Here is a 57671-nt window from a genome sequence, read left to right as displayed (position 1 = left end):
ACCACGCCGCCACTTGGTATCCCCTTCTTGTTGCCACAGGCGCGCAGAGATATGACCCCTCATTCGGGCTAAGGTTTTCCTGAATGTCGAGCCTGGGAATTAATGCCAGGCTCGATCAGATTTCGCGCCTAGGGTTACTCAAACCAACGCGCCCAGCCATCCAGATAGTAGCCAACCAGAGCGTGGGATTGCAGCGTGTTAACCTCAACCTCTGTGGGGCCTGTTTGCCGGTCAAAGACCTGTGCCGCCTGCCAGACCTCTGGCGTGAGGTACTTCAGATTTGCTGCAAGGTTCACGGGCAGCTCAAGCCCTGCCGACACAAACTGTCGCGGGCTTGCCAACACAAAACCCCAATCGCCAAAACTGGGCAGATAGGCGTGATAGGGCCGCGTGGCCAACCCCACCCCAGGGGCTGTTGGATTGCGGCTGGATTGCAGGGTCGCATCAATCGACCAAAAGGCTTCGCGCGCAAAAAGGGGCGATCCTGCCTGGGTTACAATAACTCCCTGGGCGCTCAGCCTCTCTACCAAGGAACCGTAAAACTGGCGGCTATAGAGCTTAGACAGAGCCAGGTTCTTGGGGTCCGGAAGGTCGATGATAATGACATCATAGACCGCCGTGCTCTCTTCGACAAAACGCCAGGCGTCAGCATTTGTGATCTGGACACGCGGGTCCGTCAGGGATCCATCATTCAACCGCGACAGATCCGGATGATCACGAAACAGCTCAGTGACACGGGGGTCCAGATCCACCAGTGTGACATGCTTAACCTCTGCCCAGCGCAGGACCTCACGGACCGCCATGCCATCACCGCCCCCAAGCACCAGAACAGACTTGCGCCGCGGCGCCTGCGCCATGGCCGGATGCACCAGACTTTCGTGATAGCGATGCTCATCCAGGCTATCGAACTGGATCGAATAGTCCAGGAACAGCCGGGTGCGGTCGCGGTAGCGGGTAACCGTGATCTGCTGATAGGGCGTTGCTTCACTGAGGATGATATCATCCTCAAACAGATTGGCCTCTGTGACAGAGACCAGCCGCTCGGCCTGCCAGAGACCGATAAGGGTCACCAAAAAGGCAAGCCCCCAAACGCTCACCTGTGTCGCGCTTGTATCGCGGCGAAAAATCCACAGGGACAGTCCTGCGACACCAAGGTTAAGCGCGCCAAAGGCCAGGCTTCCGGCCATCAACCCGAGATGGGGAATGATCAACAAGGGAAAAGCCAAAGACGCTACAAGCGCGCCAATGTAGTCGACGCTCAGCACGTTCTCAAACCGAAACTCAGGTGCACCGATTTCATTAAGCACCCGCGCAATCAGGGGGATCTCCATCCCCGACAACAGCCCGACCGTGACCAGCAACCCGAATAACGGAAGGCTGACGCTCTCCATCCAGGCAAAAGAGAGAAACACAGCCGGTGCCATAAACCCGCCCGCGATGCCCAACAGGATCTGCGCCCAGACAAAGCCAGCCATCGCGCGATCCACATAGCGCGACAGCCAGGCCCCCAGCCCCATGGAGGAGAGAAAGACCCCGATCACATAGGAGAACTGGCGTACGGAATCGCCCAACAGGTAGCTCGACAATGTGGCCGCAATCAGCTCATAGATGAGGCCAGCCACAGCCACCAGAAAGGTCGCAACCAAGAGCCAGGTTTCGCGCAGGCGCAGGGCGGCGGTTGCCACAACCGGGTCAGCTGAGGCGCCTGCTTCCTGCGCCGCGCGCCCTGGAGGCTCAGGAGACAATGACAGCCGCAATGATGATTGAAATCGACACGAACAACAGGCCGATAAGGACCGCCAAAGCCATATTCTGATCCTGCTCGATCTCTTTCATGATAGGAAAGGGAGTGAGCCAGTCGATCACTTTCCAGACCACCCCCATGAGCGCAACGCCCACGAAAGTATAGATTACGGTGCTGATCATTTCAGCCAACTGAACTGCGGCAAGATACTCCATGAGAATCCTCTCTATTTGATACTTCCATTCAATCCACGCCCAGCGCTGACGGCGCGAATAGAGCGATCCAAATCACGGCTTTCGCCGCCATGGCCTAGATAGGCAACATAGGTGGTTCCGGCGATTGCCGTGGCCGAGAGCAGGACAAAGATCAGGCGAAACAAAATCATCTCAATCGTCGTCCTCATCAACCCAATCGCTGTCGCGCCAACGGGCTTTGTTGTGCAGATAGCGGCGCAGCAAGGGGAACCCGCCAATACAACCAAATCCAAGGCCCAGCAAGACCAGCCAGAAACCGCTGGAAACACCATTGCGAACTTGCAGCGACACCTGCGTCATCTGATGTTGCGGAGAAGACGAGCGATTCACATTAGGCGCCCAAAACCCGCTCTCTTCCAAATCCAGCGTCACCGAATATGTACCTGTCACTGGCGGAAAAAAAGCCAGACTCGCCCTGTTGCTGCCCTCGCTCCAGCTGCCATCCTTATCCCGGCCAGTGTAGTATTCCACGGTGCGGCCCGATTCAAACAGCACCTCCCCCTCAGGGTCTTCCAGTTCAACCGCCAGATAGTTCCAACTGTTGCGCCCATTGCCCTGCAGATCTATGCGCGTCAGACGGCCTGCTTCAGGCACGTCAAACGATATACTCACTGGTAATTGGGCGACATTAAACTGGTGATGACGGTCAACCAATGTCCCGTTTTGCAGGCCCATCACGGCCCCCAGCACAAAACACAGCACCATAGCACAGAGCCCAGCTGTCATCAGGAAGTTAGCGTGAGCCCCTGCCTTCATTGTCTTCAGTGCATGAACGCCGCGCGGTTTGAACGTCGAAGGCAGGTCAAACCCAGTTATCTCTGTCGGTTCCAAGTAGACCGTACGATAGATCTCACGTTCCCGGTTGGTGGTGGAAAAGCCCAACATCGCCCAGTCGGACATCGCAGTGATCGTGGTGGTCTTAGCCCCCTTGCGCGGCGCCCAGGTAAATTCACCCTCGGCATAGGTCACTGAACTGGTTGAGGTATCGTAGTATTTGAAAATCTCTCGACCTGCACGCACCTGAGGGCGGGTATCTGCCCGGTTGACCATGGTTTTTGTCAGCCAGCCCACCGGCTTACGGTAACGTCGTGAAAAGGTCAGATGCCCCTCTTCCAACGTCACCCAGGCGTAGCCATGCGTCGGTGAGAACACCTGATGGTCAACCCATTTCCAGCTGCGCCCCCTCCAGACCTCTTCATGTTCCAATAGGCCAATGACAGTGTACGCCACCCCAAAGATCTGCCCCGATGCACCAATCTGGATAGGTGTCTCCGGGCGATCCAGGATATTGAACTTCACCAGAGCCTTATAGCTATCCAGAGCGTCCAACGCAGTGCCGCAATAGCTACAGATATGGGTGGTCACCCGACCGCCGCCCAGGATATCCAACCCCGCACCACAGGCGGTGCAGTTGATCGCTTTCAATTCGGGGCTCAGGCTCATGCGGTTTTCACTTCGACCTCAAAAGGGTCAATCCAACGGCCAATGAACCATTCAGTGTCCTTGCCGACGATCTCCGCCGAGAGTACAGTCCCATTCTCTCCTTGCAGGTTGAGAAAACGATAGGTCTCGCCAACTGTCAGCGGGTGGCCAAAACTGCCTTTCAGGCCAACACAGGTTCCGGTGCCGTCCTCATCAACCCGAAAACTCTCTGCCTTGTAGCGTAGATTGCGCCCCAGACGCAGCGACCCGCGGTATTTCGGCCAGTCTTTTTGGGACAATTCACGCTGCAGAATCAAATCCCCCTCGTCCACAGAGATCCAGACCGGGCTGCCTGCCTTGTCACTCGCCCAGAACTCATCCCAGGTGCCCCGCCCGTAGGAAAATCGGGCATGGCCCAGGATTTGATAGCGTCCCTTGTCGATTTTCAGCTCATCACCCAACTGGCAAATCATCGGCACATCGTGCAGCACCCCCTGCTCCCCCGCGAGACGCAGCCCGGTATCCTCAAGAAGGATAGTCGTCGTGCAGGCATCACAGGTCGTCATCTTGGCGCTCTTGATCGCCGGGGGAATCTGATGACCACAATTGGGACAGTTAAATTCGTACATACTGCAACTGTTAACACCCAGGGAAAGATCGCAAGCGGGAAAATCCAGCAAATTCCGTCATGCTTGTAATTTACAACAACCGTTAGACCAAAGCGCGTACCCTTGCGCTGCCAGCTCTCCTCAAAAAGAGCGACATCTGGCTCGCGTGCAGCACGACAGGGCTGCCGTGCTTGACCCTCCTTTTGTGCCATGGCCTGATACTGACCAATGCTCCACCACCCGTGCACGGACCCGGTACGGCCCATTTCAAGGAAAGGATGCCCCATGCCCAGGCTATCACGCCTCGCCACTCTCGCAAGCCTGGGGGCATTATTGCTGCCAGGCCCAGCTTTGGCCGACTGCAACAATCCGCAAACCACGCGTGAGATGCGCCACTGCGCGGCCCTGGAGTATGAGCGCGCCGACACGGAACTGAACAAGACCTATCAGGCCGCACAGCGCAGCATGCGCAGTTTAGACCGCGATCTGCCAAACGACCTAAAGGGTGCCAGTGCCTCCCTCCTGCGCGCCCAGCGCGCTTGGATCCCCTTTCGCGACTCGGCCTGCGAAACCGAAGGGTTTCAATTTCGTGGTGGTACCCTTGAGCCCCTGATGGTTCTCACCTGCAAGACCCACCTGACACGCCAGCGCAGCGCTCAACTGGAAGAGCTGATTGAGCCCCAATAAGACCAATAATGCGGCAATAGTAACCAAATGCCACGTCACACGCCCAATAATTGACCGGATATGACTGCTCAGGCGCATGCATAGCGGCTATGCACGCGCAATAGCTGGTGGCGCATCATCTCCCTGCCTAAGTAACCCCCAAGGGAGAGGTTTTATCAGGAGTGACCTATCATGGCACATACCGCATATTTTGCTAACCAAAGCGCCCTCGGAATTGTAACCCTTCTTGCAAAGCCCTTCACTGCACTCGGTAAAGGTTTGGTCGCACTTGGCGAGGCCAACTCACGTTACCAAAAACTCAATGCTCTTATGGAGCTGAGCGACGCAGAACTGGCAAAGCGCAACCTGAAGCGTGATGAGTTGGTGCATCACGTGTTTTCCGACAGCTACTATATCTAGGCTAGGTTCTACAGCGTCCTGCGGATGCGCCCTGATCGTCTTGCAAGCCCTGAATCTGAGTTATCACTGCAGATCGTGGCGAACAACAGACGGGCGCATCCGGACTTTTCAACTCGTCTTCTAGCAGCCAGATCATCCTTAGGACCTGGCAAATAGCGGGGTCTTAGGCTAGGCAGAGCGGGAAAATGGCTCCTCCTCTTCCCAACTCATTGCATCGCCCTCAAAATCCTCTACCTCTGCTACAACACCTGCCTCTGGCCCATCAGCTTCCCCATTGCCCACTTCTTGGGTCTGGCCCGAGCCATCACCTAGAACAAACTGGCTAACGAGTGCATTCAGCCCGGTGGTTTCACCGTTCAAAGACTGAATTGCTGAGCTTGATTCATCCACCATGGTTGCGTTTTGCTGGGTCACCTGATCCAATTGAGACATCCCAATATTGACCTCGTTGATGCCCGTGGCCTGATTGGCGGAGACCGCTGAAATTCCTGACACCAGCTCTGAGATATTGGCCACCTGCCGGACAACGGCCTCAAGCGCTTTGCCGGCACCATCGACCTGCTGGACGCCATCCTGCACATGGCTAGAACTGGTTCCGATCAGGATCTTGATTTCCTTTGCCGCTTCAGAGGACCGTTGAGCCAAGCCGCGCACCTCTGAGGCTACAACGGCAAAGCCACGGCCCACTTCGCCTGCCCGTGCCGCTTCGACCCCAGCGTTCAAAGCCAGAAGATTGGTCTGAAATGCGATATCATCAATGACACCGATGATCTGCGAAATGCGGCTGGAGGAGGCCTCAATCTCATTCATCGCTGCAATCGCACCCTCAACAACACGCCCACTGTGTTCCACATCGCTACGCGCTGTTACCACGGCATCTTCGACTTCTTTGGTATTCTTCGCCGCTGTATTGACGCTTATTGCCATCTGTTCCAGCGCGGCTGCCGTTTGTTCAAGCGTTGCAGCCTGGCTGGCGGTGCGTGTCGACAGATCCTCGGAGGCCAGCTGGATTTCGCTGGACCGTCCCTGAATACCCTTGCTTGCCAGCACTACCTTGGAAATCAGGTTGTTCAAGTTGTCCACCGTTTCATTAAAGTCGACGCGCAAAGGATCGTATTCATCGTCAAAGACTTCAGAAATGCGATCACTAAAGTTCCCCTGCGACAGGCTTTGCAACCCGCAGCCTAGACGCGCAATAACGCGTTCCCCTTCGGCCCGTCTGGAATCCTGTTCGGCGAGGGTTTTCACGACACGTTCGGTAATTAAATCAATGTCATGGGCAATTTCACCAAAATCATCTGGGCGCATGCGATCTGAGATCCTTATTTCAAAATCCCCTTCCGCAACATCCCTTAGGGCAATACGCAGCCGTTCAATTGGCCTGGTAATGGTCAATGTAGTTTTGCGCGCATTATATAAGACCACACATATTGTGAGAGCGGAAATCGCCAGCAATCCGTATAGCAAATTCATGTCATGCGCACGCGCTGCCACCGCAGTGTCATGCGCGAGTTGTTCGATGCCAATACCAAGGGGGTAGAGCGCCTGCTCCAGTGGGAGGAACTCCTCCAAGAAGGAGGGGAGTTTTTCCAGAGCCGCCCCATTGTCACGAAAGCCCAGGGCCTGTAACGCCTGACTGGATGCGACAAAGGCCTCCGCCAAAGGCAGGGCTGTATCAACCAATGACGATATCTCAGAAGTGGTTTCTATCGCAGCAAGAGACTGAAAGGACGTCAGAAAGACATCTGAACTCGCTGCAAGTTGCGCTGCAAGTTCAGTTTGTTCTGCCCCCGACAACGCCTCTCCTTGAAGCAGGCCATAGACAACAAGCCCCTCAATCGCTTCGTGTTTGAGATCTGCGGTGAGTTCCTGCCTCAGGGCTTCTGCCATAGAGATTTGCCGCTCCAGTTCCAGTTCGCTTTGCCAAAGACTATAAACCGACAGAGCCGATAGAAACACGATGGAAGAGACTGCAGTTATGCCAGACAAAAGCAGTCTCAGATTTATTGAAATATTCCTAAACACCTAAATACTCCACTGGTTGCACAATCAAAACCTAGAAGTTGTTCCTTAAAATTTCAAAAACCAATTCGCATGAAAATATAAAAATGCCCATCACCCCAAAATTGCACAATATTTTCCCATTTAATTTATTGCTCCGAATTAAATATGGTAGCCAATCAGCCAGTTTTGCACTTCTTCGGTACATCTCAATTACAGGAGAATAGGGGGAGCATCGAAGAATAGCGCCATGCGCCGGAGTTCTGTAAAGCTCTATTGGCCTTGGTTTTGGAGCAGCGTGTCAGCGACACAGCGTAGATGGTCCTCCATTGCCTGCGAAGCCGCAGGGCTATCGCCTCTCAGAATGGCCTCTGCTAAAGCCTGGTGTTGCTGCCCCAAGACCGCAGTCACCTCAGGTGAGTAGGTCGCCGCCCGCGTACGAGCCCAACTGGCCTGAGCGCGCACCGATCGGATAGCCTCATAAACAGTCAGAAACAGCGGGTTCTGTGCCATCTCTGCAATTTTGTAATGAAAGACATCGTCAGCAGCATCATAGGACTGCTGGTCAACTGCTTCCAGCGTAGCCTGGGTTGCCTGGGCAAGGACCTTTCGCGCGGGGGCATCGGCCCGCAGGGCCGCAAGGCCGGCAAGGGCCGGTTCGATCTGCAAACGCACCTCCATGACCTGTTGGGCGCTGACCCGCCGCGCCAGGCTTTTGAGCCGGGTTGCATCTGTTGCCGGGGGAGGCTGTACAAAGGTGCCTTGACCACGGCGCCGAAACAACACCCCTTCACGCTCAAGCTGATCCAAGGCCTGACGCAACCGGGCGCGACTGACCCCCAAATGTTGCGCCATCTCTCGCTCCGGCAGCAATCGATCGCCGCGCAGCACCGCACCCTTCGCAATGAGGTCTCGCAGCCGCGCGGTGAGCTGATCCTGCGGCTGAATAGCGGAACGTTCTTCCCCGCTGGCAGAGAGGTTAGGATCGGCCATCTGCACTCACAGCCCCAAAAGATCTTTGAACATGTGCAGGGAGGTGAACATCAAGAAGAGACCAAAGGCCAGCCGCAGCGCTCGCCGTGGGATGCTATGCGCCAGTTTCACTCCAACCCGCGCAAAACTAGTACTCAAGGGAATGATCACCGCCGCCAGGAAAAGGTTCACATACCCAAAGGAAAACGGCGGCAAACCATCGGCACCAAAGCCGGTGCCCATGTAAATCAGTGCCCCAGGCAGGCCAATCACAAAGCCAATCGCGGCGGAGGTGCCGACAGCCTTGCGAATATCATACCCCAAGAAGTTCAAAAGCGGCACGCATACAGTCCCGCCCCCGATGCCCATCATTGCCGAAATCGCCCCTGCCACTACGCCCAGGGCTGCCCAGACAGGTTTGGCAAAGCTGCGCGGTGCGGAATCGCCTCCGCCCTTGCGCAGGATCATATCCAGGGCGACGATAGCCGCGACGGTTGCAAAAACCGCAATGAGCACCTTGCCAGAAACAAGCCCGCCCAGAACGCTGCCAATCACAACGCCAATCAGGATCGAAGGGGACCAGAGCTTGAGCAGCCCCATGTCAATGGCACCCTTTCGGTAATGCCCATAGCTTGAGGACAACGAAGTAAACACAATTGTGGCCAGTGACGTGCCAACGGCCACCTGCATCGTGAGCGCACTGTCCATCCCGGTGAGGGTCAGCGCCAGATAGAGCGCAGGCACGATGACAATGCCACCGCCAACACCCAACAAACCGGCCAATATCCCCCCAACAATGCCCGAGCCGGCGGCGACGGCCGCCAGTGTCAAAAGGGTCTCGGTTTCATACATGCTTCTGTTCCCCGTACTTTCTCATCTTCCGCTTGCACGCATTGCGTGACATACCCCTAGCGGCCAACCGCATAGGCCTGCATCAATCGTGGCGTCGCCGCGGCCTGCAGACTGCCATCTGCATGACGCAGTGCTGCAGTCAAACGCCCGACGCTCCAATCCTCGGCAACCGTTACGATATGTCCCCGCTGGCGCAAATCGGCGATCACGGCCTCACCGTAAACGGCCTCAATCATCATTTCGCCCGGTAGGGCTGCGCGCGGATAGAAACTGCCCTGGAAATGCATTGAATGGAACAAAGGCGCGTCCATACCTGCCTGCAGGTCGAACCCGTGATGCACAAATCGCAGGAACCAGATCAACTGCCATTGATCCTGTTGATCACCGCCGGGAGTGCCAAAAACCAGGCGTGTACCATCCTTCTCCGCCAGGCTTGGCGTCAGGGTTGTGCGCGGGCGCCGTCCCGGCGCCAAGGAGGTCGGCAGTCCTTCCTGCAACCAAAACATCTGGGCGCGGCTGTTCAATGGAAAGCCCAGTCCAGGCACCACGGGACTGGATTGCAGCCAGCCGCCTGATGGTGTCGCAGAGACCATGTTGCCCCAGCGATCGATAACATCCAACTGCACGGTATCGCCACGCTTTTCCGTCAGATGCGCCATTGTCGGCTCTTGTGGCGCGGCCTCTTTGACCCCAAAATCCTGCGCCGACCGGGCAATATAGGCATCGGCCAGATGCTCAAACCCTGGCACATGGCCAGGGCGCTGCTGCAGCGAGGCCTGATCGGTGATCAGCGCCGCGCGCGCGCCATTATAGCCCTCCGACAAGAGCACATCCATCGGTACTGCACTGTGATCGGGATCCCCGTAATAGGCCTCACGGTCGGCATAGGAGAGCTTCATCGCCTCTATCACCGTATGGGTAAACTCTGCGCCCAGTGGATCCATCGCAGCGAGGTCAAAATGCTTCAGGATTGCAAGGCTTTGCAACAGAACCGGCCCCTGCGACCAGGCCTGGGTCTTATGCACAGTCCAGCCGTGATACTCATATCTCAGCGTCTCTTCATAGCCCGCACGCCACTGAGCCAGATCCGCAGATGTCAGCACCGCGCTGTTCTTTTGCTTAGACACGTCGTGCACCCGCGCCGTTTTCAGGTACTCCGTGATCGTCTCAGCAACAAAACCTTCAGCCCAGGCCCTACGGGCTGCCTCAATCTGTCCCTCGCGGTCCTCTGCGCTTTCCTCCCCCAGATCCACCAGCCGCTGGTAAGTCTGAGCAAGATCGGGGTTCTTGAAAAGGCTATTCGGTACAGGCGCTTCCCCACCGGGGCACCAGGTCGCCGCCGATGAGGGCCATTCATTGGCAAAGTAATCGGCAAGCCCCGCGATTGTATGGGCAACCCGTGGCAACACAGGATGCCCGTCGCGCGCGTAAGAAATGGCCGGCTCCATCACCTGCGCCAGCGAGAGGCTCCCATGATCACGCAGCAGGAGCATCCAGCCATCAAAGGCGCCGGGAATAACCGTCGCCAACAATCCAGACCCTGGGATGAGTTCCAACCCCTGCGCCCGGTAGTGTTCGATGGTCGCCGCCGCCGGGGCTGGTCCCTGAGCCGCCAGAACCTCGGTCTTATTCGCGTTGGCGACATGAAAAATGGCCGGCAAGTCACCGGCAGGGCCATTCAGATGGGGCTCGACCACCTGCAGAACCAGCCCCGCAGCCACTGCCGCGTCAAAGGCATTGCCGCCGTGCTCCAGAATGCCAAAGCCCACGGAAGATGCGATCCAATGGGTCGAAGTTGCCACCCCAAACGTTCCGCGAATTTCTGGCCTTGTGGTAAATCCCTGCATCTTTGCCTCCTACGGCACATTGAACCAATTCAGCATTGGTTCAATGCGCCATATGTCCAGCCGAAGTCAAGCCTGACACAGAGGGCAAACCTCTTGCCCCTGCGTCAAAACTGCAAAGCGGGTTTGGGCAAAAGATACGCGGCAGAAAGGGCCCCACCGTCGCCTTGGGAGGCTAGTCCGTGGTTGGCAGATCAAACACGGTGGCACCGGCATCCGCTGAGGTCACCGTATGGCGGAACATACCAAACATCTCGCGCCCGGTGCCATGCTGATAGGCGCTGAGGTCAGCGCTGGCGCAGGGGCGCTCCAGCACCCCTTCTGTCAGGATCTCCAGCGCCCCGCTTGTGGCGTCCAACCGGATCACATCACCATCGCGCACCTTGGCAATGGGCCCGCCATCCAACGCCTCGGGGACTACGTGTATAGCTGCGGGAACCTTGCCCGACGCCCCGGACATGCGCCCATCGGTGACGAGCGCCACCTGGTGGCCCTGCCCCTGCAGAATTGCCAGCATTGGGGTCAAACTGTGAAGCTCCGGCATGCCGTTGGCCTTGGGGCCCTGGAACCGCACAACAACAATCGTATCGCCGGTGAATTCCCCGGCCTTAAAGGCCGCCTTGGCGTCCTCCTGATCATGGAACACCCGCGCAGGCGCATCAATCATGTGATGCTTCTCATCCACGGCAGAGACCTTAATCACAGCTGTCCCCAAGGAGCCTGTCAGGCGCTTGAGCCCCCCGGTTGCCTGAAAAGGTGTTGCAGCTGGGCGTACAATCGACTCGTTTAGGCTCTCCTTTGGGCCGGGGCGGAACGTCAACCCCTCCTCCGACAAAAACGGTTCTTTGACGTAGTTTTCCAGCCCGACACCGGCCACTGTTTTGGTGTCTCTATGCAGAAAGCCCGCCTCAAGCAGCTCCCCAATCATAAAGCCCAATCCTCCGGCCGCGTGGAAATGGTTCACATCTGCCAATCCATTTGGATAGACCCGCGCCAAGAGCGGCACCACTTCCGACAGATCTGCAAAATCCTGCCAATCCAGAACGATCCCCCCGGCCCGCGCCATGGCGATGAGATGGATCAAGAGATTGGTGGACCCCCCTGTAGCCATCAGCCCGACCATCCCATTGGCATAGGCTTTCTCATCAAGAACTTGGCAAACAGGCGTATACTCATTGCCTAGCGCAGAAAGCGCCAATGCCTGCTTTGCCCCCTCAACCGTCAACGCCTCGCGCAGCGCGGTGCCGGGGTTGACAAAACTGGAGCCTGGCAAGTGAAGTCCCATGAATTCCATCAACATCTGATTGGTATTGGCAGTGCCGTAAAAGGTGCAGGTGCCTGGACCATGATAGGCCGCCATCTCTGCTTTCAGTAGCTCATCGCGTCCAATCTCACCGGCTGCAAATTTCTGGCGGATCTGCGCTTTCTCGTCATTGGCCAGCCCGCTGATCATGGGGCCTGCGGGCAAAAAAACCGCCGGAATATGTCCAAAGGCCTGGGCTCCGATCACCAGCCCCGGTACGATCTTGTCACAGACCCCCAGATAGACCGCTGCATCAAAGACATTGTGGCTGAGGGCGATGCCCGTGGCCATGGCGATGGTATCGCGGGAAAACAGGCTCAGCTCCATGCCAGCCTCGCCCTGGGTGACGCCATCACACATGGCAGGCACGCCGCCCGCCACCTGGGCCGTACCGCCAACCGCACGCAGGGCGTCACGGATCAAGGCTGGATAGGTCTCAAAAGGCTGATGCGCCGACAGCATATCATTGTAGGCGGAAACAATACCCAGATGGCCAGCCTTGGCCTCGGCGAGCGTCGTTTGATCAGCGCCAGAAGCGGCATAGGCATGGGCCTGGCCAGAGCAGCTGAGATGGGCGCGGGCCGGTCCCTTTCCCGCAGCAGCGGCCATCCGATCCAGATACGCACCGCGGCTTTTGGCGCTGCGCGCAATGATCCGGTCGGTTACCTCGGCGAGAGTTTTATTTAGTCGCATGTTGGAGGCCTTTCGGGTGTCTGACAGGAGCAAGCAATGAACAGAAAAAGAGATGGCAGCGGATCACATCAGCCACCAATCGTGCGCCAACGGCGATTATCTCGGTGCATCAGCAAAAGAGAGTCCTCTGGCCCGGAACTCCCACGATCATAGGGTTGGGGAACCGCGCCGGATTGGCTCCACCCCTCAATGATCGGGTCGGCCCAGGCCCAGGCCGCTTCGACCTCGTCGCCACGCATAAAGAGGGTCTGATTGCCGCGAATGACATCCATGATCAGCCGCTCGTAAGCGTCCTGAGGCCGCCCCGCTTCTGGCAGTGAGTCAGCGAAGGTCATGTCCAGGTTCGCAGCGGTGAGACGCATCCCTCCTGGACCGGGGTCCTTGATCGTAGTGCGCAGAATAATACCTTCATCCGGTTGCAGGCGGATCACCAGTACATTGCCATGCACCCCATCTGCACCTTCAAATATATTGTGCGGCGGATCGCGGAAATACACCGCAATCTCGCTTTCTCGGGCACGCAAACACTTACCGGTACGCAGATAAAACGGCGTCCCGGCCCAGCGCCAGTTGGCCACCTGAACCTTCATGGCAATAAAGCTCTCGGTACGGCTATTGGGATCCCCCGCGTGATCCAAATAGCTGTCGGGCGTAGAGCTGGCAGGATTGGCGCGATACTGCCCACGTGCCAGATCACCCGACAACACTGGTTCCAGCGCTTCGATCACCTTGACCTTCTCATCACGCACCGCATTGGGGGTGAACCGCGACGGCGGCTCCATCGCTGTCAGGCAGAGCAACTGCATAAGATGGTTCTGTACCATATCCCGCATAGCGCCGGAGCGGTCATAGTATTCGCCACGGCCAGACACGCCGATGCTTTCGGCGACCGTGATTTGGACGTGGTCGATATGGGTGGAATTCCACAACGGCTCAAACAGGGAATTGGCGAAACGCAGCGCCATGAGGTTCTGCACGGTTTCTTTGCCAAGGTAGTGATCAATGCGGTAGATCTGGCTTTCATCAAAGTGATTGCTCAGCGCCGCATTCAGAGCCTGCGCAGAGGCCAGATCATGGCCAAAGGGTTTCTCCAAGACTATCCGGCTCTCGGGGGTGGCGATACCGCAGGAGCTGAGGCGACTGGCAATTTCGGGAAATAGGCTGGGACCAACCGAGAGATAAAACACCCGGATCACCTCCGCGCGAAGATGGCTCCCTAGCTCCTGCCAGCCGGTATCCCCCTTGGCATCCACTGGCACATAGTCGAGCAGTTGCAAAAATGCGGCGATATCCTCCTCTCCAGTCTCCCCTTCCTGGCCAAACTCACGGATTGCCTCGCCGACAAATTCCTGAAATCCAGCCTGATCTAGCTTGCTGCGCGAGGTCCCGATTATGCGGCTTTGGGGGGAGAACTGGGCGATCTGAAACCGGTGGAACAAACTCGGCAGAATCTTGCGTCGCGCCAGATCACCAGTGGCGCCAAAGAGCACTAAATCAAAGGGGTCGACGGGAATTACGCGAGAAACCATTGTGATACCAGATCCATTTTTGATTGCCCCCTGCGGGCACTGCTCAGATTGCGGGTTTGGAGCCTGTCAATTTGGCGACGAGCCCAAGCGTGGACCCATCCTTGCTTGCGTCCTTGGCGCCCTGAAGAAGCGGCAGCATATCAACGGCAAGCTCTTTTCCCAACTCGACGCCCCATTGATCAAAAGAGTTGATGCCCCAAATCACGCCCTCGGTGAACACACGGTGCTCATAAAGCGCGATGATCTGCCCCAAGGCAAAAGGAGTAAGGCGTGGATAGGCCAACGTGACCGATGGGCGATTGCCCGGGAATGTCAGATGCGCTGCCATGCGGCCCAGATCCGCTTCGGCAATGCCCCGGCTCTGCGCCAGCGCCCGAGCCTGCTCTGTTGAGCGCCCCCGCATCAGGGCCTCGGACTGGGCCAAGCAGTTAGCCTTTAGAAGATCGTGTTGATGCGAAAGCTTGGGTTCGTGCCCCTCTGCGGCGATGAGAAACTCTGCTGGCACCACCTGGGTACCCTGATGCAGCAATTGGTAAAAGGCATGCTGGCCATTTGTACCAGGCTCGCCCCAAACAATCGGACCAGAGGCCCGGCTAACCGGAGCACCCTCTAGCGTGACCCTCTTGCCGTTGCTCTCCATATCTAGCTGCTGCAGATAGGCCGGCAGACGGGCCAGCCGCTGCTCATAGGGCAAAATTGCACGGGTGGCATAGCCGCAGATATTACTGTGCCAAATGCCAATAAGCCCCAACAACACTGGTAGATTGTGACGCAGATCCGCGCTTTGGAAATGCTGATCCATGACTGCCGCACCACTCAGCATGGCACGAAAATTCTCGCGGCCAACTGCGATCAGGATCGGAAGCCCAACCGGGCCCCAAAGTGAATAACGTCCCCCAACCCAATCGGCAAATCCAAAGACCCGCTCCGGTGGGATCCCCATTTCGGCCGTCCTATCCATAGCGGTTGATACAGCCGCCAAATGCTCGCTCGCCCGATCGCCGAGTGCAGCACGCAACCAAGCGATCGCCGTTTCGGCATTGGTCATTGTCTCGATAGTGGTGAAGGATTTCGACGCTATGATAATCAGCGTCGTTTGCGGATCCAGCCCGTCAAGACAATCAGTAATATCGGCGCCGTCCACATTAGAAACATAATGGCAGCGCGGCCCGTCGTGATAAGGCGCAAGGGCCAGGGTAGCCATCACAGGACCAAGGTCTGAGCCACCAATGCCGATATTCACAACATCCGTAAACCGCGCCCCCGTAGCGGTTTTGAGTTCACCGCTGCGCAACGCCCCAGCGAAGCTCTCCATCTGTTGCAGGGTGTGACGGATGCCAGGTATGACATCTTCTCCATCAACCATTACAACAGCGCCCCCCTGTGCTCGCAGCGCTGTGTGCAGAACAGCCCGCCCCTCTGTCACATTGATTGCATCCCCACGAAACATCTCTTGGATTCGCTCGGGCAACTGCGCCTGCTGCGCTAGCTCTATCAGTGTGTTTAGTCCGGTTTCATCCAGGGAAGTCTTTGAGAAATCCAACAGCAGACCGTCAGTTTCGCAAGAAAATGCATTGAACCGGTTTTGATCCATCTCGAACAGATTGGCGATTGTGGTCGCCGAGGTCCGCCTGTGGTGTTTGACCAATTCTGACCAGATCTTATTCATCTCTAAAATACCCTCACAACACCACTTAGCCGAATCACGCCTCCCGCCCTTATGCAATACTGTTAGCGATAACGGTACGACAAGAGAAGCCTCAACTGCAAACGCTTTATAAGCTTGCTGCGACTACGGCAGAGCATAAGGCAAAAATACTGACAAATGGTGCGCAACTTCATCATTGCGCAGATATCTTCAATCAAACCGACGATGGCACCTGCACCCGTCAAACACCATGATGTTTGACGGGGTAAGCTCAGGGGAAAACAGCCCCCGCTATGGGATCGCAAAACCCTCTTGATCGAGGAAACACCCCCTCAGGCTTGCAGATGGGACAAGACGAATTTAGCCCACTGGGCGTCCCGCCGGCACAAGGCTACTGAAGGGCTTTCCTGTGGCCGCTTCATATTCCTGTTCATCCCAGAACCCGATCAGAATTCCACCCTCAGCAGCAACCTTCTGGCGAGCAAGAACCGCTGGCGTGGCCGTGATGCGCGTGTGGTGACGCCGCGCCCAATCGAGCAGTGCAGCCTCCATACGCGCGCGCACCGCTACGTGTTCTGCCTGATCCGAGTCCCCCAAATCTGCCAGTTCCTGCGGATCGCTCTCCAGATCAAACAGGACTGGGCGAAATCCCTCGCAGCGGATGAATTTCCACCGCCCATCAAAGATCATGACCGTATGGGCCTGTTCCTGCGCCACTCCCAATTCTCGGGCCATTTCAGACCAGTGATAGTCATGTTCGCTGATTGCATAGCGTCGGGAGAACCCATCGCTTGCGGTCAGGATCGGGGTCAGATCGCGACCCTCGATGATATGGGGTTTGGCCTCGCAACCCAATGCATTCATGAATGTTGGCGCCAAATCAATCATCTCTACCAGCTCATCGCATGTCGTGCCACGCGCGGCGTCCGCATCAGGACGCGGGTCCGCGATAATCAGCGGCACCTTGGCGGCGACATCGTGATAGAAATCTTTGTCGCCCATCCAGTGATCGCCCATATAGTCGCCATGATCCGAGGTGAAGGCGATGATGGTATTCTCGCTCAATCCGGCCTCTTCCATCCAGGCAAACAGCCGTCCAAGGTTGTCATCAAGCTGCTTGATCAGCCCCATATAGGCCGGGATCACATGTTCACGGACATGATCGCGGGCAAAGCTGCGACAGACACGGGCATTGAGATAGGCCCCGAGCAGGGGGTGATCAGTGTCCCGTTCCGCCTCTGATCGGATTGGGTCAACCACATGCTCAGGCCCAAACATGTCATGGTAGGGAGCAGGTACGATATAGGGCCAGTGGGGCTTGATATACGAGAGGTGACACATCCAGGGGCGCCCATCCGATGCAGCCTCCGTCATAAAATCTATGGCACGGTCGGTCATATAGGCTGTTTCAGAATGCTCCTCGGGCACATCGGCAGGCAGACGGGAGTTTTTCAGTAACCAGGCAGACAGTCTTTCACCATCTTCATCCAGCCCCGAATTGGCAAAGTCGCCCCAAGGATTTTCAGATTCAAAGCCATTCTCGACCAGATAGTCATCATAGGCGGACCACTTCTGCCGTGCGCTATCCGGATGCAGCCCATCATCACGCTCATAGGGCTCAAAACCACATTCAGACCGGCTGACACCAATCGTGCTGTTGGGGTCAATACCAAGCCAGGCCATGCCCTCCATATCTGCGGTCATATGAGTCTTGCCAACCAATACAGCGCGTGCACCTGCTTCGCGCAGGTGATCACCGAGGGTTGGTTCGCCAACCCGCAGCGGCATCCCATTCCAGGTAGAGCCATGGCTACGCACGTAGCGGCCGGTATAGGCGGACATACGCGACGGACCACAAACCGGAGACTGAATATAGGCTTTGTTAAAGAGCACCCCGCGCTTCGCCAGAGCATCAATATGGGGCGTGTGCAAATGGGGGTGGCCATAGCAGCTCAGGTAGTCAAACCGCAATTGGTCAGCCATAATCCAAAGGACATTGGGGCGCTTGGTCATGCTTGAGAATCCTCGTTTAGCAATTCACTCAAAGGCTGGCGGAAAAATGCGTCGAGCCTGTCAAAATACCCGACAAGCTGCTTAAGCTCCTCAGGCGTGAATGCACGACGCAGGGCGTCGCGGCGTTGTTTCATAATCGGAGCGGCCTTTTCGTAGGCCTGGCGGCCTGCTTCGGTCAAGGTGATCGACATCTGGCGACCATCCACCTCATCGCGTTCCATATTCACCAGCCCCTTGCGCCACATTGCAGGCAAGGCCCGACTGAGCTGCGAATGATCCACACGCTGAATGGACGCCAGATCGCGGATCGAAAGCGGGCCAGCCTCGCTCAGATCCCAAAGCACCCGCCACTCCACAACCGAAAGCCCGCCTGCCCGTTGCAGGAATTTGGTCGCCTGGCTGCGAGATGCCGCATAGGCCGAAGGCATCCGGGAAAAGATATTGGTCTCCTCCCGCGCCCGCCTAACCCTGATCCGGTCAGCCTTTGTCTGAGCTGATTTTGACATGCCGTCCTCCGAGACTCGATAAAGCTCCAAAACTTGGTACATGACAAGTCACATATTTTCCCCACAACAGGAGATATATGACGCCTTTGCGGACAGGAACTGCCTTCATAGAGCCGGCAGCTCTTTAGGGGGCGGGCCCAGATTCCGACATCTCCTTGCTGTAGGCTCGTGGGTTCATTACCAATCAGAGCCCCCCCCAGTAAAAACAACGGGGGTCTTCAGCTGGGCTATGTTTCTACTGCGACACGCTCACGTAGGGCGCCACGATAGGCCTTTGGGGTTTGTCCAGACCAGCGTTTAAAGGCTCGCGAAAAGGCGCTTTGCTCTGAAAACCCTGTCAGAAAGGCAATCTCTGAGAAGGAATAGGTTGAGGATCGAATAAGCTGCTGAGCCAGTTGGCGACGCGCCTCATCGGTCAGGGACTGGAAACTCTGCCCCCGCTCGCTCAGCCGCCGCTGAAGCGTGCGTCCCCCAAGCCCCATGCTTTTGGACACATCCGACAGCTGCGGCACGCCGCCGCTGAGCAGCTTTGTAATCTCCTCAACCACCTGCGTTTCGAAATTTTTCTCCGGGTCGCATTGTTTCTCCACTTCCTGATCCAGATGAGAAAGCAGGAAACTCCAGATCGCTGTATCACCTATGGTACAGGGTCGATCGACATGCTCGACATCAAAATGAAGCGCATCGGATTGAGCTCCAAATTCAGGCACACAGCCAAAATGCTCTACCAGAGAATCAATAGACCCCTCCCGTTCATGCACAAACTGGACATGGCGGGCTGTCAGATCTTGAGTGGTCGTTTCACGGCACAGGGTCAGCGTCGTGCCCATGGCTGCCTCTCGGGACAAATAGTTCCCAAGCCGACCCACATTCGGGGCCTGCATGGACCAGCAGTAGCGGTCGCCTTCTTGTCCTGCAGAAAAGTCTGCCGCCCGGTTATGCAATCGAACATAGCGCCAAATGCGCTGAAATCCCTGGCGCAGGGTTGGGGCCGCTTTAAAGGCCAGCCCAAAAACACCGAACTCATCGCAGCGCATACTGCGACAGGTCTTCATGTGGAACTTCAGATCGGGGAATTCGCTCTCAGCAATCACCTCCATCAGATCATGGTAGGCCTCTACCGGCACCATAACCGAGGGGTCAGCCGCACTCTCCGGCGTCAAGCCAATCAGCTCCCAGAGTGCGGCCTTATCCGGTAACCATTCTGCGTGTTCGATTTGTTTTCTGGCGTAGATGATAGAAACAGCGGTCAAATCTCTACTCCCAAAGTGCCGCGTCCAAAGCCCAAAGCAGCCCTCAACGACGATCAAAACGTAATAACAAATGCGTTACCAAAGGTTCAGCCTTTGGCATTTGCTGTCAAGTCTTTGGCACATGCAGTCAATATTCCGGCATCAAAAATCACTTATTCATTCAGACATCCAAAGGAGCAGGACTGGTCTTTCCCCTTCGGAGCCCACGGCGCAGCCAATTTGCGCCTTGTTTTGACATAAGGAACAGATTGATGAACAGCTCACTTATTCCCCTGCTGAAATTCTTCGTATTGGCCCTATTGGGAGGGAGCGCCGCCCTGACAGCCGCGACACTGGTGCTCGGCCTCGGTGTCCCACATGCACGCGCACATTTGCTCGCGCCACAGTTCCTTCCCGCCATCCTGGCCCCTTTCACCCAAGATCAGCGTGTTCCTTCCTAACGGGCCTCGCCCAGCCAGACTACGCCTGAAGCTGCTTTAGCAAACTGCGAAAGGCCTTTCGGGCAGAACCCGGATGGCGCAGCTTTTTGACCGCATCCAGGTTCGAAAGATCGCCACCAACGACCACAAGCCCCACCATGCCCATCTCATAATGGGGTAAACAGATGTAGCCGTAGATCCCCGGCACCCGAAATTCCACTGTGATTTCTTCATCAATTGCCCCATTCCAAGGCATTGCCCCCGCCGGGATCATGCCACGTTTTGAGGCCGCATTGTGCCCACTATCAGTAGGAATAAAGGTGATACTGTCGCCAATCTCCACATGAGATATAGCGGGTTCGAACACATTCGGGTTGTTGCTGTCACCGCAGGCGGCATTCAGCATCAGTACGCTGTGGGCATTTATCTCCGGTCGCATTGGGACAGGGCAGGCCCAGGCCGCACTGGAGACGCCGAGTGCGCTCATCGACAGAATAAAATTACGACGCGTAGGCATGAACCAGCAAATCCTCTCTGGGGCCAGTGGTGATCTGGACATCCACTCCGTAGATTTCGGAAATAGCCTTGGACCGCAGAACCGTCTCTGGTGGACCTTCGGCGACAATACGCCCCTGTCCCAGCAGAATAAGGTGGTCCGCAAAACGGGCCGCAAGATTGAGATCGTGCAGCGCAACAATGCCGATGGCCTGCCGGGCACGCATCGCTTGTTTGATCCGGGTGAGCACCTCTAACTGATGGCGTAGATCCAGGGCCGAGGTCGGCTCATCAAATAGGTAGACGTCAGACTCGCGGATCAAGGCCTGTGCAACCGAAACCATCTGCGATTGACCCCCTGAAAGATCGCTCACATAGGCCTGGGCAAGATGCCCAATCCCGGCCTGCGACAGGGCCTGCCCCACGGTCTGCATGTCCGCGTCAGACACCCGCCATCCCCGCAATTGTTTATGCGCCATCATTACGACGTCAAAAACCGAAAGAGCAGCATTCGCCGCAAAGAACTGCGGCATGAAGCAAATACGTTTCAAACGCGCGCGATTGGTGAGATTCGCGAGATCACATCCATTGAGGGTGATGCCACCCGATGTCGGCCTGGACAGGCCCGCGATCAATCGGAAAAGAGTCGACTTTCCTGCAGCGTTCGGACCGATGAGCGCGGTCAGATGGCCGGGACGCAGGGAGTGAAACCCAGCGTTCTGCAAGACAGTCTTTGGACCATAGGAAAACCCCAGCCCCTGTGCCTGTAACCCGCTCATTGCCAGTGCCTCTTACGTTGTCCAAGGATCAGAAGAACAAAAAACGGTATCCCGATCAGTGAGGTGATCATACCGACGGGATAGACAATGCCGGGGGTGATAGCCTTCGACGCAATTGAAGTGCCCGACATAATAAGCGCGCCACAAAGTGCGGAAAGCGGCAAAAATCCGCGCTGGTCTTCCCCAACAATCATGCGGGCAATATGTGGCCCGACCAGGCCCACAAAAGCTACAGCGCCAACAAAAGACACAGCAACTGCAGAGAGCAGCGAAACCCCTGCCAGTACCGACATCCGGAGCAATGAGACATTCACGCCCAGCGCTGCGGCCTTTTCCTCCCCCATCCGCAAAGCGGTTAGGGCCCAGGACCGGCTCATGAAATAGGGCAAGACCACAGCCAGAACCGCAAAACAGACACCAACTTTGACCCAGGAGGCCCGCGCCAAGGAGCCCAACTGCCAAAAAATCAACTGTGCGAGCTGCAGCTCTGACGCGCCATATTGCAAAAAGGCCAGCAGCGCGTTGAAGGTGAACAACATGGCGATCCCCACCAGGATCATCGCTTCGGGGGTAACGCCGCGCAGTCGGGTGAAAAGGAACAAAAGACAGGAAGTGATCATCGCCAGGGCAAAGGCATTGGCTGTGACAAACAGCCCCCCGACGCCGGGCACCACTGACCAACCCAACACAATGGCCAAGGCGGCGCCAAAGCTCGCGGCTGAAGAAAGCCCCAACGTAAAAGGATCAGCCAGGGGGTTGTTCAAGATGGTCTGCATTTCAGCACCGGCAACCCCCAGCATCGCCCCCACGGTCACCGCCATCAGCGCCACCGGCAAGCGCAGCTTCCAGATGATGACCTGCTCCTTGGGGCTGGCAATCGATGGATCAAGGATAACCTGGAACGTGCGGGCAAAACTCAGATTGGCGGGGCCGGTAATGACATCCAGAACCACCAGACAACTCAGCACCATTGCCGCCCCAATAACCAACCCAATGCGCCGCAGGTGACGCTGTTTGTAGGCCTTCACCAGCTCCGCGGCTTCAGCGCCGGGAAAGATCGTTTGTTCTACCATTTTATGCGGTCCAATAGCTGTCAGACCCGCATTCGGGCTTGCCGTGAAACGGGTCTGACTGTTGGGTTACTTCAGGGTTGCCCAGAATTGACCTGAGGCTTCGAAGGCCAGGAACCTGTCGTGAAGCTCTTTGAAGTTTGCATCGACATCCAGATCTTCAAAATCATCGGGGTAGAGCCATTTCGCGATCTGCTGAACAGCGATGAAATGGTAGGGTGAGTTGTAGAACTGGTGATAGATGGAATGCATATTGCCCTCCTTCACCGCCCGCAATTCAGCAAAGCCAGTGCGCGCTGCCAAAGCTTGCAACTTTTCCGCATTCACCGCCGGGTCTCCCTCATAGCCCAGCAGGATAGAGGAGACTTCGGGACGGGATTCGATCCAGTTGGCACCCGTTCCAATCAGATGGTCTGGATCCGCTTCCAGCAGCCCCTCAAGGCTGATATCAACAGAATAGGCGTTGGCCAGAGTAGAGGCATAGTTTACGCCCCCAGCCAATTCGACAAAGCGGCCAAAATTATATGGGCCAAAGGACCAGCAGCAAAAGTCATTTTGCCAACCTGCAGCGTTTTCAATCGCCACTAGCGGGCGGTCCTCTGCTGGGATACCATCAACTACATTGGTCACCTTGCGCATCTGCGCAATGTAGAAGTCAATGAATTCAGCGGCGCGCTTTTCCTCGCCCAGAATGCGCCCCATCAACAACAACGACGGAACAGTGTTTTCAGTCGCATTGCGGCGGAAATCGACAAAGGCCACATTCACACCGGCGGCGCCCAGCTTCTCCACCAAACCGGTTTCTTCAGCTTTGAACAGGTTGCCCACATCCAACAGAACCAAGTCGGTATCAGCCTCAAGAACGGCCTCGATGCTGAAATCACCGGCATAGGGGTTGCCAAAATTGATCAGCCGCGCCGTGTCTGCTGGAAAAGCGGCCTCAAACTTGCGAAATGCATCCGGATCATAAAGGACCAAATCATCCTTCCAGCCCACGATCTTTTCAAATGGGTTCCCAGTGGTCAGGGGCGCGATTGAATACATCATACGCCCTTCCCCCAGTACAATCTTTTCAGGGAGTTCAGCAAAGGTCACTTGCCGTCCAGCGATATCAGTTACAGTGAGGGCTTCTGCTTGAGCTTCACTGGCTTGCGCAATCACAATAGCGCTGGCTGTTATGGCACCAAGGAAGCCGCAGATTTTTGTTCCTAGGAACATAGCGGTCTCCAGTCTGTGTCGTTCGTAATGTGCGACCTTTAGAGCAGCCCGCCACTATATCCAAGTATTTTTATCGGATTTATTTCTCCTGAAAATACTGCAATATCGGGCTACCCCTTGGACAACTATCCCGGGCGTCGCAGCACTCCATATTGCGCATAGCCCCGATAGAGTTGACGAAACTGCGCTTGCGCTCCCAAATCACTGGCGATCTGGTTGAGCACCTCTTCCAGCTCGTGGCGCGGCGAGACATGGAACTTGCCCAACCACCGATGCAACAGACCCCGGCACCAGCTGGGCCATCTTTCCAGGTCTGAAAAATCCACCACATGCAGGCTGCCCCCGGGGGCAAGGTGATGAAAGCTCTGTCGCAGGGCTTGCTCCCAATCCGGGATCATTGAAACACCATATGAAATGAATATCCGGTCAAACTCCGCGCGGCCAAATAACGCGGCTCCATCAAAGCTACAGGCATCTGCCTGGGCCAGATGTGCCCTTTTGCCGAGTTTTTCCTGTGCCGACGACAACATCTCTGACGAGATATCAAGCCCATAGAATTCACAACCTGGGAATTTACCGCTGGCCAGTTGCAGATTGCGACCCGTCCCGCAAGCCACCTCAAGAACATGGGCGCCTATGGTCGGCGCCAGTTCGGCCAGTAGCTCATCACGTCCGAACAGATAGTATTTTCGCGTCAGGTCATAAATCAGGCGTTGATGGCGGTAGGTCTGGTCCATCAGCTCGGCATGGGTGTCGGGGGCGATGTCGCGCATCAGCTCACCCCTGAAACCGATAGAGATGGAAGGCGCCGTAAATCGCCGAACGGTCCTGCTTGGTTCCCTTTTCAGAGACCTCCAGGTCATAGCTCCACCGGTCCAGAATGGCAGGCGCGACCCGGCCTGGCAGGATATCCTCGGTGCCGCCGGTGCGAAAAATCACCTTCGCGCCGGGCGTCGCGGTACGGGTGATCTGCTGCCAAAGCGCGTTCAACTGGCTATCATTCATCCAGTCCTGCGCATCCAGCAGGATATAACCCTGTTTTGAGCCGTCCGGCTCTTGTTCCAATTGATCCGTGAAGGACCGGTTTACGATACGGCCGCGCTCGGCATTATCGCGCAATGCCTGAAAATTACGTTGCTGCAGATAGGGTGGCAGCGATCCATCCGGGGCAGGATCGTAGCCGCGCGCAAATGCCTGCCAGGCAAAATAATTCTCCCGGATTGGGAAGTCACACATCAACTTTCGCACCCGCTCCCGCAGGACCGGCAACACATCGCCATCCCCATCGGCAGCCAGCTTGTCATATTGTGCTGGGGGAATACCCAACCCAAACAGCGCAGCGCGAAACCCCGCCAACTTGCGCACCAGCCACATATCAAACAGCGGGGCGATTTTTTGGTCAAAAAATACCTGTTGTTCTTGCACGCTGCGCGCCGCCAATAGAGGCGCAAAACTCACCCGGCCAAGACCTGCCACCAGATGTACCGCGCCAAGAAACCGCCCCAGAACCCCGTAGTGATAGAACCCCTTCTGGAACACCGATATCCGCCGATTGAACAGCTGGCGCCCCTCCCAGTAGTCCCGTGCATCAAGACCTAGGTTCGGCATTATATAGCGCTCATATAGGGGGAGGTTGCTAGGCATATCTGCGCGACCAAAAAACTGATAGAAGGCGGCGTAGTCCGGCAAACTACGCGCAGCCGCCAATTTTAACTGCCCCAGGGCGACATGCGCTGGCGACAGGTCCACCGCAGTAACAGAAGCCGGCCCTGCGGTCAGATAGGACAACAGATTGCAGCTGCCAGAGGCAATACACACCAAGTGATCACTTGGTGCGATCTCCAGCGCCGCCATGTCGACCACTGGATCTTCCCAGATCTGCGGGTAGACCAGCCCTAGAAACAGGCGAGAAAACTGGCGTTCCAGCCACCCGGTTGCGGCATCCCCCTGCTGTAAAACAGCTGCGTCCAATTGGGCTTGGGCGGAAGAACTCATCGGGTAGATCCCCTATACATTTTCTAGAACTTTGTCTTTCTGGCGGGCACGACGCGCCCGGTGACGGGACCGCCTGGCGGAACGTTCCCAATCGATCAACGCGAGGCTGCCATTGTCTCGCTCGACAATCGCGGTGCAGCTCTCGACCCAATCCCCGGTGTTCACATAGGTCATCCCCTCCAGATCGCGAATAGCGGCGCTGTGGATGTGACCGCAGATCACCCCATCATAGCCGCCACGCCGCGCCTCGGCGGTGAGTACGTTTTCATATTCGCTGATAAAGTTGACAGCCTGTTTGACCTGGTGCTTGGCCCATTTGGAGAGCGACCAATATTGCCCGCCCCATAAATGGCGGAGCCGGTTAATGCGGGTGTTCAGCCAGAGCATGAACTCGTAGGCCTGATCCCCGAGATGGGCCAACCATTTGGCGTTGGTCACAACAGCATCAAATTGGTCTCCATGGGTCACGAGATAACGCTTACCGTCAGATGCCACAAAATCGGCAGTGGCAACCACCTCAATACCGCCAAAATGGGTTCCATAGTAGGAGCGCAGGAATTCATCGTGGTTGCCAGGGATCAGGAAAATCCGGGCCCCATCATGTGCCTTAGCCAAAAGCGTCTGCACAACATCATTGTGCGCCTGTGGCCACAAGAACCCCTTCCGGCGAATACGCCAGGCATCAACGATATCGCCAACCAGGTAATAGGTGTCCGCTTCGTGACTATTTAAGAACCCCAACAAGAGGTCAGCCTGGCACCCCGGTGTGCCCAAATGGATATCAGACAAAAAAATCGTTCGGTACTTCATGCACATCGTCCGCTGCCGCTCGTCTTGGGAGAGGAGTTAACGCATCGCCTTAACAGAACCGTGACAGAAAAGCGCTGGGGACAGCCTGCCCCTTCTGGTGAGCACACCTCATGCGCGGGAACGCTCTCAGGCGTCCAACAACTGCCGGATTCGGGAAATAAGAAGGGGGCCGGAAACCGGCTTGCTCAATAGAATACACCTGGATGTGTCCGCCAACTCATCTAGCGCATCCGTTCCATAGCCCGTCAGAATAACAATGGGTATTTCACCTAACGCTTCTCTGATCCGGCGCACCAGATCCATCCCCTGGACAGGCCCAGGCATTGTCAGATCCGTCACCACCAAATCAAATTCAGTTGGCTTGCTGACCAGTTTCAAGGCAGATGTCCCGTCACTGGCTTCGGTCACGCGAAACCCGGACGTCGAGAGCCGTTGACGCAGGGCGCTTCGAACATCGTCGTCATCCTCAACCAGCAGTATTTTTTCATCCCCTAAAAGGTTTGCGGGATTGTCAATTCCAGATTCCTGATCTGTTCGCTCTGCTGTCACGGGAAAGCACAGTTCAACAGTTGTGCCTTCCCCCAAAACGCTGCGGATGCTGATTTCACCACCTGACTGGGTGACAAAACCATGGACCATTGCCAGGCCCATGCCAGAACCCTTATCAATCTCCTTGGTGGTGAAAAATGGCTCAAACACCTTGCCCAAAGCTTCGTCTTCGATCCCCAATCCGGTATCCGTCACAGAAACGGAGACTTTGTCTAGGGTGCCCTCACGCTCTGCCGCCGCATCTGGAGCCAAGTTAGAGACAGATAGGGTCAAATTCCCGCCACTAGGCATCGCGTCACGCGCGTTTAACACCAAGTTCAAGACTGCGTTTTCAAGCTGGCCCTGATCCAGAAGAACCGGTTTCACATGGTCATCATATCGAAAATCCAAGGAAATATTTGCAGGCAAGGTACGGCGCAGCATGTCTTCGATGCCGTTGAGAACTGTATCGATTTTCAGCACCTGCGGAAGCAGCTGGGCCCGCCGACCAAAGGACAATAGGTCATAGGTGAGCTTGGCCCCGCGTTTGGTCGCTGAAAGCGCTTGGTCGATGTATTTTAGTATAGGAGAGTTCGGTTCTACCTGATCCTTAAGAAGCTCTAGGTTTCCCAAGATTATTGAAAGCAGATTGTTGAAATCATGGGCAACCCCTCCGACAAGCCGCCCAATTGCGTCGAACTTTTGCGTCTCCAGGGCAAATGTCTCAGCCTTCTTGCGCAGCTCCATTTCCGAACTCAGGGCCTCCACCGTATTGGCAAGATCCCTGGTACGCGCCCGCACGAGACGGCGGAGGGTGAAAATCAAAGCCCCTGACAGCATGAGCACTGAAGCCGCCACAAGCACTGCGGTACTGAGCCAAGTGGGCAAAGGCGCTTTGTGGAAAGAAATCCATTCATATTCAGCAGCATGAAACGCCGACCCAAATGTCATTTGTTGCCTGTATGAGGCCAGATTCAGTGCCTGCACAAAGCTCCGCGGCGCATCAGGTGGGACAACATAATGGTAGGAATTGACTTGGAACGGTAATTCCGGAATGCGCAGATCGTTCTGCTCGGCCATTCTAACCGCAAAGAACGTGTTGGTAATTGCCATATCTGCATCACCAACCAAAACAGCATCAATTGCGCCCTGTACGGATGATGTCCAGATCAGCTTGGCTTTCACACCTTCCTCTCGCAGGAAACGCCTCAGGTCCCGTTCCTGAATACTGTTCGCCAGAACCGCAATTCTCTTGCCTTCAAAATCCGCCAAAGTCTCAACCTCGAGCTCCTTGGAGGTGACAATCGTAGACCAGGCATAGATGAGTGCTTCGTTTATAAACTGAAATTGCTCGGCCCGCTCTTTTGAGTAAGCAACATCGAGCATTAGATCCAGTTGCCCCTGCCGCACCATCTCGAGGCAGGCTTCCCACTCACAATCGATATATTCGTAATCGTAACCCAGGTCGGACAGGATGGCGTCAGTCACCTCTGGCCAAAACCCTGTGGGGGTTCCGTCAGTGTCCCGAAAAATTTTAGGGGGGTTCTCATAAAACCCTACGCGCAGCGCTTCAGCGGCCAATGGGCCGGAAAGCATCAATAGGGCCGCCATCCCCAACAGGACGCGATACACTTGAGTGCCAAAATGAAATTTATGCAGAATTTCTTCCCCCACTCATTTCGCCCTTTGACTCACGTCCTTTAATCTACTTGCAACATTGATCCCTACGGTCCCCATATGGAGGAATGTCCAATTCTATCTCTCGGTTCTGGTCGTATTAGTACCCTGCATTGCGCTGAATATCTCGATTGATGTCCTGGGTTGCCTCATCAAGTACCTGCCTCACGTCCGCTCCCTCAGCCATCTCGACCAATGCTCTTTCAAACACTTTTGCGATGACAACATAGCTGGGAGAAACCGGTCGCAGCAAAGCCTGTTTCCGCGACAAATCGACAAACTCAGCAAGCCGCCCTTCAGGACCATAGTGCTTGGAAGCGAGTGCCGATGCTGCCGTAGGCGGTATTAGTCCCAGCTGATCTGCTATTTGGGTAAGATGTCGATCTTGAACCGCAAACTTTACAAAGGCAGTCGCGCCATCGACATGTTTAGAGGTGGCCGAAACGCCAAACTGCCAACTGCCGGCCCCAATGACGCTGCCACCCCCAAAATCAGGGGCTGGCAGGAATACAGCATCCTCGCCATGGGCTTCAATGAAATCCAACACAGTCCAATTTCCATTCCACGACATGGCATATGTCCCATCAATGAGAGCGGCAGTCCGATCCACCTGTACCCTGCCCAAACTTGGGACAAACCCACGTGTAAACAGGGATTGCCACCATCGGCCGAATTCCTGGGCCGCCGTACCGTTGAGCGCCCCCTGCGCGGTCAAATAGGTCGACCTGTCGACCAAATCACCGCCAAAGCTCTGTAAAAAGGGACTTATCGCATAGGGGAACCACTCCCCCTCTCTGGCCAATCCCAGATCAAGCGGATAGTGAAAATCTCCGGAGTCCTTGATTTTTGCCAAGGCTGCTTCGAATTCTGCACCACTCCAAGGGGCGTCGAGATTTGGTATTCTGATGCCGTATTTTTCCAAGGTGGATTTGCGTGTCAGGATAGCCAGTGCCGCTTCCCAAAGGCCGACGGAGTAGATTTCACCCTTCCATCGCCCAACTGAGGACGGCAGGAAAGCCTCCACAGTGGCTGCATCAAATGCCAAGGGCTGCAGGTATCCCAACCAAGCCCAATTTGCCACCACGGGCGCATCGACGTCGATAATATCGGGCAGGTTGCCGCGCTGCGCCGCCCGAACCACAGCGTCATTATAGCTGCCTTCCGGGAAGCTCTTCAGGAGGACCTTCCATTCGGCCTGACTGGTGTTGAAATCATCGACAATCTGGCCGATCACTTCCCGCTCTAGTATGTTCTGAGAGCCGTGGTACCACATGCTCAACTCAGTCTGCGCCGGGGCCGTAGTTGCAACAGCCACTGCCATAACGAAGGCTATCAAACCCCAAAATCGAGAACCCAGTCTAAATCTTTTTTTCAATTTTCCAGCCTCGGCCACCCTTGGCGCAATTCATTAACCGCTCTACGAAGGACCTAAACGCTAACTGTGTCAACGCCTAGTTGCGTCGCCTCAGGGTATGCTCTTGTACCGTGGCACGACATCGCTGTTTGACTGAGCAGGTTGACGGGCGTCTGGGCAGTTCAGTCAGATTTACGGTAGGCACCAGGCGTTGCACTGGTCCAGCGACGAAAGGCACGATGAAAGTTTGCCGCCGAAGCAAAGCCGACATCCTGCGAAATTTCTTCGATGCTTTTAAGTCCGCGTGACAGATCCCGTATCGCAATATCACGGCGCAGACCGTCTTTTATCGCCTGAAAGGAGGTCCCTTCTGCATCCAGGCGCCGCATCAAGGTGCGCGGAGTTAAGTTCAGCGATTGAGCTGCATCTCGCAAATGGAAGTCCAACCGATCCGCCTCCAGCAACAGTTCGCGCAACCGCAATGACAGCGCATGTTCGCGAAAGCTGGTAAAGATCCAGTCACGGGGCGCCCGCAACAGGAACTCCTGCATCTCCATCTCGCTACGTGAAATCGGCAAATCGCCCAAGCCCTCGCTAAAGACGATCCGCGACCGGGGGGCACCAAATCGGATCAGAGAGGGGAAGAGAACGGGGTAGTCCTCTGCAAAAACTGGGCGCTCAAAGGCAAAGCCCACTTCAGCGAGCGGCAGCTCGCGACCCGTCAGCCAGGAGGCAACCCCATGGCCCAATTTAAGCATCAGCATATGACCAAACCGCTGGGGCTTGTCATCTGCGCGCGGTTCCAAAAGGATGCACATCCGCTGCTCATCAGTTTCCAACCGCAGTTCATAATCATCCAGCAACAGGTTCCAAAAGGAGGTGAAGCGATACAGCGCAGCTGAAAGAGAGGATGCTCCCCGCATTGAGGCACAAAGGTGTTTCAGGGTGCCAGATCGGATAGGGCGGCTCCACAGGCCCATCATCTCGTCGCCGGTTTCGGCTGCAATTAGCTGATAGAACCGTACGATTTGATCATGGGTCACGCGCCCGCCCGGCTGTGCGGCCTCAACCAGACCAATTTGGTCAAGAAACCCGGCCAATTGCTGCGCCGGGCATTGCTGGCGCACCAGTTGCAGCCAATCTTCGAGAAAGGCCCGCGAGACGGTGGGTAGAATGCCGGTGTTTTGATCTGACAACATAGGGTCTTTTGCGCCGCTTTGTCACTTTATGCAATGTTTTCGTCCATAGGGGAGATTGTTCCAGCATTTCGGCCTCTCTATCTGGCATATTAGGCAAGCCGTATTCGGCCAAAGACCTGAAATTAGCCCAGTGGAGGGGACGACCCGTGAGTTTTGATGCACCTGTAAAAGACATGCTTTTCAACATTGAGCACCTCTCCCGCTGGTCCGAGGTCTCTGGGTTGGACAAATATGATGGGTTGGAGTTGTCAGATGCCGCCGCCGTCCTAGAAGAGCTGGGCCGTTTTTGTTCAGAAGAAATCGCGCCGCTAAACGCCTCTGGCGATGCAGCGGGATCGCATGTGGTGGATGGCAAGGTTGTGCTGGCAGATGGCTTTGCTGAGGCCTACGCAAAATTTGTCGAGATGGGCTGGCAGAGCCTGCCGCATCCCGGTGACTTTGGCGGTCAGGACCTGCCCCGTGCCGTAGGGGCTGCCGCCACTGAGGTGCTGAATGCTGCAAACCTCAGCTTTGCTCTGTGTCCACTGCTGACCGACGGAGCCATCGAGGCGCTGCTGACTGCAGGGTCCAAAGAAACCAAGGCGATCTATCTGGAAAATCTGGTCAGTGGTAAATGGACTGGCACCATGAACCTGACCGAGCCCCAGGCGGGCAGCGATCTGGCCCTGGTGCGCAGCCGCGCCGAGGCCCAGGCCAATGGCACCTATAAGATCAGCGGCACCAAGATCTTCATCACCTATGGTGAGCATGACATGTCGGAAAACACCGTGCACTTGGTATTGGCCCGAACCCCCGACGCCCCCGCTGGCGTCAAAGGCATTAGCCTGTTTTTGGTACCCAAATATATGGTCAATGCGGATGGCTCTTTGGGCGCGCGCAACAGCGTGATCTGCCCAAGTGTCGAACACAAGCTTGGGATCAAGGCCAGCCCCACCGCCGTGTTGCAGTTTGAAGAGGCCACAGGCTTCCTGATTGGCGAGGAAAACGCAGGCCTTACCTACATGTTTGAGATGATGAACTCGGCCCGCTATGCGGTGGGTCTGCAAGGCATCGCAGTAGGCGAACGTGCCTATCAGCAGGCACTTGCCTTTGCTAAGGAACGGGTGCAAAGCGCGCCAGTGGATGGCTCCACCCGCGAGGCCGTCACCATTGTCCACCATCCCGATGTGCGCCGCATGTTGATGCGGATGCGGGTGCTGACGGAGGGCGCGCGTGGCATGGCCATGTTTGCTGCGGGGTGCCAGGATATGGCCCGCAACGCCCCCACCCCCGATGCTCAGACCGAAGCCAAAGCGCTATCAGAGTTCCTGACGCCGCTGGTCAAAGGTTTCAGCACTGAAAACGGTGTCGAAGTGGCCTCGCTGGGGGTACAGGTACATGGCGGCATGGGCTTTATCGAGGAAACCGGCGCGGCGCAGCACTACCGCGATGCCCGCATCTTGCCGATCTATGAGGGCACCACCGCCATTCAGGCCAATGATCTGGTGGGGCGTAAGACCCTGCGCGATGGCGGGGCGACCGCCCGTGCTTTGGCCGCAAGGATTGCCGAAACCGAAACAGAATTGGCCGCAGGGTCCCCTGCTGCCCAGGCCGTTGCGCCCCGCCTGACCGCGGCCCGCCGGGCCTTTGAAGAGGTGGTTTCGCATCTTCTGAGCCTGAACAAGAGCGACATGCCTGCGGCCTTTGGCGCTGGTGTGCCCTATCTGATGTTGGCCGGAAACCTGGTCTCTGGCTGGCAGATGGCGCGCGGGTTGCTGGCTGCCGAGGCAGCCCTGGCGCGCGGCGAGGATCCCGAATTCATGGCGGCCAAGGTGGCATCGGCCCGTTTCTACGCCGACCACGTGCTCTGCGAGGTCGAGGTGCAGCGCAGCCGCTGTGTTTCAGGCGCCGAGAGCCTGTCGGCAGCCCTGCTGTAATCGCGCCAAGCCAACATTCTCATACCTGGGCAGTGCCGCCGCTTCGGTTGCCTGTACCTTTTTCGCCAATAAGGACTGTATCATGACCGCCAAAATCGACATCGCCCGTTTCAAGAACCTCGACCTTCAGCCCCATGACGATGGGGTGTGGGTGGTTACACTCAATCGTCCGACCAAACGCAACGCGCTGGATATAGACACCATCGAAGAGCTGGTTGATTTCTTCTCCACCGCGCCGCGCGCTGGTGTCAAAGCCGTGGTTCTGGCCGGGGCCGGCGATCATTTCTGTGCTGGGCTGGACCTCATCGAACATCACGACGAAGACCGCAGCCCAGCGGACTTCATGCATGTTTGCCTGCGTTGGCACGAGGCCTTTAACAAGATGGAATATGGTGGGGTGCCAGTGATTGCCGCCCTCCAGGGGGCCGTTGTCGGGGGCGGGCTTGAGCTGGCCAGCTCGGCCCATATCCGGGTGATGGATCAGAGCACCTATTTTGCACTGCCCGAAGGTCAGCGCGGGCTATTCACCGGCGGTGGTGCCACCATTCGCGTGACCGATCTGGTCGGCAAGTCGCGCATGATCGACATGATGCTGACCGGTCGTGTTTATCAGGGGCAGGAGGCCTGCGATCTCGGCTTGGCCCAGTACATCGTGGAAGGCTCCAGCTTTGACAAAGCGCTGGAACTGGCCCGCCGGACGGCTGAAAACCTGCCTCTGTCGAACTTTGCCATCTGCTCTGCTGTCAGCCACATGCAGAACATGTCGGCCATGGATGCAGCCTATGCCGAAGCTGTGGTGGCCGGGGTGGTGAATACCCAACCCGACGCCCGGGCACGCCTGGCCGCCTTTGCCGACAAGAGCGCCGCCCGCGTCCGCCGCAACGACTGATCCCAACACCAAAAACACGATCTCAGCTCCGGCCTCGAACAGGGTGGAGCTGAGACACCAAAGCCCTGTTGAGGACCGTCGTTGCGGATTGCCCCCGCGCCCATCCCATCACGAGAGCTACTGGCTGCTGGCCTTCAAAGAGCCCATCTGGCAGCGGCAGTGGGAGGTGCTGCGCGCATCTTTGACGAGGTAACACTTCTGAGCGCTCCCTAGGACACGCAAACAGCATGACGACAAATCGGGCCTTTGCCAAAGCCCACTGGCGGATTGTGCTGCTTTAACACTTTTCAGAAAATCTCCGCGTCCGAACCGAGGGGTGGGACGCAAAGCGCCCGCCCCGTGGGGGCGGTTCGGGCGCTGCCAAATTGTGGCAGCCCTTGATGGCTCGCTATGCGGACAAAGTGGCAGCTTAAAAAACTTCAATCACATGGATATCGCCCCTTACGCCGAGGTCGATTACGACAGATTCATGAGCACTTTCTGCTGTGTGAAATTCTACGAAATCCCCTGACTTGAAGCACATCCGTATTACTTGCAAGTTTGAAAGTTCGAAATGGGTTGGAACTTGCTCAAGTAGCAAACCAAAGGGAATTTTTGACGGGCTTTTCGTCCACGAGTAATGTCTTCCGCTTATTGAAAAGACGGCCTTTTCCATGGTTCGGATACGGTCCAAATTTCCAAAGGATATTTGAAAGTCATACGTACCCAGCCCGATATAGTGTACGCCGACCCCATTACACTCCTTGTTGAGCGTTTCTAAAATGTTCGCGTCGAATGTCTTCATAGCCCGTTGTCTCCCGCACTAGTTCAAGTTCTTACCACTGAGTAGGTCAGATCAAAACGCTCTCGGAACTTTTTTAGAATCTGGCAACGCGAGGACTTGGCGGCTGTCTTCCCAGACTATTTTGCCCGGAGATTTGGTTTGTATTTCGCGAATTTCACATCCTGCAAGAGTAAGGACGGATGCCAATTCGCGCGCTCGCACAATAACGCTACCAGCCTCACGATGAAAGAATTTGGCATCTACTCGAAACCAAAATAGAGATTTTTTAACATCGGCTGTACGAGCTTTTCCTTTAAGCCGAGGATAAGTTAACCCGCCGCCGCCATCTGCGCTGAACCAATAAAAAGCTTCTTCATGCGCTCTCTGAATGCTCCCTTTCTGCTGAGAAAAATCAACATAGTCACGGGCTGCAAACATACCAAGTTCTGCGTCGATATTTGGGTGGGTTCTATTGCAAACAAACCGGATAAACATATTGGGAAGGCTAGTTCTGATACATCCGTTGGGTCAAGTCCATCCACACGTAGCTTTGGGCGCGAAGCAGATATTGCTCTACAGCCCCCGCACCCCGTTCAGGGTCAGGTTGGCGACCAGCTCAGCATAGTCCTCACGCGCCTTGGGGCCGGCGCCGGAGTTCCACATATAGTACCAGTTCAACATGCCAAAGACCGACATGGTGGCGGAACGGAGCTTCTCACCATTGCCTTCAAAGACATCGGGCGCCACCGCCTGCAATGTGTCGCTGAGGAACTGCACCATTTCACGCTGATAGGCGCGCAGCAGCTTTTGCTGCTCTTCCGGCAGGGCGCCCATGGCACCGGACTGCACCTTGTGCTCGTAATCCGCGCCCTGATAGGCGAGCAGCACTTCAGCCACCACCTGACGCAGCGCCTCATCTGGGGCAAGATCCGCAACCTCGACCCCGCAGACGCGGTCGCGCAGATCCGAAAGATAGGTATCAAGGAGGCCGAAAAGCACGGCATCCTTGCTGTCATAATAGTGATAAATATTGGCCTTGGAGATCCCGCATTCGCGCGCCAATTGGGTCATGGACGCGCGATCATAGCCCGCCTCGGCAAAGACCTTGGCGGCAGATTTTAGAATCTGAGCGCGCTTTTCGTCATGATCTTTTGCAATGGTGCGGGCCATAAGGTCAGCTCTCTCCTTGATTAGTCAGCGTCGCGGTTATCGACGACGCGCTTGGCTTTGCCCTGGCTGCGCTCAACTTCGCCAGGCTCGCCTACGATGATCTCAGTGGAAACGCCAACCATATCCTTGATGCGTTTGGTCAGCATCCGCGCAGCGGCTGTTTTACTCAGCTCATCGGTGGCATCTGGGTTGGCCTCGACATAGACCCGCATCGCATCCATACGACCGGCTTTGTAAAGCTCAATCTGATAGTGCGGCGCCAAACCACCGGTGGCCATTAGCTGCTCTTCGATCTGGCTGGGGAAGACATTGACGCCCCGCAGAATGATCATGTCATCCGAGCGACCGGTGATCTTTTCCATCCGCCGCATTGAGCGCGCCGTGCCGGGCAGCAGGCGCGTCAGGTCGCGGGTGCGGTAGCGCACCATCGGCAGGCCTTCTTTGGTGAGGGTGGTAAAGACCAACTCGCCCATTTCGCCATCAGGCAGCACTTCGCCAGTTACGGGATCAATGATCTCGGGCAGGAAGTGATCTTCCCAGATCACTGGACCGTCCTTGGTCTCGACGCATTCGCTGGCCACACCCGGCCCCATGATTTCAGACAGACCATAAATATCAACCGCATGCATATCAAACGCGGCTTCGACCTCGCGACGCATGGCATCAGTCCAGGGCTCAGCCCCAAAAATACCCACCTGAAGCGAGCTTTCGCGCGGGTCCATGCCAACCTTATGATATTGCTCAAGGATATTGAGCATATATGAGGGCGTCACCATAATCCCATCGGGTTGGAAGTCGGTGATCAACCCGACCTGCTTTTCGGTCTGACCGCCAGACATGGGCACCACGGTCGCGCCCAGACGTTCAATCCCGTAATGCGCGCCCAGACCGCCGGTGAACAGCCCATAGCCATAGGCGTTATGCACCATATCGCCCTTGCGCAGCCCGGCCGCCCGCAGAGAGCGCGCCACCAGATCCGCCCAGTTCGAGATATCATTAGCGGTATAGCCCACAACAGTCGGCTTACCTGTCGTACCGGAGGAAGCATGCAGGCGAATGATTTCCTCACGCGGCACCGCAAAAAGACCAAAGGGGTAGTTGTCGCGCAGGTCGTTCTTGTAGGTGAACGGGAACTTGGACAGATCCGACAGCTGCTGCAGGTCGTCCGGGTGCACGCCAGCCGCGTCAAAGCGCTCTTTGTACATTGGCACGTTGTCATAGGCATGACGCAGCGACCACTTCAGGCGCTCGAGCTGAACGGCGCGGATTTCATCAATCGAAGCAATCTCGATCGCATCGAGGTCTGCCTTTTTAGGGGTAAGATCTTTCATGGCTTCCTCCGTCGCCTATTCGTCAAACAACTGGCCCTTGATGGCACGCGAAAGCCCGCGAAAGGCTGCGATCATCTGGCCGGTTTGGTTTTCAACTGTCACGTCATAAATACCGCTGCGCCCGGTCAGAGAGACCTCAGTGGCGCGGGCAATCAATCGCTCGCCCAGCTTGCCAGGGGCGGTAAATGTGATGCTGTTGCTCTGCGCCACCGTTGATTGGTTGCGGCTGTTGCAGGCAAAGGCAAAGGCGCTGTCGGCCAGCATGAAGGTCACGCCGCCATGGCAGATGCCATGGCCGTTGCAGTGATGCGGCGCGATGGTCAGCTCTAGCGTCGCCGAGCCTTCGTCAATGGCGGTGATCTCCATCCCCGCCCATTTCGAGGCATTGTCACTGGCCCACATGGCCTCAGCGGATTTTTCAGCGCGTTCTTTAGGGGTCATGCTCATTTCCCCTGAAACTTTGGCGCACGTTTTTCCAGGAAGGAGGCAACGCCCTCGGCGTAGTCCGCGCTTTCACCGCAGGTCTTCATGGCGTCGGCTTCCTGCTCCAGATGGTCCGTCAGCGTCGCCACGGCGGCATCCTGAATGCAATGTTTACTGAGACCCAGACCCAGGGTGGGCCCATTGCCCAGCTGCGCGGCCATGTCGCGGGCCGTCTCCATCAGATCCGCATCCGGCACCGCTTTCCAGATCAGCCCCCAGTCCTCGGCCTGTTTGGCGAGCAGCGGCTGCGCAGTAAAGGCCAGCCCCTTGGCGCGGGCCTCGCCCAGTAGCCGTGGTAGATGCCAGCTGCCGCCGGTGTCCGGGATCAACCCGACCTTGGAGAAAGACTGAATGAACTTGGCGCTTTCCGCTGCAAAAACCATGTCGCAGGCCAATGCGATATTGGCACCAGCCCCGGCAGCGACACCGTTGACAGCACAGATCACAGGGAACTCAAGCGAGCGGATCAGATTGACCAGCGGCGCATAGAAAGTCCGCACCGTGTTGCCCAGATCCGGCGGTCCATCCATCTTGCTGGGATCGCGGTCGCCCAGGTCCTGCCCGGCACAAAAGCCCCGGCCCGCACCGGTCAGCAGGATCGCCCGCGCACCACCATCCCGCGCCGCCTCAATGGCGGCGCGCAGGGCATAGTGCATTTCATCGTTGAAACTGTTGAGCCGATCCGGCCGGTTCAGGGTGATCTCCACCCAAGCGCCGTGATCCGCGACCAATATTGAATCGGACATCTCTTTCTCCCTCATGCCGCCCCTGGCTATCTCAAACCAGCGGGCTGCAAACCTCCGTTGACAAATTCCTTGCATAAACCGACCGGACGGTCAATATATCATTCAAAGTGAATTTGAGGCCCTAGGGCAGCGAGTCGTCTCACGACCTGCCGCAGGGGATCGGCCACAGGAATGAAAAGGACAGAGCATGAGCCTTCTAGACGTATCGAGTTTCGCCGCGGGTGAATGGATCGCCCCGGGCGCGGGCGCCCGCAATATCGCCAGCGCCGTCACTGGTGCCCCGCTGGCGCAGGCTGGCAATGACGCGCTGGATGTGCAGGCGATGCTCTCCTACGCCCGCGACGTGGGCGGACCCGCCCTACGTGCGCTGACCTTCCATGACCGTGCCCGCATGCTCAAGGCGCTGTCAGCGCATCTGAATGAACACAAACAGGCGCTCTATGATCTGAGCTTTGACACCGGTGCCACCCAGTCCGACCACATGATCGACATCGACGGCGGCATCGGCACCATGTTTGTCTTTGCCTCCAAAGGCCGCCGCGAGATGCCCGATGCCAAGGTCTACCTGGATGGCGAGGTTGAGCAGCTGTCGCGCAACGGCACGTTCCTGGGCCAGCACATCTGCACGCCTTTGCAAGGCGTTGCGGTCCATATCAACGCCTTCAACTTCCCGGTCTGGGGCATGTTGGAAAAGCTCGCCCCCACCCTGCTGGCCGGTGTGCCCGCCATCGTCAAGCCTGCGACAGCCACCTGCTATGTCACCGAACTCGCCGTGCGGCTGATGCTCGACAGTGGCATCCTGCCTGCCGGCGCCCTACAGCTGGTTTCGGGCGGGCTGGGCGACATGCTCGACCATCTGACCATGCAAGATGTGGTCAGCTTTACCGGCTCGGCCCAGACTGCATTAAAGCTGCGGCAGAACCCGGTGATTCTGGAAAAATCCATCCGCTTTGTGGCTGAGCAGGACAGCCTGAACGCGTCGATCCTGGGGCCAGATGCCACACCCGGCACTCCGGAATTTGATCTCTTCATCAAAGAAGTCAGCCGCGAGATGACCACCAAGGCGGGACAGAAATGTACCGCCGTGCGCCGCATCATCACGCCGATATCGCAGACCGAAGCGGTGATCGAAGCACTGTCGGCTCGTCTGGCCAAGACCCAGATCGGTGATCCACGCCTGGAGAGCACCCGTATGGGGGCGCTGGTGTCCAATGGGCAGAAGCGTGACGTGCTGGAAAAGGCGGCGATCTTGGCAACCGAAGCCACCCGCGTCTATGGCGACCCCGAAGACTTTACGGTTGAGGGCGCCGATGCTGAAAAAGGTGCCTTTGTGCCGCCGATGCTGTTCCACTGCGAAAACCCCGACGCTGCCCGGCGCGTGCATGACACCGAAGCCTTTGGTCCGATCTCGACCGTCATGGGCTACCGTGACCTGGACCATGCGGTTGCGCTGGCCAACCGTGGCGAGGGGTCACTGGTGGCGTCCTGCATCACCAATGACGCAGAGGTGGCCCGCGAAGTAGCGCTGGGATCGGGCGCCTATCACGGGCGGATCTATTTCAACAACCGCACCTCGATGAAGGAAAGCACCGGCCATGGCTCCCCCCTGCCGCACATGGTGCATGGTGGCCCCGGTCGTGCCGGTGGTGGCGAAGAACTGGGCGGGGTTCGCGGTGTGAAACACTATATGCAGCGCACCGCCATTCAGGGCAGCCCCGACATTCTGGCTGCCATCGGCGAGCAATGGGTGCCCGGAGGGACGGAGATCGCAGGCCCTGCCCATCCTTTCACCCGCAAATATGGCGCACTGGCCATCGGCGAGACGCTAAACAGCCCCGCGCGGGAGGTCACGCTGGAAGATATCGAACATTTCGCCAAATTCACCGGCGATACCTTCTACGCGCATATGGATGACGCCGCCGCCAAGCGGAACCCTTTCTTCCCCGGTCGCGTCGCACATGGCTACCTCCTGCTCTCCTTTGCTGCCGGCCTGTTTGTCGAACCCAATGAGGGGCCTGTTCTGGCCAACACCGGTCTCGACAACCTGCGCTTCATGAAGCCGGTTTCGGCGGGCGATAGCATCAAGGTACGTCTGAGCGTCAAGAAGAAGACACCCCGAAATGAGGAATACGGTGAGGTCCGCTGGCACGTGACCCTGACCAATCAAGACGACGAAAAAGTCGCGGAATATGAACTGCTGACCATGAACGCGTTCTAAGGCGCCAATATCGCCACCCCCCAACGCTCCGGGCTGGTCTAACAGGCCCGGAGTGCCTATCTTGTTGCTATGACAGCAGCATCTTTTCAGAACTTCGAAGCGAGCATAGCCCAGTTGACCGACCTGCAGAACCTGCGAGTCTGGTCAATTATTGTGTCGCTGTTTGGCGATCTGGCGCAGAAAACAGGCGATCAGATCAGTGGCACCACCCTGACCCAAATCATCACCCCGATGGGGATCAAGCCCGAAGCCATCCGGGTGGCCCTGCACCGGCTGCGCAAAGATGGCTGGATCGAAAGCACCCGGTCTGGACGTGCCTCAGTGCACTATCTGACGGAGTTTGGTCGCAATCAATCTGCCGCCGTGACTCCGAGAATCTACGCCCGTATCCCAGAACCGCCGCAAGACTGGCATCTCTTGATCGCGGATGACGGTGCGGGACAAGCGGCTCTGGAAGAGACCCTGCTGCTCCCGCAGTATACCCAGGTCAACCGCCGCACTGCGCTGGGCTATGGCGCTGCCCCGACTGGGCTGGACGATCTTCTGGTTGCACAGGTCTCTGATCTTTCGCAGCCCAGTTGGTTACAGGCCCGCCTATTCCCGCAGGACTTGATCGACGCCTGCCAATCCCTGCTAGACGCCCTGAAAGAGATCCCGCCCTCCACAGCGGCGCTGACGCCGGTGCAAGTGGCCACTCTGCGCACTCTGGTGGTACACCATTGGCGCCGCATTGCTCTGCGCCACCCCGTTCTGCCCTCTGGTTTCTCCCCCGATGCATGGAGTGGAGAGGCCTGCCGGGCCCATGTCTTTGACCTTTTGGACAGGCTGCCGCGCCCCCAACTTCAAGATCTGGAGCAATAACTAACGGCCTTGTGCCCGCCTTTTCCTTTGGAGTATTTTTGATGTCCGCCCTTAGTAGTCTTGCCCTGATCGCCCTTGCCGCCCCTGCAGCGCTCATGGGGGCCTCGCATCTCAAAACCCGCAAGCTTGCGCGCGAAGCCCGGCAATTGGTGCCGCCTGTTGGCCAGTTCTGCAACACCGTTCAGGGAAAAATCCATTATATCGATATCGGCCCACGTGATGCCCAGCCTTTGGTGCTGATCCACGGCTTAAGCGGACAGCTGCAACATTTCACCTATGCTCTGGCGGAGCTGCTCGCCAAGGACCACAGGGTGATTGCACTGGACCGACCTGGTTGCGGATATTCCACACGTGCCAGTGACGGCCTGGCTCGCCTGCCCGAACAGGCAAAAACCTTGTTAAACGTCCTCGACCAACTGGAGGTCGACCAACCCGTTCTGGTTGGGCATTCTCTCGGTGGTGCGGTCTCGCTCGCCATGGCGCTACAGGCGCCTGAGAAAATTCGCGGCCTTGCCTTGCTGGCCCCGCTGACGCACCCCTCCTCACAGGGGGCAGAAGCCTTTAAGGGCTTGATCGTGCACACCAGCATCATGCGGCATCTGATGGCGCAGACCGTTGCAGTGCCAACTGCGCAACGCACAGCAGAGCCGGTTCTGCAGCAGATTTTTGCACCTGAGACCTGCCCAGATGATTTTCTAATCAAGGCAGGCGGCGCACTGGGGCTACGCCCCGAGAGCTTTGTCGCGGCCTCGGCCGATGCCTCATACCTCTACCCAGCGATCGAGACCCAGGCCGCCCGTTACGCAAAGGAGCTGCGCACACCCGGGGCGATTCTTTTTGGGGGCGAGGATGCCATTCTCGCCCCCCAATCCCAGGGGCACGCGATGGAAGCCTACGGCCTAAACTGTCAAATTGCCGCTGATCATGGCCATATGCTGCCCATTACGGTGCCAGATCTCTGCAATGACTTTATTCGCGCTACAGTGCAGGCCCTGCCTAACAAAGCCTAACGGGCTGAAAAGCAAAGAAACTGCCGGTCGAAGCAAAAAAACATCCGCGAAAGCCGATTTCTCCTGCATTTGCGCCTTGACCCCAGAGGCCCCATTCCGTAAATCGCCCCTCACAGAAGATGGCGCGGTAGCTCAGTTGGTTAGAGCGATCGACTCATAATCGATAGGTCGGGAGTTCAAGTCTCCCCCACGCCACCATTTCTCTCCTGCAGCTCAGCAAAACGGCCCGCCCTCAGCAAGTATGCTATGGCATCTGTCGTGGCGCTAACCTTTTGCCTGTATCAGCAAACAATCTTGGACTGGCCCCCTGCTAATCCGGCACTTATACCTGTGACCATGACTCAGCCCGCCTCCTCAATAATCCTTGCCATAGATGGTGGCGGATCCCGCTGTCGAATTGCCATGGAACGCGCAGGTGAGGTGATCAGGGTTGAAAGCGGTCCAGCCAATGTCTCCAGTAATTTTGACGGAGCAGTGGCACAAATTCACCTGGGGCTGGAACGGCTCAGTGTCGCGGCGGAGCTGCCGCTGGCAGAACTTTACGAAGTGCCCGCCTTTCTGGGACTGGCTGGCGTAGTAAGCTCCGAGATCGCATGCCGTTTGCAACGTGCACTCCCCCTCAGTCGGCCCCATATTGAAGACGACAGACCCGCAGCCCTGCGTGGCGCGCTTGGTACTGCTGAGGGCGCCATTGCACATTGTGGGACGGGTTCCTTTTTGGCCAGCCAAATCAAGGGCACCCGCCATATTGTGGGCGGCTGGGGGCAGCAGCTGGGGGACGAAGGATCAGCGCAGTGGCTAGGCCGTCTGGCCTTGGCCCGCACCTTGGATGTAGTTGATGGTCTGGCCCCGGCCACAGGTTTAAGTGCCTCTCTGCTGGCCCGTTTTTCCGGCTCTGCCGAGATCGTTTCCTTTGCCAGTCAGGCCAGCCCGATGGAGTTTGGTGCCTTTGCCAAAGACGTGACCCGCTATGCCAAAGGGGGCGACGCTCTGGCCATAAAACTGATGCACCAGGGGGCCTGCTATATTGCCGAGACCCTACCACGGATCGGCTGGACACCCGGTCACCGCCTGTGTCTCACAGGAGGGCTGGCGCCAGAGTACCTCGTCTACCTTCCCGAACAGATGCAGGAAGATCTGCGCCCGCCACAAGGCGACCCTTTGAGCGGGGCGCTGGCCCTGGCACGAGAGTTCGCGGCACAAGCGCAGCCAGAGACACGGCCAGGACAGCACAATGAATAAGACAACCACTCTTTATGGTGGCGGGCCAATTTTTGATGGCCATAGTCTGCAACACGGCCTCACCGCCAGGTTTGAGGCAGGCAAGCTGGTCAGTCTGGCGCCCGATAGTCCCCCCGCAGCCAATTTGCGCTATGTAGATCTGGCCGGGGATATCCTCAGCCCCGGATATCTGGATCTTCAGGTCAATGGTGGGGACGGCATCATGCTAAATGCTGAGCCAAACTGCACCGGGCTGTCGCGCATTGCCAAGGCACATAGACAGCTTGGGGCGGTGCAAATTCTTCCCACGCTCATTACCGATACGCCAGAAAAAACCGCGCAGGTCATCAATGCAACGGTGCAGGCGACCAAGGCAGGCATGCCTGGCATTGCCGGGCTGCACCTGGAGGGTCCGCATCTGTCCCACAGCCGCAAAGGCGCCCATGACGCGGCGCTGATCCGGGAAATGACGCAGGTGGATCTGGAGCTGCTGCTTGCCGCCGCCGAGGCCTTGCCGGTGCTAAAGGTCACACTGGCACCCGAAAGCGCCAGTCTGGAACAGGTCAGAACCCTGCGCGACGCGGGAGTGATCTTGTCCCTGGGCCACACGAATGCACCCTTTGAGCAGGCCATGGCCTATGCCGAAGCAGGTGTGACCTGCGTCACCCATCTGTTCAACGCCATGAGCCCGCTTGACCACCGCGCCCCCGGTGTGGTCGGGGCTGCACTCAGCAATCCCGACCTGAGCGTCGGCCTGATTGCCGATGGTTTCCACGTACATCCTGCCGCATTGCGCACAGCCTGGGCCGCCAAGGTGAGAGGTCCCAACTCTCAGGGCAAAATCTATCTGGTGAGTGACGCCATGGCCCCTGCGGGCAGCGATATCTCCTCGTTTGAGCTGGAGGGGCGCCGGATCCTACGCCAGAACGGCCGCCTCACCCTGGGGGATGGTACCCTGGCAGGCGCTGATCTGGACCTCACCACTGCCCTGCGGGTGCTGGTCTCCCAATGTGGCATTTCCCTCGAAGAGGCCCTGACGGCAGCGGTCACAACTCCGCGCCAAGTGATCGGCCATTGGTCGAATGACAGGTCCGCACTCGATCTGGCTGAGGCAGAGTTTATTCGCCTCCAAAGCGATCTGAGCTCCGCAGCGCCCCTTATTGAACCCTCTTATCACGAGCCCTAGCCCAACGCGCTGTTAAGACCCCCAACAGTTTTGTTCGGTGGATTGAAACCACTGCGCCAGATGTTCGATCAAAGCGCGAATCCGCGCGGTCAGATGGCGGCTGGGCGGATAGACCACATAGAGCGGCAGAGGCGCATCTTCACGGTCCGCAAAAAGAAACTGCAACTGTCCTTGCTCAATAAGGGGTTTCACGATGTAATAGGGGCAACGGGCAATGCCCTGCCCCCCCACCGCCATATGGGCAACCGCGCGCGGCGAATTAGCGCGAAAACTGCCACTCACCGGGACTGATGTGACCTGTCCTTCCTCGCGAAACCGCCAGATGTCCGGCTGCGCTGAAGATTGCAGCAACAGGCAGTTATGGGTCGCCAGCGCCTTTGGATGCCCCGGCTCACCAAATCGTTCCAAGTAATCCGGCGCAGCCACCACAACCAGTCGCATATCGCAGAGTTTTCGGGCCACTAGGGTCGAATCCTGCAGCTTTCCAAAGCGAATGGCCAAATCAATGCCCTCTTCAACGATGGGCGCATGATAGTCTGACAACAGCATCTCAATCTGCACCTTTGGATGCTCCTGTTGAAACGGCGTCACAGCCTGAACCAGCTCGCGACTGCCAAAACCGGTGGGCGCGGTTAAGCGAATGGCTCCCGCCAGTTCAGATTGGCGCTCCTGAATGACACCTTCCATTTCTTCGATCTGGTCCAGCACAGGCAGGCAGCGTTCAAGATAGGCCTGGCCGGTATCTGTCAGGGTAACCGAACGTGTCGTACGATGGAAAAGCTGCGCGCCCAGACGTTCCTCCAGCCGGGCTACATATTTGCTGGCCAGTTTAGTGCTGATCCCGATCTGGCGGGCACCCGCAGTAAAGGAATGCTGCGCTGCGACCGCAACAAAAGTCCGCATGCAGTCCAATGTGTCCATGGCTTGGCCCTCCGTTCGGATCTCTTCATGTTAGATTAGGCCATTACCCCCAATTCGTACATACTCACTCCCAAATAGGGCATATTATCACCCAATCGTTCCGAATGTATCTCTACCTCATCAACACAGCAGCTCATAACCAGTTGCGCCCACCCTGACCGCAGTCGCGGCAAAACACTGAGGTACAGACTATGTCTAATACACTACGCATTCACAGCTTTCCCCTTTCCGGTCATGCTCACCGGGTCGAGCTCTTTGCCAGCCTGGCAGGCATCGCCCATGAGGTAATCAACGTTGATCTCGCCAAGGGCGAACAAAAGGGCGAGGCCTTTTTGGCTCTGAACCCTGCCGGTCAGGTGCCCGTCATTGAAGACGGCGATACCGTGATCACCGACGCCAATGCCATTCTGGTCTACCTGGCGCGCAAATATGCCCCGGCCTATCTCCCCAGCGATCCTGTGGCAGAGGCTGAAGTCCAGAAATTCCTGACCTTGGCCGCTGGCGAAATTGCCTTTGGTCCTGCCGCTGCACGGTTGATCAACGTCTTTAATGCCCCATTGGATGCCGCATTCTGCAAAACCGTCGCCGAGCGGGTTCTGGGTAAGTTGGAAGCCCACCTAGAGGGTCGCGACTTCCTGGTTGGTACCACCCCCACCATCGCGGATGTGGCGATCTACTCCTATGTAGCCCATGCACCCGAAGGTGATATCTCCCTGGCTCCCTATGCGAACGTACGCCGCCTGCTCGCCAATATTGAAGGTTTGAAAGGCTTTAAGCCAATGCCGGTCACCCCGGTTGGCCTGTCCGCCGCCGCCTGATTTTTCCCCGCCCACTCACGCCAAGGTTCGGGGCGGCGCGCCCGCCCCGAACGACCATGCCCTTTCCTATTCGCACCATTTCCTTTCAGTAACTCTCCGTGATGAGGTCCGCCATGTCTCCTGCCCTCCCCCTCCTGCCTGACGACAGCCACACCACCTCCCCATTCCATGTCGGCGAGCAGAAACTGCAAAGCGAAAACGGCAGCCGCGAGATGATGGAGCAGTTTGGTCGCAAAGTGATCCGCCCCTATATGCCAGATCAGCACCGTGCGTTTTTTGCCCAACTGCCCTTTGTGGTGGTGGGCGCGGTAGACGCAAAAGGCTGGCCCTGGGCGAGCCTGTTTCCTGGCGCTCCCGGTTTCGCCCAAAGCCCGGACAACCGCCATCTGGACATCGCTTTGAACGCCTCCCCCGCGGATCCGGTCCGCCGCGCCCTGCACCTTGAGGCGCCGATGGGATTGCTGGGGATCGAGATGCACAGTCGCCGCCGCAACAGAATGAATGGGCGCGTCTCACATCTGGAGGAGGACCAGCTTCAGCTGCGGGTGGACCAATCCTTTGGCAATTGCCCCCAGTATATCCAGCATCGCGACATCACCTTTCTGCGCGACGCCACAGATAGCGCTCCGGCGCAGGCCTCCGACCGTTTTACCAAACTGGACCCAGAGGCCCGACGTTGGATTGCGGAGGCGGATGTGTTTTTTGTCGCCAGTGCGGTCAACGCCCAAAACAACCCAGTTGTTGAGGGGGTTGATGTCTCCCACCGGGGCGGGCGCCCTGGGTTCGTCCAGGTAGAGGGCAACAGCCTGATTATCCCTGACTTTCCTGGCAACAATCACTTCAACACCTTTGGAAACTTCCTGCTCAACCCCAAGGCCGGCCTCGTGTTTCCCGATTTTGAAACCGGCACATTGCTGATGCTCACTGGCACAACAGAGCTGCTGTCAAAAGAGGCTCCGGAAATCCGTGGCTTTCATGGTGCCGACCGTGGTTGGCGCTTTACTCTGCACCACGGCCTCTGGCTGCGTGATGCCCTGCCGTTTCGGGCCAAGCTTGGCGCCTTTTCCCCCCATTCACTGATGGCCGACACCTGGGCAGACCGCGCCGCACGCGCCGAACAAGAGCTGAGCCGCAATGCCTGGCGCCAGTTCCGCGTGGCTCGGGTCAAGCAAGAAAGCTCGGTCATTCGTTCCTTTTATCTGGAGCCCGCTGACACTGCGCCGCTGCTGCCTTTTGAAGCCGGACAATTCCTCACCCTACGTGCCAGATCGAAGGATCAATCAACGGCACAGGTTCTGAGCCGAAACTACACTGTGTCCTCTGCCCCAGGCGAGCGCTACTACCGGATCTCTGTCAAACGAGAAGAGCACGGGGATCTGTCACGCCTGCTGCATGATCAGCTCACGCCAGGTGACATTCTGGAGGTAAAAGCACCGCAGGGCTCCTTCTATATCGACCCCGCTGAGCGCCGCCCTGCTGTGTTGATCGCAGGGGGCGTCGGCATCACGCCGATGATCTCGATGGCCCACCACGTGCTCCGTGAGGGCAGGCGCACGCGTCACCTGCGACCGCTGACCATACTGCATGCAAGCCGCGACAGCGCCCAGCGCGCCTTTGCAGATGAATTCCGCGCCCTGCAGCAGGCCACCGAGAGACAGATCCGTTACCTCTCCCTTATTGGCAGCGCCACAGATAGCGAAACACCCGGCGTCGATTACAATGGCACCGGCCATATCACCGATGAGACCCTACGACAGGCGCTGTCGCTGGATGACTATGATTTTTTCCTCTGTGGCCCGCCCCCCTTCATGCAGGCTCAATATAACAATCTGCGCCGCCTGGGCGTGGCGGACGCCCGCATCTTTGCCGAAAGCTTTGGCCCTGCGGCCCTCACCCGGACTCTAGACACGGCAACGCCGTCGCAACCCGCAGATCAGCCGACCGAGGACGAGGCAGAAACAGCCGAGATCAGTTTTACCAGTCTAGAGGCCACGAGCACATGGCGCCCCAAAGATGGCACCCTTCTGGAACATGCCGAAGCCCAAGGCCTGACCCCCAATTTCAGCTGCCGCTCAGGCTCATGCGGCAGTTGCGCCACCCGCATGACCCAGGGTGCTGTGACCTACCGAACCCCTCCCACAGCTGAGGTGCTCCCTGGAGAAGTACTGCTGTGCTGTGCCCGTCCGGCCGAGAGCAGCGCGCCTCTGGAACTCGACCTCTAAACCCATTCACCCCGCTTCTTCAAAAGGATCTAGATCATGGACACCCGCCCCCCACTGCCGCCCTTTACCCGTGACAGCGCCATCCAAAAGGTGCGCTTGGCAGAAGATGGCTGGAACAGCCGCGATGCCGCCAAAGTTGCGCTGGCCTATACCCCAGACACCAAATGGCGCAACCGTGTGACCTTTGTCAGCACCCGCGCCGAGGCGCAGGCCTTTCTCGAGGCGAAATGGGTTCGAGAGTTGGAGTACCGCCTGATCAAGGAGCTCTGGGCCTTTACCGAAAACCGTATTGCCGTGCGCTATGCCTATGAATGGCACGATGACAGCGGCAACTGGTATCGCTCTTATGGCAATGAAAACTGGGAGTTCGCCGAAAATGGCCTGATGCAGAACCGCTTTGCCTGCATCAATGATCTGCCCATCAAAGAAAGCGACCGCAAGTTCCACTGGGCGCTGGGGCGTCGCCCCGATGATCATCCCGGCCTGTCTGAACTGGGACTGTAAATAACCAAAGGCGGCACCTCCACGAGCGGTGCCGCCTGCGTGTCCGGGGCAGGCTTGCCCGTTAAAGCACATTCTCGCTGCGCTGGAATTGATCCACCCATTTGCGCACATCAACCAGATCAAAATAGACGGAAATCAGCGCGGGTAGAACCAGCAAGACCAAGACCATCGAGGCCAAGAGACCAAAGGCAACCGAGACCACAACGGGAACCAGTGTCTGCACCTGAGGGCTGGTTTCAAACAGGATGGGTACCAGTCCGGCAATAGTGGTCGAGGTCGACAGCAGGATGGGGCGAAAGCGCGCCCGCACAGCGTTCAGCGAGGCCGCCACATAGTCGTCGCCCTTCAGGTGGGTCTGGAAAAAGGTCAGGAACAGTATGGCGTTGTTGACAACGATCCCCGCAAGGGAAGCAAAACCGATCAGACTGGGCATCGAAATATCCATCCCCATCCCCCAATGGCCAAGGATGGTTCCCACCAGGGCAAAGGGGATAGACAACATCACCACAAAGGGCAGCGAATAGGACCGGAACTGGAATGCCAGAACCATAAAGACACCCAAGAGCCCCAACATCATAAGTTTCAATAAGGAAGCCTGTGATTCAGCCTGGTCGGCGCTCGCCCCCGAAATGCCAATCTCGACACCAGGAAAACTCTTTTGCAGCGCGGGCCCGAGCTCCTCGGTGATCACGGCAGATAGCTGCGCTGAGGTCACGGTCGCATTGTCGATCTTGCCGCGGATGCGAGCCAAGGCCTTACCGTTCTTGCGGGTGATCGTCGGGTAGCCCTGCGACAGGGTCATCTGAGCCACTGCTGAAAGGGCAACAAGTTTGCCTTCCCCGACCAGGATCGGAAACCGTTCCAGCTCCACCAGGTTGGTCACGGTGTCCCCCAGTTCGACCCGCACCGCCATGTCGGATTGATTGGAACGGAAGCTGTCGGTCTCGGTGCCCTCAAAAGCACTGCGCAGCTGGTCTGACAGGGTCTGCGGTGTAAGCCCAACGAGATAGCCATATTCATTCAGCGTAAGCTGCACTTCCTGTCGGCCGCCATAAAAATCCTGAAAGGCTTCAACCACGTCAGCGCGCGCCAGCAAGTCATTGCGCAGCACCGTCGAGGCAGCCTCCAATTCTTCGAGATCATAGCCAGTGAGTTCCACATCCAGATCAAAGCCGCCGGGGCCAACCTCGGATTGCGAGAAAGACGACTGGACCAGATCCGGCAAAGGACCCGCAGCCAGGCGCCAGGCCTCAAGCACTGCATCTGCCGTGACATTTCGGGCAGAACTGGTGAGCAGGTCCACGGTGATCGTGGCCGTGTTGGATCCATTGTCATAGACCTCGGAATTGACCCCATAGCGGACCAAAACTCGCTCCACCAAAGGAGCGCCTCCCTCGGTATTTGGGGAGAGATCCTCATCCACCTGCCGCAATCCCGCCAGCAACTGCTCGACGGTCTCGACGGTGCGGTCCCGGCTGATCCCAGAGGTCAGGGAGAAGCGGATCGTTAGCGTGTCGCTTTCGGTAGAGGGGAACCCGATCATCTTCACCGATCCCGCGACAATAAGGCTGACCGACAGAATTAACACGGCAAAGACCGAACCCATCGTCAGATAACGCCAGGATACCAGCCAGGTGGCAACAGGCAGTACACATCGCTCCTTTACCCATTCCAGGCCGCGTTCTGCCAGGCGAGGCTTTTGCGCCTTAGATTGTCCCGCTTTGCCCTGACTGAGGTGGTGCGGAAGAATGAAAAATCCCTCAAACAGTGAAATCGCCAGCGTGATGAGCAGCACCATCGGGATAAATCGCAAAATTTGTCCCATATCCCCTGCAAGGAACAGTAAGGGTCCAAACACGCAAGCAGTGGTCAGAAAGGAAGAGGTGACACCGGGCAAGACCTCTAGCGCCCCCCGCGCCGAAGCCTCAGCGGGGCCAACGCGGGTCCGCCATTTGTCGATGTTTTCCGCAATGACGATGGAATCGTCCATGATCAGCCCAACCGCCATTAACAGCGCCACCAGGGTGATCATATTAATGGTAATGCCCAGCAGACTCATGACAAATAGGGTCCCAAGGAAGGATACCGGCAGAGCCGCAGAAATCCACAGTGCCTCGCCCAGGGAAAAGAACAGCCACATTGTGAAGAATACCAGAACCAGCCCGATGGCGATATTCTCGACAATCAGGTTTAGGCGCTCTTCGACCAATTCTGTCATATTATTGGTTACGGTCAGCCGAAACGGATCGGGATAGGCTGCGCGTTCTGCGCTCAGGATCTTGTCCACCGCTTCAAACACCCGAATACTGTCGGTGTTTTTGGATTTAGAAACAGACAGGATCGCCGCTTGATCCCCATCTATATAAGAGGCGACATTTTCGTCGGCATCCATCATCCGAACCTCAGCCAGATCGCGCAGCCTTACAAAACTGCCGGAGGCGTTTTGCAACACGATCAGGTCTTCGAGATCCGCCACCGAACGCCGGGAGTCTGTATAGCGCAGTACCAGGCTGTTTTCCTCCATATCGGCACTGCCCAGGGGCTGGCTAAGGCTTCGCGCCTGGATTGCATCCACAATATCGCGCGGCGACAGGCCAAACCGGTATAGGGCCTCCTGATCAAAGGCCACTTGCAACTCGCGATCGGTAAGGCCCGAAACAGAGATTTCAGCTACGCCAGACACGCCCCGCAGCCGGTCGGCCAGTTGATCGGCATATTCGATCAGCCCCTGTTTTCCTGCGATCCCAGAGACGGCAATTAGGGCAACCAGATCGCTGCGCGCCTGGATTTCCACAGTGGGCGTTTCTGCATTCGCAGGGAAATCATTGATGCTGGACACAGCAGAAAAGACATCGTTGAAGAACAGCGTGATATCACCGCCTTCCTCTAACTCCGCTGTGGCAGTTGCTCTACCGTCAACAGAAAGACAGGTCAGCTCGGTCATGCCAGAGGTGCCTGTGAGCGCCGCTTCCAGCGGTGTGCAGATTTCCTCATCCACATCTCGCGCTGACGCGCCAGGGTAGAGAACCGAAGCGGCCACTGTCTTTGCGGTGAACTCAGGGAAGGTTTCACGCTCAAAATTGCTAAGGACGCCAACCCCCAGAACGCAGAGCAGCGCCATGATCAGATTGGCGGCAACCGGATGGCGCACAAAATAGGAAATCATATCAGTTGCCATCCCCAGAATCCGACAGCAGGCGCGGAGTAAGCACTGGCACTGGTGCCAATTTCACCCCGGCAACCGGAGGTGTCGGCAACCCCAGAACCAAGCTTTCTCCGCCCGCTAGACCAGACTGAATGATAACCTCACTCCCGATGACCTGTCCTGGAACGACCTCCCGGATGGCCAAGCGATCCTCTGCGTTGGCCAGATAGACAAAGGGCTGTCCCGCATCACTGACATGCAGCGCATGACGCGGCACCGCAATACTGTCCGGCCTGGGGGCGCTGGAGAAAACCACTCGAACAAAGCTGCCCGCATGCAAGGGCGGCCTGCGTTGACCAGGGTGTAACACCAGAGGGTCCGCAACCCTGACAACAATCCCCATCGTTCCTGTATCTGCATCCATGGTCCCCCGCAGCCGGACAATCTCTGCCTCCCAGGACTGAAATGGTTCTGGGGTGGAGAGTTCCACAACAGCGCTCACACCAGCCTGCTGCATGGCCTCGGTGAACTGGCTGGTGTCAAAACTGGCATTTTGTGGAAACATACTCTGGACGTCTGCAAAGATGATTGGTCCAAAACTGCTGGGCTGAACCTCTGCCGTCACCTGAGCGGCAGCAGTGCTGTCCAGAGACAGCAGCGTATCACCGGTTCTGACGAATTGTCCGACATCGATATCCATACTTGCCACCCGCCCTCGGAATGGAGCCGCGATGACAGATTTCTCCAACGCACGGTCGGCTTCGGCCAGCTCTGCTTGCCGCACCGCCTGCGTCGCCTTCAGCGCATCGCGTTGCGCCGAGAACAGCGACAGTGTGTTGGTGAGGCTGGTGACAGAAGTCTGCTGCGCCAGATAGGACTTTTCTGCGGTATCAACCGTGGCCTGCGTGCCTGCCCCACGATCCAGCAAGGACCGCACTCGCGCCAGCTCAGCCTCAGCCACCTTGAGGATACGTTGCTCCACCAAGAGCAGCCGCTGCGCATTCTCTTCCTCGCGGTCCAGCTCCGCCAGATCAGCCTCAACGGCTGCAATGTTGGCCAGTGTCTTTTGCCGCGACAGTTCATAGTCGGTTTGGTCCATCTCGACCAAGACGGTTCCCGCCTCTACGATACTTCCAATGTCCAAGCCCGAGACCACGCGCAGCACACGCCCCTCAACCTCGGCAATTGCTGTCCAGCTGTGTTCGGCCTCCACCCGACCAAACCCCTCGGCCTGCGCCACAATTTCTCGGCGCTCCACAGGTTGCACCCGAACGGCCAGCTCAAACTCAGGCGGGGTCGTCTGCACAGGCTCCGACCGGGAGGTCATCCAGAGAAAACCCAGAACACCCAAAGCGAGAGGTGGCAAGACAAGGAGAGGGCGAAGGTTCATTGCAGCTACCTTTTTGTCAGGCTTAGGCGTATTTTGGCCAGGCACACCCCCTCATATAAAGGAGGCTTCTGGTCCTAAACGCAGCCCCTTGCCATTTCCGTTGCAGAGAGTTTGACCTGTTTGTCCGCAGAAGCCCAACAGATAATCCGCGCCGACCATTGGTAGTGTAAATCCAAATCGCCTAGACCTCCCCCAAGACCAGCTGCATTCCGCCCGCGTTCACGTAAAAGAACCTCGAATCGTTAGCACCGTCCTGGTGGGGCACCCGCACAGGCACGTCCCCCTCCCTGTCAGCAGCCTCTCCAACCTCGGCAATGCACAGCTGCGAACAAGTGAATTTGTTGAAAAAGTTTGTCAGGCGCACAAAATTCCCAATTCCGTTGAGAGATGGGTAAAAATTGGTCAATCTTCCCAAGAGACTACCAGATCCGGGAATGCGTCCTTGCCAGCGGGAGGCAGAATTTTTACCCTTTGGACAAGATCCGCCAAGGATCGACTTTTCAACTCGGGGGAAAACTGATGACCAAATCCACTTTCGGCGGGCTATCGCGCCGTCATTTTCTGACTACTAGCGCCGCAGCGGCCCTCACCGTTGGTACTGCACTTTCACCGACCAAACTGCTGGCAGCAGAGCCGATCAAAGTCGCAGGCATATATACCGTCCCGGTTGAACAGCAATGGGTCAGCCGCATCCATGTGGCCGCGCTGACAGCGCAGGATCGCGGCGATATCAGCTACACCTATTCCGAAAACACCTCGAACTCTGACTACACCCGGGTGATGCGTGAATATGCTGAAAGCGGCTACACGATGATCATCGGTGAAATCTTTGGCGTCGAGGCCGAGGCCCGAGAAGTCATGGCCGACTACCCGGAGGTGGCCTTCCTGATGGGCTCCTCCTTCAAAGAAGACACCGCCCTGCCCAATCTCTCTGTGTTTGACAATTACATCCAGGATGCGGCCTACCTGTCGGGTATTATCGCCGGGGCGATGTCCAAATCCGGAAATATCGGCATGGTTGGGGGCTTTCCGATCCCGGAAGTGAACCGCCTGATGCATGCCTTCATGGCCGGCGCAAAAGAGATGAACCCGGAGATGAAGTTCCAGGTCTCCTTTATCGGCTCCTGGTTTGATCCCCCCAAGGCCAAGGAAACCGCCTTTGCCATGGCTGAAAATGGCGCCGATGTGCTTTATGCTGAACGCTTTGGTGTTTCTGATGCGGCCAAGGAAAAGGGGCTCTTGGCCATTGGCAATGTGATCGACACCCAGTCTGACTACCCTGACACGGTTGTGGCCTCGGCGATCTGGCATTTTGAGCCTACCCTGGACGCCGCCATCGCTGCGGTGCAGGCTGGTAGCTTTACCGCCAAAGACTACGGCATCTATTCCTTCATGGCCGAAGGCGGTTGTTCCCTTGCACCCTATGGCACCTTTGAGGGCAAGATCCCGCAGGCAGCCCTTGATCTGGTGGCCGAGCGCACCGCAGCGATCAAGGATGGCTCCTATACGGTTGCCATCAACGACGAAGAGCCCAAATCCTCTTGATCCGGGCCTGATCGCATGAGCACCGAAACAGAGGCGCAGGTTGTCCTGCGCCTTCAAGGCATTACCAAACGCTTTGGTCCGGTCACGGCCAATGAGGAGGTGAGCTTTGACCTGCACCGAGGCGAAGTCATCGCGCTATTGGGCGAAAATGGTGCGGGTAAGACCACACTGATGAATATCCTCTTTGGCCAATACACCGCCGATGCCGGCGAGGTTGAGCTCTTTGGCCAACCGCTGCCGCCCGGCGCGCCCCGAGCCGCGCTGGATGCGGGCGTTGGAATGGTGCATCAGCACTTCACCCTGGCCGACAACCTGACGGTCTGGGAGAATATCGTTCTGGGCGTTGATCATCTCTCTACCTTGTCGCTTAAGCCCAGGCAGGTGAAATCCCGCATTCGCACCCTGTCGGAGCAGTTCCATCTCAAGGTCGATCCTGAGGCCAAAGTTGGCCGCTTGACGGTGGGTGAACGCCAACGGGTCGAGATTCTCAAGGCGCTCTACCGGGACGCCAAGATTCTGATCCTGGATGAACCCACCGCAGTACTGACCCCACAAGAGGCCAAGGATTTGTTTGCGACGCTTGAAGAAGCGATTGCCACCGGGCTGTCGGTGATCTTTATCAGCCACAAACTACATGAAGTCATGGCGATCTCACATCGAGTCCTGGTGCTGCGCCATGGCAAGCTGGTTGCCGAACGCGCCACACACGCCACCAATCGCGAAGAGCTGGCTGCGCTGATGGTCGGGGCTGAGGTCTCAGCGCCCAGCATCGAAAGCCGCGCGCCAGGAGCGCCGCTTTTGTCATTGCATCAGGTCTCAACCCCCGATCAAGGCGCAGCCCCAGGGCTGAAAGCGCTGGACCTCACCCTGGCGGCAGGCCAGATCACCGGATTGGCCGGAGTGTCGGGCAATGGTCAGGCGGCGCTGTCTGATCTGCTCTCTGGGCTGATCAGCCCCACAAAAGGCGAGCTGTTACTGGCTGGCGCGCCGGTAGCCTCCTGGTCGCCTCGTTCGGCCATCGCCCAAGGCATCGCTCGCATTCCCGAAGATCGCCACAAAACTGGTACCATTGCCGATTTTGACCTGACCGAAAACGCCATCCTGGAAACCTATGCCAGCAGGTTCAGCCGACGCGGCTGGATGGACTGGGCCCGCGCCCGCGCCTTTACCAAAGATCTGATCCAGACCTATGACGTGCGCTGCCCTGGCCCTGATATCCGCATTCGCCTGCTCTCGGGTGGGAATATGCAGAAATTGATCCTGGGCCGGGTGTTGGAAGAAGAACCGCAGATCATTCTGGCCAATCAACCCGTTCGGGGCCTGGATATTGGTGCGGTGAACTATGTACACGAACAACTGGCCAAGGCCCGCGATCGCGGCGCCGCTGTTTTGCTCATCTCCGAGGATCTGGATGAAATCATGCAATTGTCGGATGTGATCCATGTGATCTCGGAAGGGCGGCTCAGCCCGGGCTTTGCCCGGGGCAGCATGCGCCCAGAAGAACTGGGCGGTTGGATGGCCGGCAATGGGTTTGACGCGGAGGCCCCTGATGCGGCTTGAACCAATTGAGGCCCCCAGCCCGGCACGCCGGATTGTGCCCCCTGCGCTGGCCATGGCCGCGACATTTCTGGTCGCCGCCGCTTTGGCGCTGATTGCAGGGGGCAATCCCTTTGCCGTCTTTGGCCTGATCCTGACTGGGGCCTTTGGCTCCAAATTTGCCCTGTTAGAGACACTCAACAGCGCCACGCCGCTGATTTTCACCGGGCTGGCCATTGCCGTCGCCTTTCGCGCCAAACTATGGAATATCGGCGCCGAAGCGCAGCTCTACGCCGGAGCCGTCCTTACCGTGATCTTAGGCACCGGGGCACTTGGCCTACCCAGCTATCTAATGCTGCCACTTTGCGCCCTTGCTGCGATGCTGGCCGGCGCGCTACTGCTGCTTGGGCCCGCCCTACTCAAAACCCGGCTGGGCGTGGACGAGGTGGTCACAACCCTCTTGTTCAACTTCATCTTTCTGCTTTTTATCTCCTATTTGCTGGAAGGTCCGCTGAAAGACCCCA

Annotated in this window: 51 protein-coding genes and 1 tRNA gene (2 of these 52 only partly in view); 18 read left to right on the top strand and 34 right to left on the bottom strand. The window is 57.3% G+C overall.

All coding sequences use genetic code 11. The features are described from left to right. Positions 1–72, top strand: partial view of a heme ABC transporter ATP-binding protein gene (locus tag MED193_RS16985; RefSeq protein WP_009810986.1) — the 3' portion only. It extends 735 nt beyond the left edge of the window; 72 of the gene's 807 nt are visible here — the last part of the coding sequence; the start codon falls outside the window, past its left edge; its stop codon occupies positions 70–72. 62 nt (positions 73–134) lie between these two features. Here the strand turns inward: MED193_RS16985 and MED193_RS16980 are convergent, their stop codons facing one another. Genes MED193_RS16980 through MED193_RS16960 form a run of 5 tightly spaced genes read right to left on the bottom strand, consistent with a single transcriptional unit; the run spans position 135 to position 3986 of the window. Next, a complete protein-coding gene (locus MED193_RS16980; RefSeq protein WP_368072272.1) occupies positions 135–1745 on the bottom strand; it encodes a polyamine aminopropyltransferase in 1611 nt (536 codons plus the stop codon). Next, complete coding sequence (locus MED193_RS16975; protein ID WP_009810984.1) at positions 1735–1959, bottom strand: DUF350 domain-containing protein; 225 nt, start codon at positions 1957–1959, stop codon at positions 1735–1737. Before MED193_RS16975 ends, MED193_RS16980 begins: the two co-directional genes overlap by 11 nt. 11 nt (positions 1960–1970) lie before the next feature. Continuing rightward, complete coding sequence (locus MED193_RS23115; protein ID WP_009810983.1) at positions 1971–2129, bottom strand: hypothetical protein; 159 nt, start codon at positions 2127–2129, stop codon at positions 1971–1973. Between the two features lies 1 nt (position 2130). Next, entirely contained in the window at positions 2131–3441 is a 1311-nt protein-coding gene (locus MED193_RS16965; protein ID WP_009810982.1) for a DUF4178 domain-containing protein, read from the bottom strand. Next, on the bottom strand, positions 3438–3986 hold the full coding sequence (locus tag MED193_RS16960; protein ID WP_254655465.1) for a DUF4178 domain-containing protein: 549 nt from the start codon (positions 3984–3986) through the stop codon (positions 3438–3440). The genes MED193_RS16965 and MED193_RS16960 overlap by 4 nt, the downstream gene beginning before the upstream one ends. Positions 3987–4313: 327 nt before the next feature. Between MED193_RS16960 and MED193_RS16955 the strand changes: the two genes are divergently transcribed. Both MED193_RS16955 and MED193_RS16950 read left to right on the top strand, forming a co-directional pair. Then, positions 4314–4715, top strand: a complete 402-nt coding sequence (locus MED193_RS16955) for a lysozyme inhibitor LprI family protein (RefSeq protein WP_009810980.1) — start codon at positions 4314–4316, stop codon at positions 4713–4715. Between the two features lie 171 nt (positions 4716–4886). Further along, positions 4887–5114 (top strand): hypothetical protein, encoded by a 228-nt coding sequence (locus MED193_RS16950; RefSeq protein WP_009810979.1) that lies wholly within the window; start codon positions 4887–4889, stop codon positions 5112–5114. 168 nt (positions 5115–5282) lie between these two features. On the opposite strand, the gene MED193_RS16945 is transcribed toward MED193_RS16950, so the two are convergent. From MED193_RS16945 to MED193_RS16900, 10 genes are all read right to left on the bottom strand, one after another. Then, a complete protein-coding gene (locus MED193_RS16945; RefSeq protein WP_254655464.1) occupies positions 5283–7103 on the bottom strand; it encodes a methyl-accepting chemotaxis protein in 1821 nt (606 codons plus the stop codon). Positions 7104–7388: 285 nt separating this feature from the next. Next, complete coding sequence (locus MED193_RS16940) at positions 7389–8108, bottom strand: FadR/GntR family transcriptional regulator (RefSeq protein ID WP_009810977.1); 720 nt, start codon at positions 8106–8108, stop codon at positions 7389–7391. A 6-nt stretch (positions 8109–8114) separates the two neighbouring features. Further along, complete coding sequence (locus tag MED193_RS16935; protein ID WP_009810976.1) at positions 8115–8939, bottom strand: sulfite exporter TauE/SafE family protein; 825 nt, start codon at positions 8937–8939, stop codon at positions 8115–8117. 56 nt (positions 8940–8995) lie between these two features. After that, on the bottom strand, positions 8996–10786 hold the full coding sequence (locus MED193_RS16930; RefSeq protein ID WP_009810975.1) for a gamma-glutamyltransferase family protein: 1791 nt from the start codon (positions 10784–10786) through the stop codon (positions 8996–8998). A gap of 172 nt (positions 10787–10958) precedes the next feature. Then, a complete protein-coding gene (gene edd, locus MED193_RS16925) occupies positions 10959–12779 on the bottom strand; it encodes a phosphogluconate dehydratase (RefSeq protein WP_009810974.1) in 1821 nt (606 codons plus the stop codon). A 68-nt stretch (positions 12780–12847) separates the two neighbouring features. Beyond that, the gene (gene zwf, locus MED193_RS16920; RefSeq protein ID WP_009810973.1) at positions 12848–14308 is read right to left on the bottom strand and encodes a glucose-6-phosphate dehydrogenase; all 1461 of its coding nucleotides are present in this window, start codon (positions 14306–14308) and stop codon (positions 12848–12850) included. A gap of 43 nt (positions 14309–14351) precedes the next feature. Continuing rightward, positions 14352–15977 carry a glucose-6-phosphate isomerase gene (pgi, locus tag MED193_RS16915; protein WP_009810972.1) on the bottom strand — a complete coding sequence of 542 codons (1626 nt, stop codon included), beginning with the start codon at positions 15975–15977 and terminating at the stop codon, positions 14352–14354. Between the two features lie 339 nt (positions 15978–16316). Further along, positions 16317–17969, bottom strand: coding sequence for a sulfatase-like hydrolase/transferase (locus MED193_RS16910; protein ID WP_009810971.1), 1653 nt, complete (start codon positions 17967–17969; stop codon positions 16317–16319). Continuing rightward, positions 17966–18475, bottom strand: a complete 510-nt coding sequence (locus tag MED193_RS22355) for a MarR family winged helix-turn-helix transcriptional regulator (protein ID WP_050757600.1) — start codon at positions 18473–18475, stop codon at positions 17966–17968. The genes MED193_RS16910 and MED193_RS22355 overlap by 4 nt, the downstream gene beginning before the upstream one ends. A 227-nt stretch (positions 18476–18702) precedes the next feature. Next, the gene (locus MED193_RS16900) at positions 18703–19728 is read right to left on the bottom strand and encodes an AraC family transcriptional regulator (protein WP_009810969.1); all 1026 of its coding nucleotides are present in this window, start codon (positions 19726–19728) and stop codon (positions 18703–18705) included. Positions 19729–19979: 251 nt separating this feature from the next. Here MED193_RS16900 and MED193_RS16895 point away from each other — a divergent pair, with 251 nt between their 5' ends. Next, entirely contained in the window at positions 19980–20168 is a 189-nt protein-coding gene (locus tag MED193_RS16895) for a hypothetical protein (protein ID WP_009810968.1), read from the top strand. A 19-nt stretch (positions 20169–20187) separates the two neighbouring features. Here the strand turns inward: MED193_RS16895 and MED193_RS16890 are convergent, their stop codons facing one another. From MED193_RS16890 to MED193_RS16845, 10 genes are all read right to left on the bottom strand, one after another. Continuing rightward, complete coding sequence (locus tag MED193_RS16890) at positions 20188–20664, bottom strand: pseudoazurin (protein ID WP_039966320.1); 477 nt, start codon at positions 20662–20664, stop codon at positions 20188–20190. Continuing rightward, a complete protein-coding gene (locus tag MED193_RS16885; protein ID WP_009810966.1) occupies positions 20648–21421 on the bottom strand; it encodes an ABC transporter ATP-binding protein in 774 nt (257 codons plus the stop codon). Before MED193_RS16885 ends, MED193_RS16890 begins: the two co-directional genes overlap by 17 nt. After that, a complete protein-coding gene (locus tag MED193_RS16880; RefSeq protein ID WP_009810965.1) occupies positions 21418–22494 on the bottom strand; it encodes an iron ABC transporter permease in 1077 nt (358 codons plus the stop codon). The genes MED193_RS16885 and MED193_RS16880 overlap by 4 nt, the downstream gene beginning before the upstream one ends. Positions 22495–22560: 66 nt before the next feature. After that, positions 22561–23709, bottom strand: coding sequence for an ABC transporter substrate-binding protein (locus tag MED193_RS16875; RefSeq protein WP_009810964.1), 1149 nt, complete (start codon positions 23707–23709; stop codon positions 22561–22563). 125 nt (positions 23710–23834) lie between these two features. Continuing rightward, a complete protein-coding gene (locus MED193_RS16870) occupies positions 23835–24482 on the bottom strand; it encodes a class I SAM-dependent methyltransferase (RefSeq protein ID WP_009810963.1) in 648 nt (215 codons plus the stop codon). Between the two features lie 4 nt (positions 24483–24486). Next, the gene (locus tag MED193_RS16865; protein ID WP_009810962.1) at positions 24487–25704 is read right to left on the bottom strand and encodes a DUF3419 family protein; all 1218 of its coding nucleotides are present in this window, start codon (positions 25702–25704) and stop codon (positions 24487–24489) included. Positions 25705–25716: 12 nt separating this feature from the next. Further along, entirely contained in the window at positions 25717–26514 is a 798-nt protein-coding gene (locus MED193_RS16860) for a UDP-2,3-diacylglucosamine diphosphatase (RefSeq protein WP_009810961.1), read from the bottom strand. Positions 26515–26640: 126 nt separating this feature from the next. Further along, positions 26641–28716: a transporter substrate-binding domain-containing protein gene (locus MED193_RS22350; protein WP_009810960.1), complete on the bottom strand. Its 2076-nt coding sequence runs from the start codon at positions 28714–28716 to the stop codon at positions 26641–26643. Between the two features lie 103 nt (positions 28717–28819). Next, positions 28820–30040, bottom strand: coding sequence for an extracellular solute-binding protein (locus tag MED193_RS16850; RefSeq protein WP_009810959.1), 1221 nt, complete (start codon positions 30038–30040; stop codon positions 28820–28822). 215 nt (positions 30041–30255) lie between these two features. Beyond that, positions 30256–31269 carry an AraC family transcriptional regulator gene (locus tag MED193_RS16845; RefSeq protein WP_254655463.1) on the bottom strand — a complete coding sequence of 338 codons (1014 nt, stop codon included), beginning with the start codon at positions 31267–31269 and terminating at the stop codon, positions 30256–30258. Between the two features lie 149 nt (positions 31270–31418). Between MED193_RS16845 and MED193_RS16840 the strand changes: the two genes are divergently transcribed. After that, a complete protein-coding gene (locus tag MED193_RS16840; RefSeq protein WP_039966311.1) occupies positions 31419–33188 on the top strand; it encodes an acyl-CoA dehydrogenase in 1770 nt (589 codons plus the stop codon). Positions 33189–33270: 82 nt separating this feature from the next. Further along, entirely contained in the window at positions 33271–34077 is an 807-nt protein-coding gene (gene dmdD, locus MED193_RS16835) for a methylthioacryloyl-CoA hydratase (protein WP_009810956.1), read from the top strand. A 409-nt stretch (positions 34078–34486) separates the two neighbouring features. On the opposite strand, the gene MED193_RS16830 is transcribed toward dmdD, so the two are convergent. From MED193_RS16830 to paaG, 6 genes are all read right to left on the bottom strand, one after another. Next, positions 34487–34861 (bottom strand): hypothetical protein, encoded by a 375-nt coding sequence (locus tag MED193_RS16830; protein WP_009810955.1) that lies wholly within the window; start codon positions 34859–34861, stop codon positions 34487–34489. Positions 34862–34912: 51 nt separating this feature from the next. Next, on the bottom strand, positions 34913–35278 hold the full coding sequence (locus tag MED193_RS22980) for a hypothetical protein (RefSeq protein WP_157041397.1): 366 nt from the start codon (positions 35276–35278) through the stop codon (positions 34913–34915). 135 nt (positions 35279–35413) lie between these two features. Then, positions 35414–36010 (bottom strand): TetR/AcrR family transcriptional regulator, encoded by a 597-nt coding sequence (locus MED193_RS16825; RefSeq protein ID WP_009810954.1) that lies wholly within the window; start codon positions 36008–36010, stop codon positions 35414–35416. A 20-nt stretch (positions 36011–36030) separates the two neighbouring features. Beyond that, on the bottom strand, positions 36031–37341 hold the full coding sequence (gene paaK / locus MED193_RS16820; RefSeq protein WP_009810953.1) for a phenylacetate--CoA ligase PaaK: 1311 nt from the start codon (positions 37339–37341) through the stop codon (positions 36031–36033). A gap of 15 nt (positions 37342–37356) precedes the next feature. Next, entirely contained in the window at positions 37357–37782 is a 426-nt protein-coding gene (gene paaI, locus MED193_RS16815; protein WP_039966307.1) for a hydroxyphenylacetyl-CoA thioesterase PaaI, read from the bottom strand. A 2-nt stretch (positions 37783–37784) separates the two neighbouring features. Continuing rightward, positions 37785–38570, bottom strand: coding sequence for a 2-(1,2-epoxy-1,2-dihydrophenyl)acetyl-CoA isomerase PaaG (gene paaG, locus MED193_RS16810; protein ID WP_009810951.1), 786 nt, complete (start codon positions 38568–38570; stop codon positions 37785–37787). Between the two features lie 187 nt (positions 38571–38757). Between paaG and paaZ the strand changes: the two genes are divergently transcribed. The 6 genes from paaZ to nagA all read left to right on the top strand — a co-directional run bounded on the left by paaZ (position 38758) and on the right by nagA (position 45066). Continuing rightward, on the top strand, positions 38758–40788 hold the full coding sequence (paaZ, locus tag MED193_RS16805; protein WP_009810950.1) for a phenylacetic acid degradation bifunctional protein PaaZ: 2031 nt from the start codon (positions 38758–38760) through the stop codon (positions 40786–40788). 69 nt (positions 40789–40857) lie between these two features. Beyond that, positions 40858–41649 carry a PaaX family transcriptional regulator C-terminal domain-containing protein gene (locus MED193_RS16800; RefSeq protein ID WP_009810949.1) on the top strand — a complete coding sequence of 264 codons (792 nt, stop codon included), beginning with the start codon at positions 40858–40860 and terminating at the stop codon, positions 41647–41649. A 41-nt stretch (positions 41650–41690) separates the two neighbouring features. Then, the gene (locus MED193_RS16795; protein ID WP_009810948.1) at positions 41691–42659 is read left to right on the top strand and encodes an alpha/beta fold hydrolase; all 969 of its coding nucleotides are present in this window, start codon (positions 41691–41693) and stop codon (positions 42657–42659) included. Between the two features lie 121 nt (positions 42660–42780). Beyond that, a tRNA-Met gene (locus MED193_RS16790) sits at positions 42781–42857 on the top strand. Between the two features lie 138 nt (positions 42858–42995). Further along, positions 42996–43901 carry a BadF/BadG/BcrA/BcrD ATPase family protein gene (locus MED193_RS16785; protein WP_039966969.1) on the top strand — a complete coding sequence of 302 codons (906 nt, stop codon included), beginning with the start codon at positions 42996–42998 and terminating at the stop codon, positions 43899–43901. Then, positions 43894–45066 carry an N-acetylglucosamine-6-phosphate deacetylase gene (gene nagA / locus MED193_RS16780; protein WP_009810946.1) on the top strand — a complete coding sequence of 391 codons (1173 nt, stop codon included), beginning with the start codon at positions 43894–43896 and terminating at the stop codon, positions 45064–45066. Before MED193_RS16785 ends, nagA begins: the two co-directional genes overlap by 8 nt. A gap of 12 nt (positions 45067–45078) precedes the next feature. On the opposite strand, the gene MED193_RS16775 is transcribed toward nagA, so the two are convergent. Beyond that, positions 45079–45987: a LysR family transcriptional regulator gene (locus MED193_RS16775; RefSeq protein ID WP_009810945.1), complete on the bottom strand. Its 909-nt coding sequence runs from the start codon at positions 45985–45987 to the stop codon at positions 45079–45081. A gap of 191 nt (positions 45988–46178) precedes the next feature. Between MED193_RS16775 and MED193_RS16770 the strand changes: the two genes are divergently transcribed. The 3 genes from MED193_RS16770 to MED193_RS16760 all read left to right on the top strand — a co-directional run bounded on the left by MED193_RS16770 (position 46179) and on the right by MED193_RS16760 (position 49531). Further along, the gene (locus MED193_RS16770) at positions 46179–46805 is read left to right on the top strand and encodes a glutathione S-transferase family protein (RefSeq protein ID WP_009810944.1); all 627 of its coding nucleotides are present in this window, start codon (positions 46179–46181) and stop codon (positions 46803–46805) included. Between the two features lie 113 nt (positions 46806–46918). Beyond that, on the top strand, positions 46919–49027 hold the full coding sequence (locus MED193_RS16765) for a pyridoxamine 5'-phosphate oxidase family protein (RefSeq protein ID WP_009810943.1): 2109 nt from the start codon (positions 46919–46921) through the stop codon (positions 49025–49027). 36 nt (positions 49028–49063) lie between these two features. Then, a complete protein-coding gene (locus MED193_RS16760; protein WP_009810942.1) occupies positions 49064–49531 on the top strand; it encodes a nuclear transport factor 2 family protein in 468 nt (155 codons plus the stop codon). Between the two features lie 61 nt (positions 49532–49592). On the opposite strand, the gene MED193_RS16755 is transcribed toward MED193_RS16760, so the two are convergent. Next, positions 49593–52709, bottom strand: a complete 3117-nt coding sequence (locus MED193_RS16755; protein WP_009810941.1) for an efflux RND transporter permease subunit — start codon at positions 52707–52709, stop codon at positions 49593–49595. Beyond that, the gene (locus tag MED193_RS16750) at positions 52699–54066 is read right to left on the bottom strand and encodes an efflux RND transporter periplasmic adaptor subunit (RefSeq protein WP_009810940.1); all 1368 of its coding nucleotides are present in this window, start codon (positions 54064–54066) and stop codon (positions 52699–52701) included. The genes MED193_RS16755 and MED193_RS16750 overlap by 11 nt, the downstream gene beginning before the upstream one ends. A gap of 519 nt (positions 54067–54585) precedes the next feature. Here MED193_RS16750 and MED193_RS16740 point away from each other — a divergent pair. The 3 genes in view from MED193_RS16740 to MED193_RS16730 are tightly spaced (at most 15 nt apart) and all read left to right on the top strand, a layout consistent with a single transcriptional unit that may run on beyond the window. Continuing rightward, positions 54586–55611 carry a BMP family protein gene (locus tag MED193_RS16740; protein WP_039966301.1) on the top strand — a complete coding sequence of 342 codons (1026 nt, stop codon included), beginning with the start codon at positions 54586–54588 and terminating at the stop codon, positions 55609–55611. Between the two features lie 15 nt (positions 55612–55626). Then, positions 55627–57171, top strand: coding sequence for an ABC transporter ATP-binding protein (locus MED193_RS16735; protein WP_009810937.1), 1545 nt, complete (start codon positions 55627–55629; stop codon positions 57169–57171). After that, positions 57161–57671 carry the start of an ABC transporter permease gene (locus tag MED193_RS16730; protein ID WP_039966299.1) on the top strand. 539 nt of this gene lie beyond the right edge of the window, so the window shows 511 of its 1050 coding nt (coding positions 1–511); it begins with the start codon at positions 57161–57163; its stop codon lies off the right edge, out of view. The genes MED193_RS16735 and MED193_RS16730 overlap by 11 nt, the downstream gene beginning before the upstream one ends.

Source organism: Roseobacter sp. MED193 (assembly GCF_000152965.1).
Classification (GTDB): Bacteria; Pseudomonadota; Alphaproteobacteria; order Rhodobacterales; family Rhodobacteraceae; genus Pseudophaeobacter.
The sequence above is the reverse complement of the archived record's forward strand: the minus strand, read 5'-3'. Positions and strand labels throughout refer to the sequence as shown.

What these genes read in the sequence shown, in the direction of transcription:
- MED193_RS16760 (WP_009810942.1), top strand. Translation starts at nt 49,064, where the DNA reads ATGGACACCCGCCCCCCACTGCCGCCCTTTACCCGTGACAGCGCCATC.
- MED193_RS16940 (WP_009810977.1), bottom strand. Translation starts at nt 8,108, where the DNA reads ATGGCCGATCCTAACCTCTCTGCCAGCGGGGAAGAACGTTCCGCTATT.
- MED193_RS16880 (WP_009810965.1), bottom strand. Translation starts at nt 22,494, where the DNA reads ATGGTAGAACAAACGATCTTTCCCGGCGCTGAAGCCGCGGAGCTGGTG.
- MED193_RS22980 (WP_157041397.1), bottom strand. Translation starts at nt 35,278, where the DNA reads ATGTTTGCAGCCCGTGACTATGTTGATTTTTCTCAGCAGAAAGGGAGC.
- MED193_RS16735 (WP_009810937.1), top strand. Translation starts at nt 55,627, where the DNA reads ATGAGCACCGAAACAGAGGCGCAGGTTGTCCTGCGCCTTCAAGGCATT.
- MED193_RS16885 (WP_009810966.1), bottom strand. Translation starts at nt 21,421, where the DNA reads ATGAGCGGGTTACAGGCACAGGGGCTGGGGTTTTCCTATGGTCCAAAG.
- MED193_RS16755 (WP_009810941.1), bottom strand. Translation starts at nt 52,709, where the DNA reads ATGGCAACTGATATGATTTCCTATTTTGTGCGCCATCCGGTTGCCGCC.
- zwf (WP_009810973.1), bottom strand. Translation starts at nt 14,308, where the DNA reads ATGGTTTCTCGCGTAATTCCCGTCGACCCCTTTGATTTAGTGCTCTTT.
- MED193_RS16960 (WP_254655465.1), bottom strand. Translation starts at nt 3,986, where the DNA reads ATGACGACCTGTGATGCCTGCACGACGACTATCCTTCTTGAGGATACC.
- MED193_RS16825 (WP_009810954.1), bottom strand. Translation starts at nt 36,010, where the DNA reads ATGGCCCGCACCATTGCAAAAGATCATGACGAAAAGCGCGCTCAGATT.
- MED193_RS16800 (WP_009810949.1), top strand. Translation starts at nt 40,858, where the DNA reads ATGACAGCAGCATCTTTTCAGAACTTCGAAGCGAGCATAGCCCAGTTG.
- paaG (WP_009810951.1), bottom strand. Translation starts at nt 38,570, where the DNA reads ATGTCCGATTCAATATTGGTCGCGGATCACGGCGCTTGGGTGGAGATC.
- MED193_RS16785 (WP_039966969.1), top strand. Translation starts at nt 42,996, where the DNA reads ATGACTCAGCCCGCCTCCTCAATAATCCTTGCCATAGATGGTGGCGGA.
- MED193_RS16875 (WP_009810964.1), bottom strand. Translation starts at nt 23,709, where the DNA reads ATGTTCCTAGGAACAAAAATCTGCGGCTTCCTTGGTGCCATAACAGCC.
- MED193_RS16860 (WP_009810961.1), bottom strand. Translation starts at nt 26,514, where the DNA reads ATGAAGTACCGAACGATTTTTTTGTCTGATATCCATTTGGGCACACCG.
- MED193_RS16740 (WP_039966301.1), top strand. Translation starts at nt 54,586, where the DNA reads ATGACCAAATCCACTTTCGGCGGGCTATCGCGCCGTCATTTTCTGACT.
- MED193_RS16830 (WP_009810955.1), bottom strand. Translation starts at nt 34,861, where the DNA reads ATGAAGACATTCGACGCGAACATTTTAGAAACGCTCAACAAGGAGTGT.
- MED193_RS16930 (WP_009810975.1), bottom strand. Translation starts at nt 10,786, where the DNA reads ATGCAGGGATTTACCACAAGGCCAGAAATTCGCGGAACGTTTGGGGTG.
- MED193_RS16975 (WP_009810984.1), bottom strand. Translation starts at nt 1,959, where the DNA reads ATGGAGTATCTTGCCGCAGTTCAGTTGGCTGAAATGATCAGCACCGTA.
- MED193_RS16955 (WP_009810980.1), top strand. Translation starts at nt 4,314, where the DNA reads ATGCCCAGGCTATCACGCCTCGCCACTCTCGCAAGCCTGGGGGCATTA.
- MED193_RS16890 (WP_039966320.1), bottom strand. Translation starts at nt 20,664, where the DNA reads ATGCCTACGCGTCGTAATTTTATTCTGTCGATGAGCGCACTCGGCGTC.
- MED193_RS16965 (WP_009810982.1), bottom strand. Translation starts at nt 3,441, where the DNA reads ATGAGCCTGAGCCCCGAATTGAAAGCGATCAACTGCACCGCCTGTGGT.
- MED193_RS16870 (WP_009810963.1), bottom strand. Translation starts at nt 24,482, where the DNA reads ATGCGCGACATCGCCCCCGACACCCATGCCGAGCTGATGGACCAGACC.
- MED193_RS16750 (WP_009810940.1), bottom strand. Translation starts at nt 54,066, where the DNA reads ATGAACCTTCGCCCTCTCCTTGTCTTGCCACCTCTCGCTTTGGGTGTT.
- pgi (WP_009810972.1), bottom strand. Translation starts at nt 15,977, where the DNA reads ATGAATAAGATCTGGTCAGAATTGGTCAAACACCACAGGCGGACCTCG.
- MED193_RS23115 (WP_009810983.1), bottom strand. Translation starts at nt 2,129, where the DNA reads ATGATTTTGTTTCGCCTGATCTTTGTCCTGCTCTCGGCCACGGCAATC.
- dmdD (WP_009810956.1), top strand. Translation starts at nt 33,271, where the DNA reads ATGACCGCCAAAATCGACATCGCCCGTTTCAAGAACCTCGACCTTCAG.
- MED193_RS16950 (WP_009810979.1), top strand. Translation starts at nt 4,887, where the DNA reads ATGGCACATACCGCATATTTTGCTAACCAAAGCGCCCTCGGAATTGTA.
- MED193_RS16895 (WP_009810968.1), top strand. Translation starts at nt 19,980, where the DNA reads ATGAACAGCTCACTTATTCCCCTGCTGAAATTCTTCGTATTGGCCCTA.
- paaI (WP_039966307.1), bottom strand. Translation starts at nt 37,782, where the DNA reads ATGACCCCTAAAGAACGCGCTGAAAAATCCGCTGAGGCCATGTGGGCC.
- MED193_RS16795 (WP_009810948.1), top strand. Translation starts at nt 41,691, where the DNA reads ATGTCCGCCCTTAGTAGTCTTGCCCTGATCGCCCTTGCCGCCCCTGCA.
- paaK (WP_009810953.1), bottom strand. Translation starts at nt 37,341, where the DNA reads ATGAAAGATCTTACCCCTAAAAAGGCAGACCTCGATGCGATCGAGATT.
- MED193_RS16935 (WP_009810976.1), bottom strand. Translation starts at nt 8,939, where the DNA reads ATGTATGAAACCGAGACCCTTTTGACACTGGCGGCCGTCGCCGCCGGC.
- nagA (WP_009810946.1), top strand. Translation starts at nt 43,894, where the DNA reads ATGAATAAGACAACCACTCTTTATGGTGGCGGGCCAATTTTTGATGGC.
- MED193_RS16910 (WP_009810971.1), bottom strand. Translation starts at nt 17,969, where the DNA reads ATGACCAAGCGCCCCAATGTCCTTTGGATTATGGCTGACCAATTGCGG.
- MED193_RS16770 (WP_009810944.1), top strand. Translation starts at nt 46,179, where the DNA reads ATGTCTAATACACTACGCATTCACAGCTTTCCCCTTTCCGGTCATGCT.
- MED193_RS16850 (WP_009810959.1), bottom strand. Translation starts at nt 30,040, where the DNA reads ATGGCAGTGGCTGTTGCAACTACGGCCCCGGCGCAGACTGAGTTGAGC.
- MED193_RS16865 (WP_009810962.1), bottom strand. Translation starts at nt 25,704, where the DNA reads ATGAGTTCTTCCGCCCAAGCCCAATTGGACGCAGCTGTTTTACAGCAG.
- MED193_RS22355 (WP_050757600.1), bottom strand. Translation starts at nt 18,475, where the DNA reads ATGTCAAAATCAGCTCAGACAAAGGCTGACCGGATCAGGGTTAGGCGG.
- edd (WP_009810974.1), bottom strand. Translation starts at nt 12,779, where the DNA reads ATGCGACTAAATAAAACTCTCGCCGAGGTAACCGACCGGATCATTGCG.
- paaZ (WP_009810950.1), top strand. Translation starts at nt 38,758, where the DNA reads ATGAGCCTTCTAGACGTATCGAGTTTCGCCGCGGGTGAATGGATCGCC.
- MED193_RS16765 (WP_009810943.1), top strand. Translation starts at nt 46,919, where the DNA reads ATGTCTCCTGCCCTCCCCCTCCTGCCTGACGACAGCCACACCACCTCC.
- MED193_RS16775 (WP_009810945.1), bottom strand. Translation starts at nt 45,987, where the DNA reads ATGGACACATTGGACTGCATGCGGACTTTTGTTGCGGTCGCAGCGCAG.